Genomic DNA, 57243 nt, shown 5'->3' on the forward strand with positions numbered 1-57243 from the left:
CATCGGCTTTTCGCACAGCACGTGGCAGCCCGCGTGAAGCGCATCAATGCTGATTTCGGCGTGAACGTACGGCGGGGTGCAGACATCGACGATATCAACGTCCGGCTCCTGCGCCAGCATCTGCCGGTGGCTCTCATACACCCGGGCCTCCGTCAGGCCGTAGCGCGTCTTTTTCTCGTGCGCTTTCTCCGGGTAGATATCCACCAGCGCCACGATCCGGCAGCGCTGGCCAAACTGCAAATAGCCCTGAATATGGTTATGCGAGATGTTCCCGGTTCCCACGATGGCGACTTTTAACATGATGTTTTTCCTCGGTTACCAGCTACCCGTCGCGTCCAGCGTGACGCTGGCCGCCTCTTTTTCGACAGAATGGTTAATGCGCTGCTGAAGCAGGCGCAGATACTGCTTTTCATCGATGGGGAACGTCACCCAGTCGTCGGTCCAGGTGGACAGGTGCATGGCGTTGGAGAGCGTCAGCCCGCGGATGCCTTCCAGGCCGGGGGCAATCAGCGGTTCACCGCGCAGAACGGCGGCGCAGAAGTTGGCGGTAATGACGTAGTGCTCGCTGCACTCGGGCTCGACGGGCAGGGTGATTTCGGTGCATTCCGGCTCGCCAAAACCGTTCTGCCAGCGGGCGTTGAAATCGGTTTCGGATTCGCTCAGCCGCCAGTAGCGCAGCGTGCCCTCTTCGACCACCACCTTGCCACGATCGCCTGCGATCTCCAGACGGTTGGTCCCCGGCGTTTCCGCCACCGTGGTGATAAACACGCCCGTGGCGCCGTTGGCGTACTCCGCGTAGGCGGTCACCTCGTCTTCCACTTCGATGTCGCGATGCTTGCCGAACTGGCAGAAGGCGCGCAGCCGGATGGGCATACCCACCAGCCACTGCCAGAGATCGAGCTGGTGCGGATCCTGATTGAGCAGCACGCCGCCGCCTTCCCCTTTCCAGGTGGCGCGCCAGCCGCCGGAGTTGTAGTAGCTTTGCGAGCGATACCAGTTGGTGATTATCCAGTTGGAGCGGCGGATCTCGCCCAGCTCGCCGCTGTCGATCAGCGCTTTCACCTTCTGATACAGCGGGTTGGGGCGCTGGTTATACATGATGCCGAACACCACGTCGCAGTCGCGGGCGCAGTCGTTCATCTCCTGCACCTGCGCGGTAAACACCCCCGCCGGTTTTTCGCACAGGGTATGGATGCCGTGGCGCATCGCCATCATCGACAGACGCGGGTGGTCATAGTGCGGCGTCGCGACAATCACGGCGTCGATCAGGCCGCTCCGGATCATCTCCTGCGCGTCGCTAAAGAGCGGTACTGCGCTGCCCACCAGCTCGCGGATAGCCGAATGCTTTTCTACGGCGTTATCGCACACCGCCGTCAGGCAGGCCTCTTTGACGGTGCCCGCCAGCAGGTAGCGGGCGTGAACCGTGCCGATATTGCCGATACCAATAATGCCAAACCGTACCTTTTCCATGTCGCACCTTAATGTCAGTCGAAAAGCGTGTTGACCGGAAAATAGGAAAGGCGCACCGCGGCGGCAATGTGTTTTTGTGAGAATAATCGCAGCGTCCATAAGTAGACACTTACGCGTTTGAAATTTGGTTTTAAAATCAACAGGCTGTTTCTGCAAATAATTGCAAAAACCGAATGAGAGCGAGGTCACACTATGCCAGGCAGGTTAAAAATGCAGGAAATTGCGTCCCTGACAGGCTACTCCGTCAGCACGGTTTCCAGGGTGTTAAGCGGCAAATCCTATACCAGCGACGCGGCCCGGGAGGCGATCGTCAGCACGGCGCGACAGCTCGGGGTGCTGGCGTCAATGGCGAGCGGGCGGCTGCTGATTAACGGCATTGCGGTGTTTGCACCCGAGCGCACCTTTCAGGGGCGGGGCGATATTTTTTACCTGGAGGTCACCCGGGGCATCGCCGAGGCCAGCGCGCCGCATAACGTGTGGGTCACTTACAGCGGATTAGAAGAGCAGCACGCGGACGTAAAACTGTTTCTGGAAAAGGCTAGCCATAAGGATATCAACGCGATAATCATTATCGGCACGGATGACGCCACCATTTTTAAGCTCGCCAGCACCCTCAACAAGCCCTGCGTTCTGATTAATTCCGTCGACCGGGACAACGTGCTGGATTCGGTGTCGCCCGACCATCGCGCCATCGGTTTTGCCACCATGCGTTATCTCTTTGAGCAGGGCCATCGTCGGGTGCTGACCTTAACCTGCCTGCGTCGCGAAACGCTCTACGCGCGGCTGGACGGCATCAAAGAGGCCTACCGCCATTTTCACGTGCCGTATGACCTGCAACGGGATTTGCTGGTGACCGAATGGTTTACCGCAGACGAGGCCGAGCGGGCGCTGACGGCGTGGCTGGCAGAACACGACCGATCCCAGTGGCCGGAGGTGATTTTCCCCAACAGCACCAGCATGACGGAAGGGGTGATGAACGCGCTGCGCAAGCACGGGCTGCGGGTGCCGGAGGATATCTCGCTCATCACCACGGATTTAGCCTGGAATTTGCAAAACGGGCTGGAAACGCCGGTCACGGGCACCACGGTGCCGTGTCGCGAGCTGGGGATAGAGGCCGTTCACCTGCTGCAAACGCGCCTCAACAGGCCGCAGGCACCGGTGTATAACCTGCTGTTGCAGGGAAAGGTGATGGATTTTGGGTCGGTCAGTAACGCAACGCGCCACGCGGCTCGCGTGGCGCTAAACCAGTGATCAGGCGAGCTGAGGAGGCAGGCATACGCCAATGCCGCCGATTCCGCAGTAGCCATACGGATTTTTATGCAGATACTGCTGGTGGTCATCTTCGGCATAATAGAACGGCATCGCGTTGGCGATTTCCGTCGTCACCGGGCGATCGTCACCCGCTGCGCGCATGGCGTCCTGGAAACGGGTCAGGCTGGCGCGAGCGGCGGCGTCCTGTTCCGGGGTCAGCGGATAGATAGCCGAGCGGTACTGGGTGCCGTGGTCATTGCCCTGACGCATACCCTGCGCCGGGTCGTGGTTTTCCCAGAACACCTGCAACAGCTGTTCGTAGCTGATGACGGCAGGATCGTAGACCACGCGAACCGCCTCGGCGTGTCCGGTCTGGCCGGAGCAAACTTCGCGGTAGGTAGGGTTAGGCGTGTAGCCGCCGGTATAGCCCGCGGCGGTGCTGTATACGCCGGGCAGCTGCCAGAACAGGCGTTCAACGCCCCAGAAGCAGCCCATCGCAAAAAGTGCGATCTCCATGCCGTCCGGAACGTTGGTCATGGAATGATTGTTTACGGCGTGTAAAGTCGCTACGGGCATTGGGGTGTTCCGACCCGGTAATGCATCTGCCTGTGAAACAAGATGCTTTTTGTCGAATAAACTCACGGTGTGGCCTCCCGGGCAGCGATGTTGCGGTTAAGGTTGTCATGGCGCGTTTAATTGAACACAATAAATACGCTGAATGAGACTAGATTTAATCATAAGAAATATTTGGGCGTTTTACCCGTCATACTTCAAGTTGCATGTGCGTTGGCTGCATTTGCTCACCCCAGTCACTTACTGGAGTAAGCTCCTGGGGATTCGCTCACTTGCCGCCTTCCTGCAACTCGAATTATTTAGGGTATACACCCTTTTTCAACCCGTGAATTGGGTTTTGGGCTGTAAAGCCGTGTAGCGTCGCGGAGCGGCACTTCATTTTGCTTCCAGGGTGGAAACAAGGATATTCAGGAGAAAACGTGCCAAAGATCCGCCAGTTATGTTTGGTCAGTTTATTGCTGACAAGCGGGGTTGCCAGCGCGGCGAATGTCCGTTTGCAGGTTGAGGGGTTATCCGGGGCGCTGGAAAAAAACGTACGTGCGCAGCTTTCTACGATCGAGAGCGACGAAGTGACGCCGGACCGGCGCTTTCGCGCGCGCGTGGATGATGCAATCCGCGAAGGGTTAAAAGCCTTAGGCTATTACGAACCCACCATTGATTTTGACCTGCGCCCGCCTCCGGCTAAAGGGCGTCAGGTGCTCATTGCCCGCGTTTCGCCGGGCGAACCGGTACTGATTGGCGGCACGGACGTGGTGCTGCGCGGCGGCGCGCGTACCGATCGCGACTATCTCGATCTGCTCAGCACCCGGCCGAAAATCGGCACGGTGCTCAATCACGGCGATTACGACCATTTCAAAAAGAGCCTGACCTCCGTTTCGCTGCGTAAGGGCTATTTCGACAGCCAGTTTACGAAAAGCCAGCTCGGCGTCTCCCTGGAACGCCATCAGGCCTTCTGGGATATCGACTACGACAGCGGCGAGCGCTATCGCTTCGGCGACGTCACCTTTGAAGGCTCGCAAATCCGCGACGAGTATTTGCAAAACCTGGTGCCGTTTAAAAAGGGCGATTACTACCAGTCGAGCGACCTGGCGGAGCTGAACCGCCGCCTGTCGGCGACCGGCTGGTTTAACTCGGTGGTGGTGGCGCCTGAGTTCGAAAAATCCCGCAAAACCAAAGTGCTTCCGCTGCACGGCGTGGTCTCGCCGCGCACCGAGAACACCATCGAAACCGGCGTGGGCTACTCCACGGACGTCGGGCCGCGCGTCAAGGCGACCTGGAAAAAGCCGTGGATGAACTCCTACGGCCACAGCCTGACCACCAGCGCCAGTATCTCTGCCCCTGAGCAGCAGCTGGACTTCAGCTACAAAATGCCGCTGCTGAAAAACCCGCTGGAGCAGTATTACCTGGTGCAGGGCGGCTTTAAGCGTACCGATCTGAACGATACCGAGCAGGATTCCACCACGCTCGCCGTGTCCCGCTACTGGGATCTGTCGAGCGGCTGGCAGCGCGCCATTAACCTGCGCTGGAGTCTTGACCACTTTACCCAGGCTAACGTCACCAACACCACCATGCTGCTCTATCCGGGGGTGATGATCAGCCGTACCCGCTCGCGCGGCGGCCTGATGCCGGTGTGGGGCGACTCGCAGCGCTACTCGATTGACTACTCCAACACCGCGTGGGGATCGGACGTCGACTTCTCGGTCTTCCAGGCGCAAAACGTCTGGATCCGCACGCTCTACGACAAACACCGCTTCGTGATGCGCGGTAATCTTGGCTGGATTGAAACCGGCGATTTTGAAAGAGTCCCGCCCGACCTGCGCTTCTTCGCCGGGGGCGACCGCAGTATTCGCGGCTATAAATACAAATCCATCTCGCCTGAAAACAGCAAAGGCCAGCTGACCGGTGCGTCCAAGCTGGCGACCGGCTCGCTGGAGTATCAGTACAACGTCAGCGGCAAGTGGTGGGGTGCGATGTTTGTGGACGGCGGTGAAGCGGTGAACGATATCCGCACCAGCGATTTCAAAACCGGCGCGGGCGTTGGCGTGCGCTGGCAGTCTCCGGTCGGGCCTATCAAGCTCGACTTCGCGGTGCCGGTGGGCGACAAAGACGAACACGGTTTACAGTTTTACATCGGTCTGGGGCCTGAATTATGAGTTTATGGAAGAAGATAAGCCTCGGGGTGCTGATTTTCATCGTGCTGCTGCTCGGTACGGTGGCGTATCTGGTGGGCACGACCTCCGGCCTGCATCTGCTGTTTAACGCGGCCAACCGCTGGGTGCCGGGGCTGGAAATCGGCCAGGTGACGGGCGGCTGGCGCGATCTGCGTCTGAAAAACATCCGCTATGAACAGCCCGGCGTGGCGGTTAACGCGGGGGAATTTCATCTGGCGGTGAAGCTCGGTTGTCTGCGCGACAGCAGGCTGTGCGTTAACGATCTGTCGCTAAAAGACGTTAACGTGGCGATAGATTCAAAGAAAATGCCGAAATCCGAGCCGGTTGAAGAAACGGATGACGGCCCGCTCGATCTCTCCACGCCGTACCCGATTGCGCTCTATCGGGTGGCGCTGGACAACGTCAATATCAAAATCGACGACACCACCGTGTCGGTGATGGATTTCACCTCCGGCCTGCGCTGGCAGGAGAAAAACCTCACCCTGACGCCAACCTCCCTGCAAGGGCTGCTGATTGCGCTGCCGAAAGTGGCCGACGTGGCGCAGGAAGAGATTGTCGAGCCGAAGATCCAGAATCCGCAGCCGGAAGAAAAACCGCTCGGCGAAACGCTGAAAGATCTCTTCTCAAAACCGGTGCTGCCGGAGATGACCGACGTCCATCTGCCGCTCAACCTTAATATCGAAGAGTTCAAAGGCGAGCAGCTGCGTCTGACGGGCGACACCGACCTGACCGTCTTCAATATGCTGCTGAAGGTGAGCAGCATCGACGGCACCATGAAGCTCGACGCGCTGGATATCGACACTAACCAGGGCTCCGTTAACGCCACCGGGAACGCGCTGCTTCGCGACAACTGGCCGGTGGATATTACCCTCAACAGCGCGCTGAATATCGACCCGCTCAAGGGCGAGAAGGTGAAGCTGAAAATCGGCGGCGCGCTGCGCGATAAGCTGGAGTTTGGCGTTAACCTCTCCGGTCCGGTCGATATGGTGCTGCGCGGGCAAACGCAGCTCGCCGAGGCGGGACTACCGCTCAATCTGGAGCTGGTCAGCCAGCAGCTTTACTGGCCGTTCACCGGGGAAAAACAGTTCCAGGCCGACGATCTTAAGCTCAAGCTCAGCGGCAAAATGACCGACTACACCCTCTCGTTCCGCACCGCCGTGAAGGGGCAGGGCGTGCCGCCTGCAAACATCACGCTGGATGCGAAGGGCAACGAGCAGCAGGTGAATCTCGACAAGCTGACCGTCGCGGCGCTGGAGGGCAAAACGGAGCTGACCGCGCTGCTCGACTGGCAGCAGGCGATCAGCTGGCGCGGCGAGCTGAAGCTCACGGGCATCAACACCGCCAAAGAGGTGCCGGACTGGCCGTCAAAACTCGATGGCCTGATCAAAACGCGCGGCAGCCTGTACGGCGGAAGCTGGCAGATGGAGGTGCCGGAGCTGAAAATCACCGGCAACGTGAAGCAAAACAAGGTCAACGTAGAGGGCTCGCTGAAGGGCAACAGCTATCTGCAATGGATTATCCCCGGCCTGCACGTGGCGCTGGGGCGTAACACCGCCGATATCAAAGGCGAGCTGGGCGTGAAAGATTTAAACCTGGACGCCACCATCGACGCGCCGAATCTGGATAACGCGCTGCCGGGTCTCGGCGGCACGGCGAAAGGGCTGGTGAAGGTGCGCGGAACGGTAGACGCGCCGCAGCTGCTGGCGGATATCACCGCCAACGGGCTGCGCTGGCAGGCGCTGTCGATTGCCCGCGTGCGGGTGGAAGGGGATGTGAAATCCACCGACCAGATTGGCGGCAACCTGAACCTGCGCGTCGAGCGCATTTCCCAGCCGGACGTGAACATCAATCTGGTGACGCTCGCCGCGAAAGGCAACGAGAAGCAGCACGACCTTCAGCTGAACGTGCAGGGCGAGCCGGTTTCCGGGCAGCTGCATCTGACGGGCAGCTTTGACCGTAAAGAGGAGCGCTGGAAAGGAACGCTGGATAACACCCGTTTCAGTACGCCGGTCGGGCCGCTGGTGCTGTCGCGTTCTATCGCGCTGGATTACCGCAACGCCGAGCAGAAAATCAGCATCGGGCCACACTGCTGGACCAACCCGAACGCCGAGCTGTGCGTGCCGCAGACTATTGATGCCGGTGCCGAAGGGCGCGCGCAGGTCAACCTCAACCGCTTCGATCTGGCGATGCTCAAACCCTTCATGCCGGACACCACGCAGGCCAGCGGCGTGTTCAGCGGAAAAGCGGACGTCGCCTGGGACACCACCAAAGAGGGGCTGCCGCAGGGTAGCGTGACCCTCTCCGGGCGCAACGTGAAGGTGACGCAGGAGGTCAACGACGCGCCGCTGGCGGTGGCCTTCGACACGCTGAACCTGAACGCCGATCTGCATAACAACCGCGCCGAGCTGAACTGGCTTATCCGCCTGGCCAATAACGGCCAGTTTGACGGCAAGGTGCAGATTACCGATCCGCAGGGACAGCGTAATCTGGGCGGCAACGTGTCTATCCGCAACCTCAACGTGGCGATGGTGAACCCGATTTTCGCGCGCGGCGAAAAGGCGGCGGGGATGCTGAACGCGAACCTGCGTCTGGCGGGGAATGCGCAAAGCCCGCAGCTGTTCGGGCAGATGCAGCTCAACGGCGTGGATTTCGACGCGAACGTGATGCCGTTCGACATGCTGCCGAGCCAGCTGACGATGAACTTTAACGGCATGAGCTCGACCCTTGCCGGGATCGTGCGCACCCAGCAGGGGCAAATCAACCTGAGCGGCGACGCCGACTGGAGCCAGATTGATAACTGGCGCGCGCGCATCGCCGCGAAGGGCAGCAAGGTGCGTGTTACCGTGCCGCCGATGGTGCGTCTGGATGTCTCCCCTGATGTGGTGTTTGAAGCCACGCCGAGCCTGTTTACCCTGGACGGCAGCGTGGACGTGCCGTGGGCGCGCATCGTGGTTCACGAGGTGCCGGAAAGCGCGGTGGGCGTGTCCAGTGATGAAGTTATGCTCAATGAAAATCTGAAACCTGTCGAAGAGAAGAGCGCTGGCATACCGATTAATAGTAATCTCATCGTGCACGTGGGGAATAACGTGCGGTTGGATGCGTTTGGGCTGAAGGCGAGGCTGACGGGCGATCTTAAAGTCGCGCAGGATAAACAGGGGCTGGGCCTGAACGGGCAGATCAATATTCCTGAGGGGCGCTTCCACGCCTACGGTCAGGATCTGATTGTGCGTAAAGGTGAGCTGCTGTTCTCGGGTCCACCGGATCAGCCGCTATTGAATATCGAAGCGATTCGTAACCCTGATGCCACGGAAAACGATGTGATTGCCGGCGTACGCGTCACCGGCAGCGCTGACGAACCGAAGGCGGAGATCTTCTCTGACCCGGCGATGTCGCAGCAGGAAGCGCTCTCTTACCTCCTGCGTGGGCAAGGCCTGGACAGCCAACAGGGTGATGGCGCAGCGATGACGTCGATGTTAGTGGGTCTGGGGGTTGCACAAAGTGGTCAGGTTGTGGGTAAAATCGGCGAGACCTTTGGCGTAAGCAATCTTGCGCTGGATACCCAGGGCGTTGGTGACTCTTCGCAGGTGGTGGTCAGCGGCTATGTACTGCCGGGTCTACAGGTGAAATATGGGGTGGGGATCTTTGACTCACTCGCAACACTCACGTTACGCTATCGCCTGATGCCCAAGCTATATCTGGAAGCAGTGTCCGGCGTAGACCAGGCACTTGATCTGCTCTATCAGTTTGAGTTTTAGCAATGCGAATATTTGTTTACGGCAGTTTACGAACCAAGCAAGGCAACAGCCACTGGATGACCAACGCCCAGTTGCTGGGAAATTACAATATCGAAAACTACCAGTTGTACAGTCTGGGCCACTATCCAGGCGCGGTTCCGGGGAACGGAACGGTACAGGGGGAAGTTTATCGAATTGATAACGCCACGCTCGCCGAACTTGATGCCTTGCGCACCAGGGGCGGTGAATACGCTCGCCGGTTGATCCAGACGCCGTACGGAAGTGCATGGATGTATGTGTACCAACGTCCGGTCGAGGGGTTAACGCTGATTGAAAGCGGTAACTGGCTGGATCGAGACCAGTACTGATAAAAAACAACGCCACCGAAAGGTGGCGTTGTTTTTTGCGCGCTGCTTCGCAGGTTTGTCTGTAAATTATCCCCGCGTTAACAGTTCTTTCGAGCCCCTTTCCGCTTTGCTCATTTGTCTTTACGCCCTGCTGGTATTCACACTTTTTGTCGCGTAGAACATCACTCACGCCTCAACGGGTTATACTATGTATAACTTTTGGAGGCGACGATGCGTATAACCATTAAGAAATGGGGAAACAGTGCAGGTATGGTCATTCCCGGCGTGGTGATGAAAGATCTCGGTTTAAAACCGGGTCAAAGTATGGAGGCTCAGGTGGTCAATAATCAGTTAGTGCTCACTCCGGTGAGTAAACAGTATTCCCTTGATGAGCTGTTGGCTCAGTGCGATCTCTCAGCGCCTGAAACGGGTGAACAGGAGGTGTGGGGTAAAACCGGGCCAGCAGGTGATGAAGTATGGTAAAGCGCCCCTGTTTTGAACGGGGCGATATCGTACTGGTCGGCTTTGATCCCGTCAGCGGTCATGAACAAAGGGGAATAAGCAGGCCCGCACTGGTGCTTTCCGTCAGCGCGTTTAATAAGCTGGGAATGACGCTGGTGGCACCCATTACGCAAGGGGGAAATTATGCCCGCTACGCCGGATTTAGCGTACCGCTTGCTTGTGAAGAAGGGGATGCTCAGGGCGTGATCCTTATCAACCAGATCCGGATGATGGATTTGGGGGCGCGGCAGGCGAAGCGTATTGGCGTGGCTTCGGATGAAACCGTCGAAGACGTGCTGCTACGGCTCCAGACGATTGTTCAGTGAGGCGCGGCTGGCCGGGTAATGCACACAAAAAAGCCCCGACTCGCGGGGCTTCGTATTCAGCAGTAAGAATTACTTCTTAGCAGCACGCTCGAACGACGCGATGATTTCTGCTTTTGCAGCTTCTGCGTTGTCCCAGCCGTCAACTTTAACCCATTTGCCTTTTTCGAGGTCTTTGTAGTGCTCGAAGAAGTGAGTGATCTGTGCTTTCAGCAGTTCTGGCAGGTCGTTCACATCTTTAATGTGATCGTACTCTTTGCTCAGCTTGGTGTGCGGTACCGCAACCAGTTTCGCATCTTCACCGGATTCGTCGGTCATTTTCAGTACGCCAACCGGACGGCAGCGGATCACTGAGCCTGGCTCCAGCGGGTACGGGGTTGGGACCAGCACGTCAACCGGGTCACCGTCCAGAGACAGGGTGTGGTTGATGTAGCCGTAGTTGCATGGGTAGAACATGGCGGTAGACATGAAACGGTCAACGAACAGTGCGCCGCTCTCTTTGTCCACTTCGTATTTGATAGGATCTGCGTTAGCCGGGATTTCGATAACAACGTAGATGTCTTCTGGCAGTTCTTTACCCGCAGGGACGTTGAGTAAGCTCATGTCTGTATCCTTTAAAATGTATGGTAAACAAGTGGCGAGTATTATAGCCAACTGGCGCTGAATGTCTTCGCTTGTTTTCGCTCTCTCCCGCCCTCGATGACCATTTTCAGTCCCTTCTGATGACAGGAAAATCCATAAACTCAGCCGCATTTTAAATGCTGAAATGAAAGCGATTACAAACTTGTGATTAACGTTTCATTCACTTTTCCGAAGTGTGATGTAACGCAATCCGTTACATCTCGCATTGTCTATAGTTTTCCCGCAGAACATCTTTTAACCAACAATAAACACCCTACGAGGACGTTCATATGTGGAAGCGCTTACTTCTTGTCACAGCAGTTTCGGCAGCCATGTCGTCTATGGCGATGGCCGCACCTTTAACCGTAGGATTTTCGCAGGTCGGCTCTGAATCCGGCTGGCGCGCGGCTGAGACCAACGTTGCGAAAAGCGAGGCCCAGAAACGCGGCATCACGCTGAAAATCGCCGATGGTCAGCAGAAGCAGGAAAACCAGATCAAAGCGGTGCGATCCTTCATCGCGCAGGGCGTGGATGCGATCTTCATTGCCCCGGTGGTTGCCACGGGCTGGGAGCCGGTACTGAAAGAGGCCAAAGATGCTGAAATTCCAGTCTTCCTGCTCGATCGTTCCATCGATGTAAAAGACAAATCTCTCTATATGACCACCGTTACCGCCAACAACGTGCTGGAAGGCCAGCTGATCGGCGAGTGGCTGGTGAAGCAGGTGGACGGCAAGCCGTGTAACGTCGTTGAGCTGCAAGGCACCGTTGGCGCGAGCGTGGCGATTGACCGTAAAAAAGGGTTCGCTGAAGCCATCGCGAAATCCCCAAACATCAAGATTATCCGTTCGCAGTCCGGCGACTTCACCCGCAGCAAGGGTAAAGAGGTCATGGAAAGCTTTATCAAAGCGGAAAACAACGGCAAGAACATCTGCATGGTTTACGCCCATAACGACGACATGGTGATTGGCGCTATCCAGGCCATCAAAGAGGCGGGCCTGAAGCCGGGCAAAGATATCCTCACCGGATCTATCGACGGCGTACCGGATATCTATAAAGCGATGATCGACGGCGAAGCCAACGCCAGCGTGGAGCTGACGCCAAACATGGCTGGCCCGGCGTTCGACGCGCTGGAGAAATTCAAAAAAGACGGCACGATGCCTGAGAAAGTCACCGTCACCAAATCGACGCTCTACCTGCCGGACACGGCAAAAGAAGAGTTAGAGAAGAAGAAAAATATGGGTTATTAAGACCCCTCACCCTGGCCCTCTCCCCATAGGGGAGAGGGAAAAGGGCGGGCTGGGCAGAAAATTAAAGAGTGGCACGAATAGTCCCCTCTCCCCTCCGGGGAGAGGGTTAGGGTGAGGGGGAGGAAAACCATGACCACCGCACAACACCAGGAAATCCTCCGTACAGAGGGCTTGAGTAAATTCTTCCCCGGCGTCAAAGCGCTGGATAACGTCGATTTCAGCCTGCGTCGCGGTGAAATCATGGCGCTGTTGGGTGAAAACGGCGCGGGTAAATCCACGCTGATCAAAGCCCTGACCGGCGTCTATCATGCCGATCGCGGCACCATCTGGCTCGAAGGTAACGCCATTTCGCCCAAAAACACCGCCCACGCCCAGCAGCTTGGCATCGGGACGGTGTACCAGGAAGTCAACCTGCTGCCGAACATGTCGGTGGCCGATAACCTGTTTATTGGCCGCGAGCCGAAGCGCTTCGGCCTGCTGCGCCGCAAAGAGATGGAGGCGCGGGCGACCAAACTGATGGCCTCTTACGGCTTCTCCCTCGACGTGCGTGAGCCGCTGAACCGCTTTTCGGTGGCGATGCAGCAGATCGTGGCGATCTGTCGGGCTATCGATCTCTCGGCCAAAGTGCTGATCCTCGATGAACCCACCGCCAGCCTGGATACTCAGGAGGTGGAGATGCTCTTCACCCTGATGCGCCAGCTGCGCGATCAGGGGGTCAGCCTGATCTTCGTCACCCACTTCCTCGATCAGGTTTACGAGGTCAGCGATCGCATTACCGTACTGCGCAACGGCAGCTTTGTCGGCTGTCGCGAAACCCGCGAGCTGCCGCAGATCGAGCTGGTCAAAATGATGCTGGGCCGCGAGCTGGAAACCAACGCGCTTCAGCGCGCGGGCCGCACGCTGCTGAGCGATAAGCCCGTGGCCGCGTTCAACGACTTCGGCAAAAAAGGGATCATCTCCCCGTTCAGCCTTGAGGTGCGCCCGGGAGAGATTGTCGGGCTGGCGGGGCTGCTGGGATCCGGGCGAACCGAAACCGCCGAGGTGATCTTCGGGATCAAGCCTGCCGACAGCGGTACGGCGCTGATCAAGGGCAAGCCGCACGCCCTGCGATCGCCGCATCAGGCCTCCTGTCTCGGCATCGGTTTTTGCCCGGAAGACAGGAAAACGGACGGCATTATTGCCGCCGCCTCGGTGCGGGAAAATATTATTCTGGCGTTGCAGGCCCAGCGCGGCTGGCTTCGTCCGATCCCCCGAAAAGAGCAAAACGCGATTGCCGAGCGCTTCATCCGCCAGCTGGGGATCCGTACCCCGAGCGCGGAACAGCCGATTGAGTTTCTCTCGGGCGGCAACCAGCAGAAGGTGCTGCTCTCCCGCTGGCTGCTGACCAAACCGCAGTTCCTGATCCTCGACGAGCCCACGCGCGGGATCGACGTGGGCGCGCACGCCGAAATTATCCGCCTGATCGAAACGCTCTGCGCCGACGGCCTGGCGCTGCTGGTCATTTCGTCCGAGCTTGAGGAGCTGGTGGGGTATGCGGATCGCGTCATCATCATGCGCGATCGCAAGCAGGTGGCAGAGATCCCGCTGGATAAGCTGTCGGTTCCGGCGATCATGAATGCCATTGCGGCATAAGGAGTCACCCGTGATGTCCCGTTCTCTCTCGCAAACCGGGGAGCCGAAGCGCCGCTTCAGCTGGCCAACCGGCACACCGCAAATCATTGCCCTGCTGCTGGTGCTGGTGGTGGATAGCCTCGTTTCGCCGCACTTCTTCCAGATTATCGTGCAGGACGGGCGGCTGTTTGGCAGCCCGATCGACATTCTTAACCGCGCGGCCCCCGTGGCGCTGCTGGCAATCGGTATGACGCTGGTTATTGCTACCGGGGGGATTGACCTCTCCGTCGGCGCGGTGATGGCGATTGCCGGTGCCACCGCCGCCTCCATGACCGTGGCCGGGCACAGCCTGCCGGTGGTGCTGCTGGCCGCGCTCGGCACGGGCGTGCTGGCGGGGCTGTGGAACGGCATTCTGGTGGCGGTACTCAAGATCCAGCCGTTTGTCGCCACCCTGATCCTGATGGTGGCCGGGCGCGGCGTCGCGCAGCTGATCACCTCGGGGCAGATCGTCACTTTTAACTCGCCGGAGCTGGCGTGGATCGGCAGCGGTAAATTCCTTTTCTTCCCGACCCCGGTGATTATCGCCCTGGTAACGCTGGTGGTGTTCTGGCTCTTTACCCGCAAAACGGCGCTCGGCATGTTTATCGAAGCGGTGGGGATCAACATCCGCGCGGCGCGAAACGCCGGGGTCAACACCCGCCTGATGGTGATGCTCACCTACGTACTGAGCGGGGTTTGTGCCGCCATTGCCGGGGTGATTGTGGCGGCGGATATTCGCGGTGCCGATGCCAACAACGCCGGACTCTGGCTGGAGCTGGATGCGATCCTGGCGGTCGTCATTGGCGGCGGTTCGCTGATGGGCGGGCGCTTCAACCTGCTGCTGTCGGTGATTGGCGCGCTGATTATTCAGGGGATGAATACCGGGATTTTGCTTTCGGGCTTCCAGCCGGAGCTGAATCAGGTGGTCAAAGCGGTGGTCGTGCTCTGCGTGCTGATCGTTCAGTCGCCGCGCTTTATCAGCATTATTAAGGGGATACGCGGTCATGATAAAACGTAATTTGCCACTGATGATCACGCTGGGCGTGTTTGTGCTGGGCTATCTCTACTGCCTGACCCAGTTCCCCGGCTTCGCCTCCACGCGCGTGATCTGCAACATCCTGACGGATAACGCCTTCCTCGGCATCATCGCCGTCGGCATGACCTTTGTGATCCTCTCCGGCGGGATTGACCTGTCGGTCGGCTCGGTGATCGCCTTTACCGGCGTGTTTCTCGCGAAAGCGATCGGCTTCTGGGGCATTTCGCCGCTGCTGGCCTTCCCGCTGGTGCTGGTGATGGGCTGCGCGTTTGGCGCTTTCATGGGCCTGCTGATCGACGCCCTGAAAATCCCGGCCTTTATCATCACCCTCGCCGGGATGTTCTTCCTGCGCGGCGTCAGCTACCTGGTGTCGGAAGAGTCGATCCCGATTAACCACCCGATCTACGACACCCTTTCAAGCCTGGCGTGGAAAATCCCCGGCGGCGGTCGTCTGAGCGCGATGGGGCTGCTGATGCTTGGCGTGGTGGTTATCGGTATCTTCCTCGCCCACCGCACCCGGTTTGGCAATCAGGTGTACGCCATTGGCGGCAGCGCCACCTCGGCGAACCTGATGGGGATCTCCACCCGCAGCACCACCATTCGCATTTATATGCTCTCGACCGGGCTGGCGACGCTGGCGGGCATTGTCTTTTCGATCTACACCCAGGCGGGCTACGCGCTGGCGGGCGTTGGCGTGGAGCTGGACGCGATTGCCTCGGTGGTGATTGGCGGCACCCTGCTGAGCGGCGGGGTCGGGACGGTGCTCGGCACCCTGTTTGGCGTGGCGATACAGGGGCTGATCCAGACCTATATCAACTTTGACGGCACCCTCAGCTCCTGGTGGACCAAAATCGCCATCGGCATTTTATTGTTCATCTTTATCGCCCTGCAACGCGGCCTGACGGTGCTCTGGGAGAACCGCCAAAGCTCGCCTGTCACGCGCGTGAACACATCAGTAACAGAGCGATAACACGCTGAAATTGCTTAACGTATAAAGTTATAGCCGGTAGCGGCCGATACTCTTCTTTTATGCCAAGAAGTCTCTCGCTACCGGAAATAACATCATGCTGAAAACGCTATCGATTCGTACCGGCTTGCTCTCTTTACTGGCCGTTATGACCCTTCTGCTGCTGATTGTCAGCGGCATTGGTATTTATGCCCTCACACAAAGTTCCTCTTCGCTTCAGCGCATCAACCACCTTCAGGGTGAGCAGATGGTGCAGCTCAACTCAGGCTATACGCTGATTTTGCGCGCGCGCAACGAGGCCGGTCAGGCCGTCCGGATGATGGAGATCGGGATGCTGGACGATGCGGCGAAATCGGTGAAAACCATCAATCAGGAGTTCGACCAGGCGCAGAAAACGCTCAAGCGCGTGATCGACGGCGGCGTGGCCGATCCCGAGGGGCAGCAGCTTCTCGATAAGGTCGCCGTGAGCCTGACCGCCTACAATCAGCAGGGGATCGACCCGATGCGCAAGGCGCTGAACGAGCAGAGCGCCGACGGCTATTACGATCTGCTGGAGAACCGTCTGATCCCGGTGGCGAAGCAGTTTGATAACGACATGCAGGCGTTCCAGGCCTGGAGCGAAGCGCGCGGTAAAGCGGAAGTGAAGGCCGTGCAGGCGAGCAAAACCCGGGTGCTGATCCTGATCGTGGTGGCGGCGCTGTTGACCGCCGCCATTATCGTGCTGGCCTGGCTGGTGCTGCGCCATATGCTGCTCAACCCGCTTTCAGCCTCGATTGCCCAGCTGGAGCACGTGGCGGCGGGGGATTTAACCCATGCCCTCAACGCCCCGGCGAGCCAGGAGTTTAACCGCCTCAACGCGGCCATCGAAGAGATGCGCCAGTCCCTGATGGGGTCGGTGCTGCGCGTACGCGACGCCAGCTCGCAGATTGATACCGGCAGCCGCGAGCTGACGGCGGGGAACATCAACCTTGCCCAGCGCACGGAATCCACCGCTACGTCCCTTGAGCAAACCGCCGCGAGCATGGAAGAGATCACCGCCACGGTGAAACAAAACGCCGACAACGCCCAGCAGGCGCACCAGATGGCGAAAGCGGTGTCCGATACCGCCGATCACGGCAGCGAAATGGTCTGCTACGTGATTGAAAAGATGCGCGATATCTCCGGCAGTTCGGCGCGTATCGCCGACATTCTTAGCGTGATTGACGGCATTGCCTTCCAGACCAACATTCTGGCGCTGAACGCCTCGGTGGAAGCGGCGCGCGCGGGCGAGCAGGGGCGCGGGTTTGCGGTCGTGGCCGGCGAGGTGCGTAACCTTGCCAGCCGCAGCGCCGACGCCGCAAAAGAGATCCGCACGCTGATTAGCGACTCTCAGACGCACGTCAACGAGGGGAGCGAGCTGGCGCAGCAGGCGGGTGAGACAATGGATGAAATTGCCACCGAAGTGCTGCGCATGACCAAACTGATGCACGAGATCGCTACCGCGTCCCAGGAGCAGAGCCGCGGCATTGAGCAGGTTAATATCGCGGTGAACCAGATGGACGAAACGGCCCAGCAAAATGCGGCGCTGGTGCAGCAATCCTCTGCCGCGACGCGTTCGCTTGAAGAGCAGTCCCGTGAGCTGATGGAGGCGATGGCCTCATTTAAATTAACGGCTCAGGCTGTTTAATTGTCATATCCAGCCCTGGCGCAGTCTGTGCCAGGGTTTTATTTACCGCTGAATTAAACTCGCTAATATTATCGTGAATGTTGCTAATTAATAATTCCAACGAGCTGGTTAAGGCTAATGCTTTATCCGTGGGCTCAAGATATAAACCTTTACGCACAAATAAAGGTTCGGCAAACAGCTGATTAAAGCGCTTTAGCGCCAGACTGACCGCCGGGCGTGACATCTCCAGGCGTACAGAGGCTTTCGCCATGCTGCCGCATCTGACCACTTCGATAAAAACAGGAATAAGATTTAAATCGATGCCGGTATTAGCTCGTGAAAAATTCTTCATCACCATGATGCTCCAGGAATACTTAATTAACTGTTTAAAATAATGCAGGAGTGGCGAATTGAATTAAAGCGTCATTTTTATATTCATTTATACGTTAAAATATATAAATGAGTTGGGGAGCCGTCTGGCTCCCCGTTAAAAAGCGTTATGCGTCCGGGAATTCGCGGATAAACCGCTCAACGTCTTCAACCATATGGTTGTTGCCGACGAAGAACGAGCGGCGCTGGTGCAGGCTTTCCGGCACGATGTCCAGAATACGCTCTTTACCGTCGCTCGCCTTGCCGCCCGCCTGCTCCGCCAGGAACGCCATCGGGTTGCATTCGTACAGCAGACGCAGCTTACCGTCCGGGTGGCTGGCGGTGCTTGGATAGAGATAAATCCCGCCTTTCAGCAGGTTGCGGTGGAAGTCCGCCACCAGCGAGCCGATGTAGCGCGAGGTGTACGGGCGCTGGGTGTTTTTATCCTCTTCCTGGCAGAACTTGATGTACTTCTTCACGCCGTTCGGGAATCGGATGTAGTTGCCTTCGTTGATGGAGTAGGTGTTACCCTTCTCCGGGAAGCGCATACGCTCCTGGCTCAGGCAGAATACGCCGAGCGACGGATCGTAGGTAAAGGCGTGAACGCCACAGCCGGTGGTGTAGACCAGCATGGTCGACGAGCCGTAAACCACATAGCCAGCCGCAACCTGGTTGCTGCCCGGTTGCAGGAAATCTTCTTCGGTCACCGGCGTGCCGACAGGCGTCACGCGGCGATAAATGGAGAAAATGGTGCCGACAGAAACGTTAACGTCGATGTTGGAGGAGCCGTCGAGGGGATCCATCAGAACAACGTATTTTGCGTGTTCGCAGCCTTCGAAAACGACGATTTCATCTTCTTCTTCAGAGGCGATACCCGCCACGATGTCGCGCGCGCGCAGTGCAGCTTTCAGTTTTTCATTTGCGAACAGATCGAGTTTCTGCTGAACCTCGCCCTGAACGTTCTCGGCACCGCTGGCACCCAGGATATCGACCAGCCCGGCCTTGTTGATATCACGGTGGATGATCTTAGCGCCCAGCTTTATTGCCGACAGCAAAGCAGTGAGTTCACCGGTAGCATGAGAGAACTCGTGCTGCTTCTCGACAATAAATTCACCTAACGTTTTCATAACACTTTCCCTGCATCTTGTGTGAGTAGAGCGATCGTATGTTCACTAAAACGACTAAAGCCCAACAATCTTAACAAACATTCAAATAGTCGCGCAGAGGTGAATCGCGCCAGCAGATACGGATTTACCTGAAATGCGTTTCACACCCGCTGACATGTGAGTAAAATGTGCGCCAAATTAAAGAAGGATAGTGACGTATGCGCATTCATATATTGGGGATTTGTGGCACTTTCATGGGCGGACTGGCAATGCTGGCGCGCTCGCTGGGCCATGAGGTGACGGGTTCGGACGCCAATGTGTATCCGCCAATGAGCACGCTTCTTGAGAAGCAGGGCATCGATCTGATTCAGGGTTACGATGCCAGCCAGCTCGATTCAGAGCCGGATTTAGTGATTATCGGCAACGCCATGACCCGCGGTAATCCGTGCGTGGAAGCGGTGCTGGAGCGCAACATTCCGTACATGTCTGGCCCGCAGTGGCTGCACGATTTCGTCCTGCGCGACCGCTGGGTGCTGGCCGTGGCCGGTACGCACGGTAAAACCACCACCGCCGGGATGGCGACCTGGATCCTCGAAGCCTGCGGCTACAAGCCGGGCTTTGTGATTGGCGGCGTTCCGGGCAATTTCGACGTCTCCGCGCGTCTGGGCGACAGCCCGTTCTTCGTGATCGAAGCGGACGAATATGACTGCGCCTTCTTCGACAAGCGCTCCAAGTTTGTGCATTACTGCCCGCGCACGCTGATCCTCAACAACCTTGAGTTCGATCACGCGGATATCTTTGACGACCTGAAAGCGATTCAGAAACAGTTTCACCATCTGGTGCGCATCGTGCCGGGTCAGGGGCGCATCATCCTGCCGGAAAACGACATTAACCTGAAACAGACGCTGGCGATGGGCTGCTGGAGCGAGCAGGAGCTGGTGGGCGAGCAGGGCCACTGGCAGGCGAAGAAAACCAACGCTGACGCCTCCGAGTGGGACGTGTGGCTGGACGGCGAAAAGGTCGGTGAAGTGAAGTGGAGCCTGGTGGGCGAACACAACATGCACAACGGCCTGATGGCGATTGCGGCGGCGCGCCACGTGGGCGTTCAGCCTGCTGATGCGGCCGACGCGCTGGGATCGTTCATCAACGCCCGTCGTCGTCTGGAGCTGCGCGGTGAAGCCAACGGCGTGACCGTGTACGACGACTTCGCGCACCACCCAACGGCGATCCTGGCGACGCTCGCGGCGCTGCGCGGCAAAGTCGGCGGCACCGCGCGTATTCTGGCGGTGCTGGAGCCGCGTTCGAACACCATGAAAATGGGGATCTGCAAAGACGATCTCGCCCCTTCTTTAGGCCGTGCCGACGAAGTGTTCCTGCTTCAGCCGCAGCATATTCCGTGGCAGGTTGCGGAAGTGGCTGACGCCTGCGTACAGCCCGCGCACTGGAGTGCAGACGTGGATGCGCTGGCGGATATGGTGGTAAAAACCGCACAGCCGGGGGATCACATTCTGGTGATGAGCAACGGCGGTTTTGGTGGGATCCATCAGAAACTGCTGGACGGTCTGGCGAAAAAAGCGGCAGCGGCCGCCGACGCGTAAAAAAAAGCCCGGTGGCGCTAGCGCTTACCGGGCCTACGTTTTTCGCACGACCTCGACCTTGTAGGCCGGATAAGGCGTTTACGCCGTCATCCGGCGCAAACCGCACGGATTACTCTTCGTTCTCAGACAGCTCGCGCAGATACTGGAAAATCAGGCGCGCGGACTTCGGCGGCTTATTCCCTTCTTTCTCTTTCTTCGCGTTACGGATGAGCGAACGCAGCTGCTGGCGGTCGGCGTCTGGCCACAGGTTTAACACCTCTGGCACCGCATCATCGCCCTGTTCGATCAGACGATCGCGGATCTGCTCAAGCTTGTGGAACAGCGCAACCTGCTGGTTGTGGCGGTTTTTGAGCTTGTCCAGCGCCTGGCGGATCGGATCGACATCGCGCTGACGCAGCATTTTACCGATCAGCTGAAGCTGGCGGCGACGACCCTCTTTTTTGATTTTCTGTGCAAGTTCAATGGCATCGCGCAGATCCTGGTCAAGCGGGAGTTTATCCAGCGAGTTTTTACCCAGCTCTACCATTTCCGCGCCAAGCTGTTTTAACTCTTCGGCGTCGCGTTTAATTTCACTTTTACTGACCCAGATGATCTCATCATCTTCGTCTTCGATGTCATCACCGGGAACGTCGTCGAGCCAGTCTTCGGGCTGCTTAGTCATGTCAGGCTCCTTAAAAAAAGAGGCTAATGTTACCAGTTAAGATGCGCACTGAAAAACGGTTCTCTGATAGACTTCATTTAACTCTCTCTTACAGTATGGCATTTGCGATGAAAGTAACCTCACAAGTTGAAGCGCAGCGTAAGATTCTGGAAGAAGCCGTTTCCACAGCGCTGGCGCTGGCTTCAGAGAAATCAGATGGCGCCGAAGTGGCGGTCAGCAAAACCACCGGTATTAGCGTGAGCACCCGCTACGGCGAAGTGGAAAATGTTGAATTTAACAGCGATGGCGCACTGGGGATCACCGTTTATCACCAGAACCGTAAAGGCAGCGCGTCGTCTACCGATCTCAGCCCGGACGCCATTGCCCGCACGGTGCAGGCGGCGCTGGACATCGCCCGCTATACCTCTCCCGACCCGTATGCTGGCGTGGCAGACAAAGAGCTGCTGGCGTTCGACGCACCGGATCTCGACCTGTTCCACCCGGCGGAAGTGACGCCTGACGAAGCCATCGAACTGGCGGCGCGCGCGGAACAGGCCTCTTTACAGGCCGACAAACGCATCACCAATACCGAAGGCGGCAGCTTTAACAGCCACTACGGCATCAAGGTATTCGGCAACAGCCACGGCATGTTGCAGGGCTACTGCTCCACCCGTCACTCCCTTTCAAGCTGCGTGATCGCCGAAGAAAACGGCGATATGGAGCGTGACTACGCCTACACCATTGGCCGCGCGCTGGGGGATTTGCAGTCTCCTGAGTGGGTCGGTGCCGAGTGTGCGAAGCGCACCCTGTCGCGCCTCTCTCCGCGCAAGCTCTCCACCATGAAGGCCCCGGTTATCTTCGCTAACGAAGTGGCGACGGGCCTGTTTGGTCATCTGGTTGGCGCCATCGCGGGCGGTGCGGTGTACCGTAAATCGACCTTCCTGCTCGACTCTCTCGGCAAGCAGATCCTCCCTGAGTGGCTGACCATTGAAGAGCATCCGCACCTGCTGAAAGGGCTGGCCTCCACGCCGTTCGACAGCGAAGGGGTGCGTACCGAGCGTCGCGACATCATCAAAGACGGCGTTCTGACCCAGTGGCTGCTGACCAACTACTCCGCGCGCAAGCTGGGGCTGAAAAGCACCGGGCACGCGGGCGGGATCCACAACTGGCGCATTCCGGGTCAAGGCTTGAGCTTTAAGCAGATGCTCAAAGAGATGGGCACCGGCCTGGTGGTCACCGAGCTGATGGGCCAGGGCGTAAGCGGCATCACCGGGGACTACTCGCGCGGTGCGGCGGGCTTCTGGGTTGAAAACGGCGAAATTCAGTATCCTGTGAGCGAAATCACCATCGCGGGTAACCTGAAAGATATGTGGAGCAATATTGTGACGGTGGGTAACGATATTGAAACGCGTAGCAATATACAGTGTGGTTCAGTTCTTCTACCGGAAATGAAAATCGCCGGTCAATAATACCCGTCATACTTCACGCTACAGGTGCGTTGGCTGCGCGCGCTCACCCCAGTCACTTACTGATGTAAGCTCCTGGGGATTCACGCACTTGCCGCGTTACTCGGCCTGTGGCCTCGCCCTTAGGGGCCAGCGCAAGCGCTGTTCAAAACGCTATAAGCGTTTTGTCCTGTAACTCGAATTATTGAGGGTATAAGAATGAATTTTTTAATAATAAAAAAGGAAGTGAGCAATGCGTAAACACCTGTTAGCGATCGTCGCCGCCTCAACGCTGGTTCTTGGTTCTGCCGCGTTTGCCGCCGATCTTGAAGACAACATGGATATCCTCAGCGAAAACCTGAAGGTGGTTCAGAAGACGGACAACGCGGCGGACATGAAAGACGCGTTGACCAAAATGCGTGAAGCGGCGCTGGATGCACAAAAATCCACTCCGCCGAAGCTGGAAAACAAAGCGCCTGACAGCGCCGAAATGAAAGATTATCGCCACGGTTTTGACGTGCTGGTCGGCCAGATCGACGGCGCGCTGAAGCTGACGGAAGAAGGTAAAGTGAAAGAAGCGCAGGCGGCAGCGGACCAGTTCGTGACCACCCGCAACACCTATCACAAGAAGTATCGCTAACAGACGCAGCGTCTGAATTGTGAAAGGCGAGGGCTGATGTCCTCGCTTTTTTTATGCGCCGTAATAAGTAAACCCTATCACCGTCACAGTTTTGCGATAACCGCCCCCAACGTTTTCCTTTTTATCCCCCTGATTTACCCACGTAATGCGTGACATTCATCACGTTAAACCAGCGGAATCGCTTTATTCCGCCCATTTCTGTGGCACAGATCACTGCTGCCGCGCCCCTTTCCACTTCGAAGTGGAAAACAACTCGCTACAAACCCGCCACCGCCAGCGTTAGTTTTAACCCAGAGACATTAACGGGGTAAGACGAGTGATTAACGGAGCGGTAATGAACGAGACTGGAGACCTGGCGATGCACACAGAGCAGCTCGCTGACACCATGCTGAAGCAGGTTTATGCCCTGCTCGCCCGGCACGACATCATCCCCAACGCAGTACAGGAGCAGATGCTGACCTCCCACGTTCGCGCGATGGCGCACCGGTCGGTGACCGGCGAGCCGCTGCCGGAAGTGGAAGCAGAGCTGTTCGACGAAATTTCACCGGATTCAATGCAGCTGGCCCGCGAAGTGGTCGCGCAGTTTGGCAATCTTCCTGATGAAGAGGCCTGGCTGCTCTCCGTTCACTTCGAAGTCGCAAAAGACAACCTTTAAGGAGCAACACATGGAACAGATTACAGTCGTGATTGGCGATCGCCTGGGTAAAGGTCAGAAAGTGGCTGCCGGTATCGAAAAAGCAGGTGGACGCGCCGTGGTTGTGCCGGGTATGGCAGCGGATATGAAGCTGGGCGACGTGATGAAAGCGGAAAACGCCACCTTCGGTATCTCCTTCTGCGGCAGCGGCGGCGCGGGCGCTATCACCGCGCAGACCAAGTATGGCTACAAAGCCAAATACGGCATGCGCTCCGTGGAAGAGGGCGTAACCGCCATCAACGAAGGCTGCAACGTGCTGGGCTTTGGCTTTATGGATAAAGAAGAGCTGGGCGAGCGTCTGGTGCAGGCGTGGCAGAAGAAGCACGGCGCGTAAGCATGAAAGAACAGTTCACAACCACCGTGAGAGTCAAAGGGAAGGGCGACGCCAAAGCGCGCGCCTTTGCCGACGCACTCAACCACGTTCAGGCCGCGGTGATGAAAGCCTCACCGCATATCTTACTGCGTATTGAGCCACAGGATGTGCAGGTCGTTCAGGCGCAAGAAGCGGTGCGTAAAGAAGCCTTTCTGTTCTTCTTTTTGCGCCGGGAAAGACGCACCTACAGCGTGGAGCTGGATGTGACCGTCAACGTGACCGCCATCAATCTTGACCAGGTGGACTTTGTCACGCAACGCTGATTATTCATAAAAGGGCAGACTGATGTTCTTAATTATATTAATAAAATCGCTCATCATCGGCGGCCTGGTAGGCGTCGGCGTTGGGGCCGGGGCTGCACGCATGTTTCATGCGCCTACCACTCAGGGTATGGGCGCGTTTCGTACGTTGGGGGAACTGAACTCCTGTGAAGGGGATCCTGCTTCCCACTTCTCCTTTGGGTTAGGTTTCTTCTTTAACGCCTGGGCCTCTTCCGTGGCCGCAGGTGCATTCACCCAGGACGTCGACCACCGCATCATCCCGAACTGGGGCGCGGCGGCGCTGATGATCAAAAACCGTAACGTCGGCGAAACGCTGCACGATCCGCGCAAAATGGCGATTGCCTGCGGCATCATCGGGATGTTTGTCGTCACCTTCCTCAACCTCACCGCCTCGTCCGTTCCGGCCGCGCTTCAGGTTACCGCCGTTAAGGTGCTGGTGCCTGCGGCCAACCTGCTGGTGAACACCGTGATGCCGGTGATCTTCTGGCTGGCGGCCATCGACGCGGGTAAAAAATCGGGCTTCTGGGCCACCGTGTTTGGCGGCGCGGCGCAGCTGATTATGGGTAACGCCGTACCGGGCCTGGTGCTGGGTATCCTGATCGGGAAAGGCGTTGAAGAGAGCGGCTGGAACCACGTCACCAAAGTGATGATGGCGGCCATCGTCGCGCTGTTCGTGCTGAGCGGCTTCTTCCGCGGCTTCGACATGAAGATGATCGAATCCTTCCATCTGACCGTGCCGAACTGGCTCGACATGATCCACAACTCGCTCAGCGGTAAATAACAGGAGCCTCTACATGGAACAGAATAAAGGTTTTTGGTATGCCGACTGGTCGTTCCCGATCTTTGTTGGCCTGCTCTCCTCCGGCGTGTTCGCCGGGACGCACATGTACTACCTCTACGGCATCGGCGCGTTTAACGAAGTGGCCTTCGTGGCGATGCTGAAAGCGGGTATCGATACCGGCGTGTACGGCGCGGTGGCGGCGTTCGGCGCAAGCTTCCTGTTCGCCCGTATCATCGAAGGCTCGCTGGTGGGTATTCTCGATATCGGCGGGGCGATCCAGACCGGCGTGGGCCTCGGCGTTCCGGCGCTGCTGCTGGGCGCGGGCATCATGTTCCCGGTGACCAACTTCATCGCCGCGCTGATCACCGGCCTGGTGATTGGTCTGGCGATTGGCTACGTCATCATCCTGGCGCGTAAGTTCACCATCAATCAGAGCAACTCCACCTACGGGGCAGACGTGATGATGGGCGCGGGTAACGCCTCCGGCCGCTTCCTCGGGCCGTTGATTATCCTCAGCGCCATGACCGCCTCCATTCCTATCGGCGTCGGTTCGCTGTTAGGCGCGCTGCTGTTCTACATCTGGCAGAAGCCAATCACCGGTGGCGCTATCCTCGGTGCCATGATTTTAGGCTGGCTTTTCCCGGTCGCGCTTTAATCCCTGCGGGCGCTGCGGCGCCCGTCTTATCAGGAGATCCCCATGTTTGATTTACTCCTGCGCCGTGCGCGCCTTGCCGACGATACCCTGACCGATATCGCCATTCAGGACGGAAAAATCGCGGCGCTTGGCGAGATTACTACCCCCGCCCGTAAAACGGTTGAGCTGAACGGCGACGTGTTCGTCAGCGCGGGCTGGATTGATTCCCACGTTCACTGCTACCCGAACTCCCCGATTTACCACGACGAGCCGGACAGCGTCGGCATCGCCACTGGCGTTACCTCGGTGGTGGACGCGGGCAGTACCGGAGCCGACGACGTGGACGATTTTTATGAAATCGCCCGTAAAGCCTCCACCGACGTTTTTGCCCTGCTGAATATCTCCCGCGTCGGGCTGATTGCCCAGAACGAGCTGGCGAATATGGCGAATATCGATGCGGACGCGGTGAAGCAGGCGGTAAAACGCCACCCCGATTTTATCGTCGGCCTGAAGGCGCGCATGAGCAGCAGCGTGGTCGGTGAAAACGGCATCACGCCGCTGGAGCGCGCGAAGAGCATTCAGAAAGAGAACGGCGACCTGCCGCTGATGGTCCACATCGGCAACAACCCGCCGAACCTCGATGAAATCGCCGAGCTGCTGAGTTCCGGCGACATTATTACCCACTGCTACAACGGCAAGCCCAACCGCATTCTGACGCCCTCCGGCGAGCTGCGCGCCTCCATCACCAGCGCCCTGAAGCGCGGCGTGCGTCTGGATGTGGGCCACGGCACGGCGAGCTTTAGCTTTGAGGTGGCGAAACGCGCCATCGCGATGGGCATTCTGCCGCACACCATCAGCTCGGATATCTACTGCCGCAACCGTATCAACGGCCCGGTTGGGTCGCTGGCGAGCGTGATGTCGAAATTCCTCGCCATCGGCATGTCGCTGCCGCAGGTGATTGACTGCGTGACCGCGAACGCCGCCGACGGCCTGCGCCTGGCGCACAAAGGGCGCATTGCGCCAGGCCTCGACGCCGACCTGACGCTGTTCACCGTGAAGCGCCAGCCGACGGTATTAACGGACGCTGAAAACGACAGCCTCCAGGCTGAACACATTCTGGTGCCGCTTGCCGCGATCCGCGCGGGCAAGGGCTACATGACCGAACAAGGGAGCACGGAACATGCCTTCGATTTATGAGAAGTACCATTTAAAGCAAGTCATCAACACCTCTGGCCGCATGACGGCGCTGGGTGTCTCCACGCCGCGCCCGGAAGTGGTGCAGGCGGCGATGGACGGCATGAACCACTACTTCGAGATGAAAGATCTGGTGAACAAAACCGGGGAATACATCGCGAAGCTGCTGGATGTTGAAGGCGCGACCGTGGTCTCCTGCGCCTCGGCGGGCATTGCCCAGTCCGTGGCGGCGGTGCTGGTGAAAGACAGCGACTGGCTGCTGGAAAACCTGCACGTCACCCCGATTGAAAACAACGAGATTGTGCTGCCGAAAGGACACAACGTGAACTTTGGCGCGCCGGTCGGGACGATGGTTGCGCTCGGCGGTGGCAGGCTGGTGGAGGCGGGCTACGCCAACGAATGCTCTGCCGATCAGCTGGCGGCGGCGATCACCCCGCGCACGGCGGCGATCCTCTACATCAAATCTCACCACTGCGTGCAGAAAAGTATGCTCAGCGTCGAGCAGGCGGCGGTGGTCGCGCGTAAACACGATCTGCCGCTGATCGTCGATGCGGCAGCGGAAGAAGATCTTCACGCGTACTACCGCTCCGGCGCCGATCTGGTGATCTACAGCGGCGCGAAGGCGATTGAAGGGCCAACCAGCGGGCTGGTGATCGGCAGAACCCAGTACGTCGAGTGGGTGAAGCGCCAGACGGCAGGCATTGGCCGCGCCATGAAGGTGGGTAAAGAGGGCATTCTCGGCCTGACCTGCGCCATCGAGCACTACCTGACGGCGACCAAAGAGAGCGGTGCCGAAATGGTGGCGAAGATGACGCCGTTTATCGACGCGCTCAACACCCTGAACGGCGTTACCGCGCGCGTGGTCTGGGACAGCGCCGGACGCGACATCGCCCGCACCGAAATCAAGTTTGACGAAGCCATGACGGGCGTCGGCACCGGTGACCTGGTGAATGCGCTTAAGCAGGGCGAGTACGCCATTTATTTCCGTGGCTACAAGGCCAACGAAGGGATTATCGAAGCGGACGTGCGCAGCGTGAACGCCGAACAGCTGAACATTGTGTATCGCCGCATTAGCGAAGTGTTAGGACAGGAGAAAAACGCATGAAACTGACCCCCAACTTTTACCGTGACCGCGTGTGCCTGAACGTGCTGGCGGGCTCGAAAGCCAACGCCAGCGCCATTTACGAGGCGGCGGAAGGCCACGTGCTGGTGGGCGTGCTCTCCAAAAATTATCCGGACGTGGCAAGCGCCGTGGCCGATATGCGTGAATACGCGGCCCTGATTGATAATGCGCTCTCCGTCGGCCTCGGCGCGGGCGACCCGAACCAGTCGGCGATGGTGAGTGAAATCTCCCGTCAGGTGCAGCCGCAGCACGTCAACCAGGTCTTCACCGGCGTTGCCACCAGCCGCGCGCTGCTGGGGCAGAGTGAATCCGTGGTCAACGGCCTTGTCTCCCCGACCGGCACCGTCGGCATGGTCAAAATCTCCACCGGCCCGCTGAGCAGCACTGCACCGGACGGCATCGTGCCGGTTGAAACCGCGATTGCCCTGCTGAAAGACTTCGGCGGCAGCTCGATCAAATACTTCCCGATGGGCGGCCTGAAGTGCCGTGACGAGTACAACGCGGTGGCGGAAGCCTGCGCGCGTCACGACTTCTGGCTGGAGCCAACGGGCGGCATCGATCTGGACAACTTCGAAGAGATTTTGCAGATTGCGCTGGACGCGGGCGTGAGCAAGATTATCCCGCATATCTACAGCTCGATTATCGACAAAGCCAGCGGCGACACGCGCCCGGAAGACGTGCGCACGCTGCTGGACATGACGAAGAAGCTGGTTAAATAAAACAAAACCTTACCCCTCACCCCGGCCCTCTCCCCAAAGGGGAGAGGGTGTAATCGTCCCCTCTCCCCTTTGGGGAGAGGGTTAGGGTGAGGGGAATCAAACCGCACAGTCCCAGGAGCCACCATGCACACCCGTACCCTGCTTGTCGCTTCACTCTCTTTACTCGCTACCGCCGCCGTTGCCCAGACCCAGTACGCCTGGGTAGGTACCTATAACCCCAACGGTGAAGGGCTGTACCGCTTTACCGTCGATCCGCAAACCGGCGCGCTCGGCAGCAAAACGCTGGTGAGCAAGCTGCCGAACGCCGCGCAGCTCACCGCCTCGCACGACGGCAAAACGCTCTATCTGGCAAGCGAGGTGGAGCAGGGCGTGGTGCAGGCGCTGCGCGTGGGCGATAACGGCGAGCTGAGCGAACTGAATCAGGTGGCGTCCGGCGGGGCGGGGCCGGTGTATCTCTCCCTGACGCCGAACGGCAGGCATCTGCTGGTGGCGAACTACGTCAGCGGCACCGTTGCGGTGCTACCCGTAGAACAGGACGGCAGCCTGGGCGAGGCCACGGATACTCATCAGGATAGCGGTGAGCCAGGTGCGGCCAAACCGGAAGCCGCGGCAGAGGGCAGCTTTGCCATCAGCGATCATAACGGCCCACATGCGCACATGATCGCCGCCGATCCGAGCGGGAAGTTCGTGTTTTCTACCGATCTGGGGCTGGATCGGATCTATCAGTACCGTTTTGACGATCGCAGCGGAAAGCTGACCCCGAACGATCCGCCGTTTATCAGCGCCTCGTCAAAAGGGGCCGGGCCGCGCCATTTCGTCTTTACACCGAAAGGCGACGCCCTGTGGCTGATTAACGAAGAGGCATCCACCCTGACGCATTACGCCATAGACGCCGACGGCAGGCTGAAAGAGGGCAAAACGCTCTCATCCCTGCCGGAAGGCTACAAAGGCACCAGCTTCGCCGCCGGGCTGGCGCTGAGCGCCGACGGAAAACAGCTGTATGTTGCTAACCGTTTGCATAACAGCATCGGGCACTTTACCGTAACAGCGGATGGCACGCTGACCCACCAGGACGATGTCTGGACGCGAGGCGATTATCCGCGCACCCTGACGCTCGATAAACAGGGGCGCTGGCTGTACGTCATGAACCAGCGCAGCGATAACATCACCCGTTTCCGCGTCGAAAAAGACGGCAAGCTGCACTTCGAGCCGGACTACATCCCGGTCGGCAGTCCATCCCAGATGGTCATTTCACCTTCACCCTGAGCCGTAAGAGGACAACGACGTGCGATTTCCGAACCAACGTTTAGCGCAACTTTTCGATCTGTTGCAAAACGAAACGCTGCCGCAGGACGAGCTGGCGCAGCGATTATCGGTCTCCACGCGTACCGTTCGTGCTGATATCACCGCCCTGAATGCGCTGCTGGCAGACCACGGCGCACAGTTTATTTTGAGCCGTGGCAATGGCTATCAGCTCAAAATCGACGATGCGGCGCGGTATCAGGCGTTGCAGGAATCTCATCCGCGCGCGCTGCGCATTCCCCGCACGGGGCCGGAGCGCGTGCATTATCTGGTGGTGCGTTTTCTGACCTCGGCGTTTTCGCTGAAGCTGGAAGATCTGGCGGACGAGTGGTTCGTCAGCCGCGCCACCCTGCAAAATGACATGGTGGAAGTACGCGAGTGGTTCCACCGCTACAACCTGACGCTGGAAACCCGCCCGCGCCACGGCATGAAGCTGTTTGGCAGCGAAATGTCGACCCGCGCCTGCCTGACCGATCTGCTCTGGGATCTGGCGCAGCAGGACAGCCTTAACCCGCTGGTGACCGAAGTGGCGCTTAACGCGGGCGTGCCCGAACAGATGGCAACGGTGCTGCACGATGCGCTAACCCGCCACCATATTCGCCTGACCGACGAAGGGGAGCTGTTCCTGCGCCTCTACTGCGCGGTGTCGGTGCGCCGCATCAGCGAGGGCTACCCGCTGCCGGAATTCCACGCCGAAGACGTGGAGGAGAACGTGCGCGAGGCGGCGAAAGATATCGCCGTCGCCATTCAGCAGCTGGCGGGCAAAGCGCTGTCGCCGTCGGAGGAGAGCTGGCTGTGCGTTCACATCGCCGCGCGCCAGATCCAGGAGATCGCCCCGAGCGCGATCAACGCCGACGACGACGAGGCGCTGGTGAACTACATCCTGCGCTACATTAACACCCACTATAACTACAACCTGCTCAGCGACGCGCAGCTGCACGCGGATCTGCTCACCCATATCAAAACCATGATCACCCGCGTGCGGTATCAGATCATGATCCCCAATCCGCTGCTGGATAACATCAAGCAGCACTACCCGATGGCGTGGGACATGACCCTGGCGGCGGTATCAAGCTGGGGCAAATACACGCCGTACGTGATCAGCGAAAACGAGATCGGCTTCCTGGTGCTGCATATCGGCGTCGGGCTGGAACGTCACTACAACATTGGCTACCAGCGCCAGCCGCGCGTGCTGCTGGTGTGCGACGCGGGCAACGCGATGGTGCGGATGATCGAGGCGGTGCTTCAGCGCAAATACCCGCAGATTGAGGTGACGCGAACGCTTACCCTGCGCGAGTACGAGCTGGCCGACGCCATCAGCGAAGACTTTGTGATCTCCACCGCCCGCATCAGCGAAAAAGCCAAACCGGTGGTGACGATCGCGCCGTTCCCGACCGACTATCAGCTGGAGCAGATCGGCAAGCTGGTGCTGGTGGACCGCACCCGCCCGTGGATGCTGGACAAATACTTCGACGCCGCCCACTTCCGCATTATCGACAAGCCGATTGACCAGCAGACCCTGTTCCGCGAGCTGTGCGAACAGCTGGAACGCGAAGGCTTTGTCGGCGCAGAGTTTCTGGACTCGGTCGTCGAGCGTGAGGCGATCGTCAGCACCATGCTCGGCGACGGCATCGCGCTGCCGCACTCCCTCGGATTGCTGGCGCAAAAAACCGTGGTCTATACGGTGCTCGCCCCGCAGGGCATCGCCTGGGGCGACGAAACCGCGCACGTTATTTTCCTGCTCGCCATCAGCAAGAGCGAATACGAAGAGGCAATGGCGATCTACGATATCTTCGTCACCTTCCTGCGCGAACGCGCCATGACGCGCCTGTGCGGCTGCGGCGATTTCGCGGAGTTTAAGGCGGTGGCGATGGAGAGCTTGAGTCGGTTTTGAGAAGCGTTATCCAGAATTCGATGTAATGCGAATGTAATGCTAAACTGCATTACACATTCTCATTTCCCGGAGGCATAATGGCCACGCTTAACGTCCGTCTGGATGACAAACTCAAAAACGAGGCTTATGCCGTGCTGGAAAAACTCAATATCACACCTACCGAGGCGGTACGCCTGCTGTTTCAGTACGTCGCGGAAACGGGACGTATGCCGGTGAAAACCGTGACCATCAGCGATAGCGAAGAAGCCCTCATTCAGACAGTCCGGGAGCGACTGGCGGCGCCACAAAAGGGAATTAAGGTCAGTCTGGATGACTTATGAACTGGAATTCGATCCGAGAGCATTAAAAGAGTGGCATAAGCTGGGCGATACGGTGAAAGCCCAGTTTAAGAAGAAACTCGCTGGCGTGTTGCTCAATCCCCGCATTGAGTCGGCTCGCCTGCATGGTCTGCCTGACTGTTATAAAATCAAACTTAAATCGTCAGGGTTTCGGCTGGTCTATCAGGTTCAGGATAACGTGGTGACGGTATTTGTTGTCGCCATTGGGAAAAGAGAGAAGTCAGCCGTTTATCAGGATGCCACTAAACGGCTTTAGCGATCACCGTAAATGATGCACAGCCTGGTTACTGCTGCCGCGCCAGATTAGCGCCGGGTCTTTTAAATCCTGCACGAACTTGCCGTCGACCAGGACGTTAATCAGGTCAACCACTTCCCGTTGTTCGGCATTCAGTTCACCCAGCTTATATCCCGTCCACACCCAGATATCTTTTCCGGCGCACTCGCGGCGGATACGTTTTACCAGCTTCAGTATATCCGGCACGTTTTGCGGGTGCAGCGGATCGCCGCCGGAGAGCGAAATCCCCTGGCGTTTGATGCGGGTGTCGTTGAGATCCTTGATGATGTTATCTTCCATCTCGGTGGTAAACGGCATCCCGGAGTTCAGCCGCCAGGTGCTTTTGTTGTAGCAGCCAGGGCATTCGTGGACGCAGCCGGAGACAAACAGGGTGCAGCGGGTGCCGGGGCCGTTGACGATGTCGACGGGGTAGTACTGGTGATATCGCATAGAAAATGTCCAGAGAATACGAGCGCGCTGATGCCCTCACCCCGGCCCTCTCCCACGGGGAGAGGGGGAAGAGTTCCCTCTCCCCGTGGGAGAGGGGTAGGGTGAGGGGGAGAACACGGCGAAAAACTTAACCGATCTGCCCATTCCCCAGGTGCTTCACGCGGCGTTTAACCTCTTCCTGCTTGCCGGCGTTAAACGGACGGGCGTCCGGGCTGCCGAGATAGCCGCACACGCGGCGGGTGACGGACACGCGCGCCGCGTCGTGGTTGCCGCATTTCGGGCAGGTAAAGCCTTTACTGGTACATTCAAACTCACCGGTAAAGCCGCACTCGTAGCACTCGTCGATTGGCGTGTTGGTGCCGTAATACGGGACGTGCTGATAGCTGTAATCCCACACGTCTTCCAGCGCCTTCAGGTTGTGCTGGATGTTCGGGTACTCGCCGTAGCAGATGAATCCGCCGCTGGCGATCGGTGGATACGCCGCTTCGAAATCAATCTTGTCGTACGGGTTCACCTTCTTCTCCACGTCCAGGTGGAAGCTGTTGGTGTAGTACCCTTTGTCGGTCACCCCTTCCACTACGCCAAACTCGGCGGTGTCCAGACGGCAGAAGCGGTCGCACAGGTTCTCGCTCGGCGTGCTGTACAGGCTAAAGCCGTAGCCGGTCTCTTCTTTCCACTGCTCAACCGCGTCGCGCAGGCGCTGAACGATGGCGATCCCTTTCTGGCGCAGGGCCTCGCTGTCGTACATATGCGTATCGCCAGCCAGCGCGTTGATGGTTTCGTGAATGCCGATATAGCCCAGAGAAATAGACGCGCGGCCGTTTTTGAAGATCTCGGACACGTCATCGTCCGCCTTCAGGCGGACGCCGCAGGCCCCTTCCATATAGAGGATTGGCGCGACGCGGGCCTTCACCCCTTCGAGGCGCGCGATGCGGGTCATTAGCGCTTTACGCGCCAGCGCTAAACGCTCGTCCAGCAGCGTCCAGAAGGCCTCTTCATTGCCTTTGGCCTCCAGCGCGATGCGCGGCAGGTTCAGGCTGATCACGCCCAGGTTGTTGCGCCCGTCGTGGATCTGCTCGCCGTTTTCATCTTCATACACGCCGAGGAAGCTGCGGCAGCCCATCGGGGTTTTGAACGAGCCGGTCACTTTCACCACCTGGTCGTAGTTCAGGATGTCCGGGTACATGCGCTTGCTCGCGCACTCCAGCGCCAGCTGTTTGATGTCGTAGTTCGGATCGCCGAACTTGTGGTTCAGGCCGTCGCGAATAGCGAAGACCAGTTTCGGGAACACGGCGGTTTTACGGTTTTTGCCGAGGCCCGAAATACGGTTACGCAGAATAGACTGCTGGATCAGACGCGATTCCCAGCTGGTGCCCAGACCAAAGCCGAAGGTTACAAACGGCGTCTGGCCGTTGGCGGTGTGCAGCGTGTTCACCTCGTATTCGAGGGACTGGAAGGCGTCGTAGCACTCTTTTTCGGTACGGGAATGGGCGTAGCCGTCCGCGTCCGGGATCTGCCACTCTTCCGCCGTTTTACGGTGCTTGTTGAAGCTCGCGGTCACGAACGGCGCCAGCACTTCATCAATACGGTTAATGGTGGTGCCGCCGTAAATATGGCTCGCGACCTGGGCGATAATCTGCGCCGTCACGGCGGTGGCGGTAGAAATAGACTTCGGCGGTTCGATCTCCGCGTTACCCATTTTGAAACCGTGGGTCAGCATCCCTTTCAGATCGATCAGCATGCAGTTGAACATCGGGAAGAACGGCGAATAGTCGAGATCGTGATAGTGGATCTCGCCGCGCTCGTGCGCCGACACCACGTCGCGCGGCAGCAGGTGCTGACGGGCGTAGTGTTTGGCGACGATACCCGCCAGCAGGTCGCGCTGGGTCGGGATCACTTTACTGTCTTTGTTGGCGTTCTCATTGAGCAGCGCGGAGTTAGTCTGCTCTACCAGGCCGCGGATCTCCTGGTTCAGGCGGCCGCGCTTTTCACGCTGCACGTCACGGTCGTGGCGATACTCAATGTAGGCGCGCGCCAGCTGTTTGTACGGGCCCGCCATCAGCTGGTTTTCCACCGCAGTCTGGATCTCGTTGATGTCGACCTGGCTGCGCTCGTTCATCTGGCTGCTGACGATTTCTGCGACGGTGGCGCAATAATCTGCGTCATCGACTCCCGATGCTTTAGCGGCACGCAGAATCGCTTCTTTGATGCGCTCTGATTTAAACGGCACTTTACAGCCATCTCGTTTCATCACATGCGGTGTCATGATCGCTCCATATTAAAAACAGGTTATCCACAGAGGCGGGAAAGTATTCACTGGACTTATTGCCAACCAGACCAGCCACTTCCCCGGTTCCCAACCTCTTTTATCCACAATTCCGGCAAGCTGCGTTGTCGTTTTGTTGTTGGAATAGTAGACGATAAATACAAGATGTTGGGTCGGCCTGCATTTTAAGTGCTACATATAGTGATTTGCATCAAACATGTTTGCGATTTTTTTGATGCAGAACAAAGTAAAAAGACGAGAGTACAAATGGCGGGCGCTACAGCGGAATGTAAATTATGAGAGGAAAAATCTGATTAATTATTCAACAAAAACAGTAAAGTAAACCGGGCCACTCCCTGTGCCCGGCTTATGGATTTACGACTGGAGCCACCAGACGGCCTCAAACGGGCGCAGCGTCATCGCCTGCGGCGCGTTGGCGGTTTCCGCGTAGTTGCTCATTAATACCTGCCACTCGCCGCCGGGGGCGTCTGGCTGCCATGAGTGGCACTCGCGGCTGAGGTTGGCGGCCACAATCAGGGTCTGCCCCTGCCACTGACGACGGTAGCACCACAGCGCCGGGTGGTCGGGCAGCAGATCCTGATAATCCCCCCACGTCAGCACCGGCTGCGTTTTGCGCAGGGCAATCAGCGCCTGATAGGTGTAGAAGACCGAGTCCGGATCGCTCAGCGCCGCGCTGGCGTTGATCTCCGGGTAGTTATCGCAAAGCCCGATCCACGGCTCGCCCGCGGTAAAGCCCGCGTTTGGCGTGGCGTCCCACTGCATTGGCGTGCGGCTGTTGTCGCGGGATTTGCTGGCGAGAATATCCAGCAGCTCGTCCGCTTCACGGCCTGCTGCGCGCAGCTCGTGGAACATGTTCAGGCTCTCCACGTCGCGATAATCGGTGATCTGACCGAAGTGCGGGTTGGTCATCCCCAATTCTTCGCCCTGATAGATATAGGGCGTGCCCTGCATGCCGTGCAGCACCATCGCCAGCATTTTCGCCGACGGGACGCGGTACTCGCCCTCGTCGCCAAAGCGCGACACGATGCGCGGCTGATCGTGGTTACACCAGAACAGCGCGTTCCACGCCGTGTTGTGCATCCCCTGCTGCCAGTGGCTGAACAGGGTTTTCAGCGCCACAAAGTCGGGTCGCGCCTTCGTCCATTTCAGCCCGCCGGGGTAATCCACCTTCAGATGGTGGAAGTTAAAGGTCATCGACAGCTCGCGCCCGTCCAGCGCCGCGTACTGCTGGCAGTTCTCTAACGAGGTCGAGGACATCTCGCCCACCGTCATCAGGTTACGCGGGATAAACACGTCGCGGCTCATCTCCTGCAAATACGCGTGCACGCGCGGCCCGTCGGTATAGAAGCGGCGGCCGTCGCCGATCTCGTCGTTCGGGAAATCCTGATTTTTCGAAATCAGGTTAATCACGTCCAGACGCAGGCCGTCCACGCCGCGATCGGCCCAGAACTCGCACACCTTTTTCAGCTCGGCGCGCACGTCCGGGTTTTCCCAGTTGAGATCCGCCTGCTCGGGGGCGAAGAGGTGCAGATAATACTGCTCGCTGCCCGCGTCCCAGCGCCAGGCGTTGCCGCCAAACTTGGAGAGCCAGTTGTTCGGCAGCGCGTCCGGCGTGCCGTCGCGCCAGATATAGAACTGACGATACGGGCTCTCTTTTTTCAGCGATTCGCGGAACCACGCGTGCTGGGTGGAGGTATGGTTCAGCACCATATCCAGCACGATGCGGATGCCGCGCTCGTGCGCCTGGGCCACCAGATGGTCAAAATCGTCCAGCGTGCCGTAGGCCGGATCGATGGCGGTGTAGTTCGCCACGTCGTAGCCGTTATCCACCTGCGGGGAGATGTAGAACGGGGTCAGCCAGATGGCGTCAACGCCGAGGGTTTTCAGGTAGTCGAGGCGCTGGGTGACCCCGCGTAAATCTCCCGTGCCGCAGCCGGTGGTGTCCTGAAAGCTTTTTGGGTAAATCTGGTAGATGACGCCGTTTTGCCACCAGTGGGGAAGCGTGTTCATAGTAAGTTCCTGCAAATGCGAAGGGGCGCAACTGCGCCCCGAAAGTGAAGTTAAACGATTTGAAGCGTGCCCTGGCGGAACTTACGCTGGTAAACCACGGTGGTCAGTATCATTGGCACCACAATCGCGACCGCCATGGCCATGGCAAACACCTGCCAGAACGCGGGTTGGATGGAGAGGATGCCCGGCAGGCCGCCGACGCCAATACCGTTCGCCATTACCCCGCTCAGGCCGCAAATCAGGCCCGCCAGCCCGGAACCAATCATTGCGCACAGCATCGGGAAGCGGTATTTCAGGTTGATGCCGTACATCGCGGGTTCGGTCACGCCGAGGTAGGCGGAGATGGCCGCAGGGACGGAGATTTCACGCTCGTTATGCTTACGGCTGACGATGATAATGCCCGTAACCGCCGCCGCCTGAGCGATGTTGGAGAGGGCAATAATCGGCCAGACCGGCGTACCGCCGAGGCTCTGGATCATCTGCATATCAATCGCCAGGGTGGTCTGATGCACGCCGGTGATCACCAGCGGCGCATACAGGAAGCCAAACAGCGCGGCGCCAATCGGCGCGAAGCTGCCGGTCATCAGGTGACGCACCGCGTAGGCCACACCGTCGCCAATCATGCGGCCAAACGGGCCGATAAAGGCGTGGGCCAGGAACACGGCGATAATCAGGGAGCAGACCGGCACCACCACCAGATAGAGGTAATCCGGCACGATGCGTTTCAGGCGCGTTTCAATCACGCCCAGCGCCAGACCCGCCAGCAGGGCCGGAATGACCTGCGCCTGGTAGCCCACTTTGGCGATGGTAAACAGGCCGAAGTTCCAGACCTCCGGCACCTGCTGCCCAAGTAAGTAAGCGTTCATTAACTGCGGAGAGACCAGCGTAATGCCGAGTACGATACCCAGAATCGGCGTGCCGCCCATCTTGCGCACCGCCGACCAGCAGATGCCGACAGGCAGGTAAAAGAAGATGGCTTCGCCAATCAGCCACAGGAAGTCGTAGATGCTTTGCAGCGCCGGGTACATCTGCGCCAGGGTTTTGCCGTCGCTCATCGGCACGTCGCCAATCACGTTACGGAAGCCCAGAATCAGGCCCCCGCTGATCAGCGCCGGGAGCAGCGGGAAGAAAATTTCCGCGAAGTGGGAGATCAGCTGCTCGTGCCACTTCATATTCTGGCGCGCGGCCTTCTTCGCCTGCTCTTTATTGGCAGAAGAGTGCCCGGTTGTCGCCAGCAGAGCCTGATAGTAATCGCCCACTTCGGTACCAATCACCACCTGGAACTGCCCGGCGTTGGTGAAGCAGCCTTTTACCATTTTCAGCTCTTCAATGGCCTTCGGATTGGCTTTGGCCGGATCGTTAAGCACAAAGCGCAGGCGGGTAATGCAGTGGCTGACGGTAGCAATGTTTTCGCGCCCGCCGACCAGCACGATCAGCTGGTCGATATCTTCTTGTCTGACTTTACTCATCATGAAACCTCATGACTGATTGATAGGGGTTATGACCTGAGCGCAAGCCTACTCCTTCAGCGTAACGGCGAAAATGGGAACGTTCCCGAAACCGGGCGAGGATCACAATAATCCGCTTTTGAGGGTTAAGAGAGGTGGGCGGGGATCACTATCTGGCGCGGCTCTGCGCGGCCGTTAATCTGCTCGATAAGCTGCGCGGCGGCCTGACGGCCCGACTCGGCGTAGCCCGGATCGACGGCGATGATTTCCGGGTGCAGGAACTTCATCAGCGGCGTGCTGCCGACGCTTGCAATCTGGAGGCTGTCGATGCGCTGTTCCTGTAAATACTTGCTCGCGCCAAGCGCCAGCGTATCGGTGGCGCAGACCAGCGCGGTGGTTTGTGGGGTGAGGACGCTGGCGACCTGTTCATAACCCTGCTTCATGCCCAGCCCGGGCAGCGAGGCCACGGCGGGCAGGTTATGCTGTTTACAAAACGCCAGATAGGCTTCGTGACGGCGTTTGCCGGTGGTGACGTCCGCGTGCGGCACGCCAAGATAGCTGATGTGACGATGCCCTTTATCGTACAGGCGCTGCATCAGGGTAACGATCGCCCCTTCGTCGTCGTAACAGACGGAGGCGAAGCCTTTCGCATCGCGCGCCAGCAGCACCAGCGACGGCTTCCAGGGCTTGAGCATCTCTTCTTTCAGGCCGGTAAAACCAAACAGCACCACGCCGTCGATATTGCGGCGCTGCAACATGCCCAGGTGCTCTTCCACCATCTGCGGCGAGAACTGGCTCTCCATCATGATCGGATCGTAACCCTGCTCGTAAAAGGCGGGGAGCATGGTCTGAACGGCCAGGTTTTCAGAGAGGGAATCCAGACGCGACACGATAATCGCCACCACTTTGTCGCTCTGCCCACGCATGGCGCGCGCGGAGCGGGAAGGGGAAAAACCGTGCTGATTCATGACCGCCTCGACGCGTTCCCGCGTGCGCTCGCTGACCCCGCTTTCGTTATTCAGCACGCGCGACACGGTGGATTTCCCCACGCCGCTTAAACGCGCGATGTCTTTAATCGTAAGGCGGTTTTGCATGTTGTATTCCCTGTGACAACGACAAAGTGGTCAATTGAGCCCAATAACTTATACACAAAATCATTCGAGTTGCATCAAGGCGGCAAGTCTGAGAATCCCCAGGAGCTTACTCGAGTAAGTGACTGGGGTGAGCAGACGCAGCCAACGCAGGGGCAGCTTGAAGGATGACGTGTATAAAGCGATTTCGCTATGGGCAAAGTCTGGTTTACGTTCGGTTTATTTGCCCGGGGTTATGATAACGCCCGATTCGTCATAAACGGTACGGTTAAATCCGTATACTGCGCGGCGACACTGACTTTTACTTACCGGAGGCTTAATGGATCCCGATCCCACACCTCTCCTGAACGGGAGAACCCCTTCTATCCGGTAAGCCAGCCTGTTGCTGTCTCACCGGCGTGAGGCAGTAACGTCCAGACGTTCCTGCTTGAAAAATTGAGTGCCTCTCAGGTACGGCGTTGCCACGCCTGAAGGAAATGCTGCGTCCGCCCTGGCGGATGCGGAGGAATGACTATGCTGAAAAATATTACCCGCCAGCTGTTTGCTCAGCTGAACCGCCACCTGCCACACCGTCTTGTGCGGCGTGACCCTATGCCCGACGGCAAAAACCTGAGCAGCGCGGCCATTCCCGCCTCGCTGACCGAACGCTGCCTCAACGTGGCGGCAATGGATGAAAACGAAGTCTGGCGCGCGTTCGGCGGCCATCCCGAAGGGCTGAACGCGGCGGAGGTTGAAAAAATCCGCGCCAGAGCGGGCAGCAATCGCATCCCGGCACATAAACCGGCCCCCTGGTGGGTACACCTGTGGATCTGCTATCGCAATCCCTTCAATCTGCTGCTGACGGTGCTGGGCATTATCTCCTATTCCACCGAAGATCTGTTCGCCGCCGGGGTTATCGCCCTGATGGTGGGGATCTCAACCCTGCTGAACTTTATCCAGGAGGCCCGCTCGACCAAAGCGGCGGACGCGCTGAAAGCGATGGTCAGCAACACCGCCACGGTCTCGCGCGTGATTAACGATCTGGGGGAAAACGCCTGGCTTGAGCTGCCTATCGACCAGCTGGTGCCGGGCGATCTGGTGAAGCTGGCGGCCGGGGATATGATCCCGGCGGATTTACGCATTATTCAGGCCCGCGATCTGTTCGTGGCGCAGGCGTCCCTGACCGGGGAATCCCTGCCGGTGGAAAAGATCGCCCGCAGCCGCGACCCGCAGCAGGTGAACCCGCTTGAGTGCGATACCCTGTGCTTTATGGGCACCAACGTGGTGAGCGGCACGGCGCAGGCGATCGTCATGGCCACCGGGGGTAACACCTGGTTTGGACAGCTGGCCGGGCGCGTAACGGAGCAGGAGAGCGAGCCGAACGCGTTCCAGAAAGGCATTGGCCGCGTCAGTATGCTCCTGATCCGCTTTATGATGGTGATGACGCCGATCGTGCTGCTGATCAACGGCTACACCAAAGGCGACTGGTGGGAAGCGGCGCTGTTCGCGCTCTCCGTGGCCGTGGGGTTAACGCCGGAGATGCTGCCGATGATCGTCACCTCCACGCTGGCGCGCGGGGCGGTCAAACTCTCTAAGCAAAAGGTGATCGTCAAACACCTCGACGCCATTCAGAACTTTGGTGCGATGGATATTCTCTGCACCGATAAAACCGGCACCCTGACCCAGGATAAAATCGTGCTGGAGAACCACACGGATATCGCCGGGAAAACCAGCGACCGCGTGCTGCACTGCGCCTGGCTGAACAGCCACTACCAGACCGGGCTGAAAAACCTGCTCGACGTGGCGGTGCTGGAAGGGGTAGACGAAGAGTCGGCCCGCACGCTCTCCGGCCGCTGGCAGAAGGTGGACGAAATCCCGTTTGATTTTGAGCGCCGCCGCATGTCCGTAGTGGTCAGCGAACAGCCGGACGTTCACCAGCTGATCTGCAAAGGGGCGCTACAGGAGATCCTCAATGTCTCTACCCAGGTGCGGTACAACGGTGACATCGTCCCGCTGGACGACGCTATGCTGCGCCGCATCAAGCGCGTCACCGATAACCTCAACCGCCAGGGGCTGCGCGTGGTTGCGGTCGCCAGCAAATTCCTGCCTGCCCGTGAGGGGGACTATCAGCGCATCGACGAATCCGACCTGATCCTCGAAGGGTACATCGCGTTCCTCGATCCGCCGAAAGAAACCACCGCCCCGGCGCTGAAGGCGCTGAAGGCGAACGGCATTACGGTCAAAATCCTCACCGGCGACAGCGAGCTGGTGGCGGCCAAAGTGTGTCATGAAGTGGGGCTGGACGCGGGCGACGTGGTGGTGGGCAGCGACATTGAACACCTTTCCGACGACGAGCTGGCGGCGCTTGCCCGGGGCACCACGCTGTTTGCCCGCCTGACGCCGATGCATAAAGAGCGCATTGTCACCCTGCTGCGCCGCGAGGGGCACGTGGTGGGCTTTATGGGCGACGGTATCAACGATGCGCCCGCACTGCGCGCGGCGGATATTGGTATTTCCGTGGACGGCGCGGTGGATATCGCCCGTGAAGCGGCGGATATCATCCTGCTGGAAAAGAGCCTGATGGTGCTGGAAGAGGGCGTGATCGAAGGGCGTCGCACCTTCGCCAACATGCTTAAGTACATCAAAATGACCGCCAGCTCCAACTTCGGTAACGTCTTCAGCGTGCTGGTGGCGAGCGCGTTTCTGCCGTTCCTGCCGATGCTGCCGCTGCATCTGCTGATCCAGAACCTGATGTACGATGTCTCTCAGGTGGCGATCCCGTTTGATAACGTCGACGACGAACAGATCCAGAAGCCGCAGCACTGGAACCCGGCAGATCTCGGGCGCTTTATGCTGTTCTTCGGGCCGATCAGCTCGATCTTTGACATCCTGACCTTCTGCCTGATGTGGTTTGTGTTCCACGCCAACACGCCGGAGCACCAGACCCTGTTCCAGTCCGGCTGGTTCGTGGTGGGGCTGCTGTCGCAAACGCTGATTGTCCACATGATCCGCACCCGTCGTATTCCGTTTATCCAGAGCCGCGCCGCGTGGCCGCTGATCGTCATGACCGGCATCGTGATGGCGCTCGGGATCGCGCTGCCGTTCTCGCCGCTGGCAAGCTACCTGCAACTCCAGGCGCTGCCGCTCAGCTACTTCCCGTGGCTGGTGGCGATCCTCGCGGGCTACATGGTGCTGACCCAGATGGTGAAAGGGTTTTATGCCCGCCGGTATGGATGGCAGTAAGTTTTGTTTGCCGGGTGGCGGCTTCGCCTTACCCGGCCTACTCCCGACATGTAGGCCGGGTAAGCGCAGCGCCACCCGGCAACGCGTTTCCTCTCAAATTCAACAACCTGTGATCTCCGTCATGCCATTCGCTTGACGACAAATTGAGCGCATGTTAACAGAATGTTTTGCCTTTTTTCGGCCCGTCAAATAAGGAACATTCATGTTACGGTACAGCCTCTTAACCGCCGGGCTCCTGCTCGGCACCTCCGCGCTGGCGGCACCCGCTGGCGATCTCCCATTAATGCCCTGGCCTGCAAAGGTTGAACGTCCTGCCGCGCAGGGTGCGCTGGTGCTCACTGACGACATCTCCGTCAGCGTCAGCGGCGACGATCTGGGCGATGCGGTTACCCGCCTGCACCAGCGCCTCGCGCTGCAAACCGGCTGGACGCTTAAGCCGCAGAGCGCGACGCCGGATAAACCGACCATCCGCATTACCGTTGCCAAAAAAGTGAAGCCGCAGCCCATGCCGGACAGCGACGAAAGCTACACGCTCACGGTGGACGCCAGCGGCGTAAACCTCTCTGCCAATACCCGCTTCGGCGCGCTGCGGGGCATGGAAACCCTGCTCCAGCTTGTTCAGAACGGTGCGGAAAACACCTCGGTGCCCTGGGTCACGATTCAGGACGCGCCGCGCTTCCCGTGGCGCGGGCTGCTGCTCGACTCTGCCCGCCACTTCGTGCCGCTGGAAGACATCAAGCGCCAGATTGACGGCATGGCCGCCGCCAAGCTTAACGTTCTGCACTGGCATCTCACCGACGATCAGGGCTGGCGTTTTGCCTCGGCGCGCTATCCAAAGCTGACCCAGCTTGCGAGCGACGGCCTGTTCTACACCCCGGAGCAGATGCGCGAGGTTGTGCGCTACGCCACCGCGCGCGGCATTCGCGTGGTGCCGGAAATCGACATGCCGGGGCACGCCTCGGCCATCGCGGTGGCGTACCCGGAGCTGATGAGCGCGCCGGGGCCGTACGAAATGGAGCGCCACTGGGGCGTGCTGAAGCCGGTGCTGGATCCAACTAAAGACGCGACCTACACCTTTGCCGACGCGATGGTCGGTGAGCTGGCGGCGATCTTCCCCGATCCCTACCTGCATATCGGCGGGGATGAGGTCGACGACAGCCAGTGGAAAGCGAACCCGGCGATCCAGCAGTTTATGCGCGACAACAAGCTCGCGGACAGCCACGCGTTGCAGGCGTACTTCAACCGCAGGCTGGAAACGATCCTCGAAAAACACCGCCGCCAGATGGTCGGCTGGGACGAAATCTTCCACCCGGATCTGCCAAAAAGCATTCTGATCCAGTCCTGGCAGGGGCAGGACGCGCTGGGACAGGTGGCGCAGCAGGGCTACAAAGGGATCCTCTCCACGGGCTTTTACCTCGATCAGCCCCAGTCCACGGCCTACCACTACCGCAACGAAATCGTGCCTGAAGGCTTAAACAACGTGGATGCGATCGGCGACAACGACAGCGCCCAGACCTGGGCCTTCTCCATGCCGCGCCTGAAGGGCAAGCCGGTGGAGGGAAGCTTTACGCTGGTTAAGGGCGACTCCGGCTGGCGCGGGTTTATCGATTTCGCCGGGAAATCGCGCCGCGCCGTTAAGGATATTGAATGGCGCAGCGACGACCAGGTGACCTTCACCGTCGACACCTGGATGGGCGAAACCCGCCCGGTGGTCACGGTGTCCGACAACGCCCTGAGCGGCTATTTCCTGGTGGGCAACGCCCGCTATCCGGTCAGCGGCAAGCCGCTTGATGCGGTACCGAAGGGGATTGCGCCCGTGGTGCCCGATGCCGCGCAGCAGGCAAATCTGCTGGGAGGTGAGGCCGCCCTGTGGGCCGAAAACGTGGTTGCGCCGGTGCTGGATATCAAACTCTGGCCGCGCGCGTTTGCGGTCGCGGAGCGGCTGTGGTCGGCACAGGACGTGAACGATATCGACAACATGTACACCCGCTTGCAGGCGATGGACGTCTGGACCACGGTCTCCGTGGGGCTGGAGCAGCATAGCCAGCAGCAGGCCTATTTCACCCGTCTGGCGAACAACGGCGACACGCTGCCGCTGCAAATCCTCGCCCAGGCGCTGGAGCCCGCGCAGTATTACACCCGCCAGCACCTCAAGTTCCAGGCCGGCAATTACCATCAGTTTGAGCCGTTAAACCGCCTCGCCGACGCGCTGAACGCCGAGAGCAGCACCGTGCGGCAGATGAACAAGTGGGCGACGCGGCTGGTGAGCGATGCGGAAGATAACGAAAGCGCGGAGGCGCTGCGTCATATCTTCAACCGCTGGCAGAATAATACCAGCGACGCGCTGGCGCTCAGCGACGGCAACTATCAGCTAAAAGCGATTAAGCCGGTGATTCAGGAGGTGGATAAACTGGCGTCGATTGGCCTGCGGCTGACCGATCTGGTGGCACGGCAGGGCACGCTGGATGACAAAGAGATTGCGTCGATTCAGAGCGAACTGGATAACGCGGCGAAAATTCAGGATGAGGTGGTAATTGCGGCGGTCTATCCGCTGGAAACGCTGCTGCGCGCAACCAGGAATCAATAAAAAAGAGCCCGGTGGCACTTTATTTACCGGGCCTGCTCACATTGCAGGTCCGGCAAATAAAAGGCCGCCGGGCATCACTTCGCTAACTTAGTTTTTCAGCGTCCACGCCATTGACCAATGGGAACCAACGCCTGGTTCGAACTGGTTAGCGCCAGCTGCGTACTGTACGCAGTAGCCGCTGTATGGCGCTTTCTTACACTGGTAAGTTTTGCCATCTTTAGGCTGGAACACAACGGTGCCTGATTTATAAGACGCGATGCTCTGCGGGAAGGTGTAATCGTATTTGCCGGTGGAGCCGCTTGAGGCCTCGTTTTCCAGCATCATATCGATAACGTCCTGAGCGAACAGGGTGCCGTCTTTGTTAGTCGCGTAGTATTTCAGCATGTGGTGACCGGCAGTCACGTTGGTCAGGTTCATGGTAACGTCCTGGTTGGCGTTATTCATGTCCTGCTTCACATAGCCTTTCTCTGCGCCAGCGTGGTTCATCACGCGTGCTTCCAGGTTAACATCGCCCATGGTGTTCACGTGGAAGGTCACGGTCGCATTGCCGTTCGCCACTTTGCTGAACTTAACGTTGGTGACAGCGATATCTTCGCTCACCTGAGTCTGCTGCTCTTCATAAGAGATAGCGACAGATTTCAGGGTGCTGCCGTCTTTCACGTACACGTTGTTCGCGCCGTGAACCGGGTTAACCACACCGCTTTCGTCTTTAACACCGACACGCACGTCGCTGTGAGCGGCGTTAATCGCCTGCGCCAGGTCGTAAGACCACTGGCTTGCGTTACCCTGGGAGGCAGACGCCACGGTCAGCTCGGTACGCATAGAGGTCACTTCGCCGTTAGCGTCGAAGAAGCGAGCAATAACTTTATCGCCAGCGTTAATATTGTTACCGGAGATCTGGCCGTTCAGGGTTTTAGTCCACTCAGAAACAACCACTGGCGTTTCATCAGGCGTAACGTTACCGCCGTTACCGAAATCAACGTCAATTGCCTGGTAGAAGCTGTTAGTGGTATCCGCAATTTCCCATACCGCGTAAATAACCTGGTAGCCAGTACGTTCTGGCACATTACAGGTCATTTGCTGACGCGCTGCTGGCGCCTGGCCATTTCCGTTAACGGTACAGAATGGGGTGGATTCAAATTGATCGCGAGTCAGCGGTTTATTTGGATTCCAGTCTTGCTTGGTAATATACCAGCGCCAGTTTACGGTTTTATGTGGGGCAGTGTGATACCAGGTAAAGGTATTTTTACCGGCAGTAATCGGGGTTTTCGTCCAGGCATTCAGGCTCTGTTTATCGAGCTGAGAATATTGGGAAATACCCGCTGAAGCCAGCTGGCCGTCCGGTGGCAGTGCACCGGTAGGGAAGCCGGATGTACGCTCAACGCTCTGCGGTTCATATTGAACGGTACCGCAATCGATATTTTTGCCGAGCTTACACATATACGCACGGCTGGCTGGAGATTCAACATAACCATGTGCTAAAGCCGATGAAGCAACCGTGAGTGTGGCAAGTGCCAGTGCAATTTTAGAAAGTTTCATTTTTAGTCCATTAGAGGGGGTTAGAAAACGCAGCGATTTTATTAATGGACCGGGATAAACGTCATCTAATGGACAGAGTAAAAATATTTAAAATAAATTACCTGATGATTTAATTAAAAAAAGGCAGCCGCTGGCTGCCTTTAATAATATAAAAAATGTATTAGCGACGAACGGCAATCGCTTCAATTTCAATTTTCACGTCTTTCGGCAGACGGGCCACTTCCACGCAAGAACGCGCCGGGAAAGTAGCGTTATGTTCGTTGAAGAACGCTTCGTAGGTGGCATTAACGGTGGCGAAGTCATTCAGGTCTTTCACGAAGACGGTGGTCTTCACGATATCGCCCACTTTCAGCCCGGCGGATTCCACGATAGCCTGCACGTTTTCCAGCGACTGACGCGCCTGTGCCGCGACGTCATCCGGCACTGCGCCGGTTTTCGGGTTCACCGGGATCTGGCCGGAAGTGATAATCATGCTTCCCAGATCAACGCCCTGAACGTATGGACCGATAGCGGCTGGTGCATTTTCCGTCGCGAGTACTTTGCTCATGTTTTCTCCAGAATTACAGCGTTAAGAATGTTCCCCGGCATTATAACAGCCGGGAATTCATTACCAACCTCAATTAGTTGGCCAGCACCACATAATGAGAAAACTCTTTTTCGCAGTATTTGCATTTGAGCGCGATGTCGTTGGCGCGTTTTTTCACTGCAAAGCTGGATGAAACCGGCTCGGCGTGGCTGATGCAGTTGCTGTTCGGGCAGACCAGCACGCTCTCAATGCGATCCGGCAGGCTCGGGCGGGATTTGCCCACCACGTCGTAATCGTCAATGCGGTTCACCGTGGCGTCCGGCGCGTACAGGGAGAGCTGGTTAACCTGCTCGTCGGTCAGGAAGGTGTTCTCGATTTTGATCAGGTCTTTGCGGCCCATCTCGCCGGACGGCAGGTTCAGGCCGATGGTGATGCGCTGGTCGGTTTCGGTCAGTTTGAACAGCGTCAGCAGCTTAAAGCCCACCTGCGCAGGGATGTGGTCAATCACGGTGCCACGCTTGATGGCTTCAACCTGAAGTTTATTATCGTGTGTCATTGTCGTTTCCCCTTACAGAGCTAATTCGCGATTCAAAACCAGTGCCAGTAACGCCTGGCGAGCGAAGATGCCGTTTCCGGCCTGCTGGAAGTACCAGGCGTGCGGCGTTTTATCCACGTCGGTGGCGATCTCATCGATGCGCGGCAGCGGGTGCAGCACCTTCATGTTGGCGCGCGCGCCTTCAAGGTCGCTGGCGCGCAGCACGAACTGCGCCTTCACATTGGCGTATTCGGACGGATCCAGACGCTCTTTCTGCACGCGGGTCATATAGAGAATATCCACCTGGCTCATCACCTCTTCGATGCTGGCGTGCAGGCTCCACTGAATGCCTTTCTCGTCCAGCATATCGAGGATGTACTGCGGCATCGCCAGCGCGTCCGGGGCGATAAAGTAGAAGCGGTTGCCGTTGAATTTCGCTAGCGCCTGGGTCAGCGAGTGGACGGTGCGGCCATATTTCAGGTCGCCGACCATCGCGATATGCAGGTTTTCCAGGCTGCCCTGGGTTTCCTGAATAGTGAACAGATCCAGCAGCGTCTGGGTTGGGTGCTGGTTCGCGCCGTCCCCGGCGTTAAGCACCGGAATACCGCCGGAGAACTCGGTCGCCAGGCGGGACGCGCCCTCCTGCGGGTGGCGCATCACAATCGCGTCCACGTAGGTGCTGATAACCGAAATGGTATCCGCCAGCGTTTCGCCTTTTTTACCCAGCGAGGTGTTGCTGCTGTCCGAGAAGCCCACCACGCTTGCCCCCAGGCGATGCATGGAGGTTTCAAAGGAGAGGCGCGTGCGGGTTGAGGCTTCGAAGAAACAGCTCGCAATGACCTTATGCTTGAGCAGCTCGGGTTGCGGATTCGCTTTCAGTTTTGCCGCGGTTTCCAGAACCAGTTCCAGCTCTTCGCGGCTGAGGTCGTTTATGGAAATGATGTGTTTTTGATAAAGCGGATTCATGTTTATCTCCTGACGCCGGGCAAAAAAAAGCCCCTCAAATGAGGGGCTCTGGGAATAGGTTGAGCAACGGGAAGAAAAACGGCAGGCCAGCGTCTGATTTCAGACGCGGTAGAACGTTATGTCGTACACGCTTGACCATGCTTCCTCCCGGCAAATTGTCGGGCATTATACGCACCCCGATGTTCGGATCAAGCGATTTAATGCACGCTTTACTCAATGCAAACGGTTCTTTATGAATATCAATTCATTTTAAGTAAATAATTAATGTGCTTATGCACCAGGGCGGTACGCTTCACCACGCGCGGCGCGACCCAGACAATACTGCTCCCGGCCACCACGCCTAAAATGTCCGGCAGCTGGTGATAATCCAGAATACGCGCCACCGCGCGGCCATATCCGGCGACGGTGTGGATAAGGATAAACTCGCTGTTATGCTCCACGCTGACCACCATTTCAGAAACGGTTCGCGCGGCGTCGGGGGCAGGGCGCAGTTGAGGATCCAGCGAATAAACCTTTAGTCCTTTGGCATTTCGAATTTTTATGACGCCGAGCATCCTGAGCAGGCGTGAAACGGTAGACTGGCTGATGGTGTCGAAGCCACGATCTTGCAGGTCGCGGCGGATCTCCTCCTGGGAGTGATAGCTCTTTTCTGCAATCAGGCGCTGGCAGACCCTGAGCTGGAGTTGCTCTTTTGGGGAGTATTCTTCGTAGTCCATCGTATTTCCCATATCAGTTCCCGAAATAACCGGCGGCACCGCACCCGCCCGTAGGCCGGGTAAGCGCAGCGCCACCCGGCACGTTACATAAGCGCGCCCAGGCTCAACGCCACCATAATCACCACCGTCAAAATGCCCAACAGCGGCGCAACCCACTTCAGATAACGCACGTAGGGAACGCGGGCAATCGCCAGCCCGCCCATGACCACCGCCGAGGTGGGCGTGACCAGGTTAACGATGCCGGAGGCGGACTGGTACGCGGTGACCACCAGGTCGCGGTTGACGTTAGCGAAATCGGCCAGCGGCGCCATGATCGGCATCGTCAGAACGGCCAGGCCGGATGAAGAAGGCACAAGAAACGACAACACCACCTCCAGCCAGTACATCACGTTGATGAACGCGACGGTCGGCAGCCCGCTCACCAGCCCCTCGGCGCTGTGCAAAATGGTGTGGGTAATCATGCCCTTATCCATGATCACGACGATACCGCGCGCGATGCCGATAATCAGCGCGACCCCCAGCAAATCCCGCGCGCCGTTGATAAAGGTCGAGGTCAGCTCCTCTTCGCTCATGCGGGCAATCAGGCCGACGATAATGGCGCTGGCGAGGAACACCGCCGAGATCTCCGCCATCCACCAGCCGAGCACCGCCACGCCGTAAATCATTACCGCAAAGGCGAGGGCGAAAATCACGAGAATGACCTTGCGCACCGGGGTAAATTCCAGCGACTGCTCGCCTTTATTGCCGAGGAAATGGGCGAGGTTCTCCTGCTGTTTATCCGCCACGATCGACAGGGAGGGATCTTTACGTACCCTGCGGGCGTAGCGCATCACCCACGCCACGCAGATTACCCAGCCAATCACCAGCAGCGCCACGCGCAGGGCGATGCCGTTGGTGAAGGGGATGCCCGCCGCGTTGGCGGCGATCACCGTGGCAAAGGGGTTGATGGTCGATCCGAGCGTGCCGATCCCTGCGCCGAGCAGCACCGTGGAGGCCGCCACCACCGGATCGAACCGGGCGGCCAGCATCACCGGCACCAGCAGGGTGTAAAACGGCAGCGACTCTTCCGCCATGCCGTAAATCGTGCCGCCTGCGGCAAACAGCGCCATCAGGATCGGGATCATCCACTCCTCACGACCGCGAAGGCGGGTGGTGACCCGCTCGATCCCCGCGTCGATCGCCCCGGTTTTGGTGACGATCCCCAGAAATCCGCCGATGATCAGGATAAAGAGCGCCACGTCGATCGCTCCGGCCTGCCCGGATTCCGGATCGTACAGCCCGGCAATCGGCGCCATTAGCACCGCCACCAGCCCCTGCGGATGCGCCGCGACGTGCGCATAGGTTCCGGCAACCGGCACTTCCTTGCCGAGCGCCTCGTTCATCGCCATGTGATACTGCCCGGCTGGCACAACCCACGTCAGCACGGCGACCACGGCAATCAGAAAAAAGAGAATGGTGTAAGCCGAAGGAAACTTGAACTTGCCCATGGTGTTCTCCTTAAAACCCGGCGCACGCGCGGCGCGCCGGGCGGGGGTTAGTCGCCGAGCGTCGCCACCATCACCGCTTTAATGGTGTGCATCCGGTTTTCCGCTTCATCGAAGACGATTGAGTTCGGGGATTCAAAGACCTCTTCGGTCACCTCCAGCCCCTTCAGCCCGTAGGCCATCTCGATTTCACGGCCCACTTTGGTGTGCTCGTTATGGAACGCGGGCAGGCAGTGCATGAACTTGACGTCCGGGTTGCCGGTGGCTTTCATCACCTCCGCGTTAATTTGATACGGCTTCATCAGGCTGACGCGCTCGGCCCAGGCCTCCTTCGGCTCGCCCATCGACACCCATACGTCGGTGTAGAGGAAATCGGCGCCGCGCACCCCTTCTTCCACGTCGTCCGTCAGGGTGATGCGCGCCCCGGTCTCTTTGGCGATGGCCCGGCACTGCTCCACCAGCCCCGCCTCCGGCCAGAAGGATTTCGGCGCCACGAGGCGAATATCCATCCCCATTTTGGCCGCGCCGACCATCAGGGAGTTGCCCATGTTGTTACGCGCGTCGCCAAGATAGGCGAAGCTCAGCTCCGGCAGGGTTTTGCCCGGCGAGTGCTCCAGCATGGTCATCAGGTCGGCGAGGATCTGCGTCGGGTGGAACTCGTCGGTCAGGCCGTTCCACACCGGGACGCCCGCGTACTCGCCCAGCTCCTCGACGATCGCCTGCCCGTAGCCGCGGTATTCGATGCCGTCGTACATGCGGCCCAACACGCGGGCGGTGTCTTTCATCGACTCTTTATGGCCGATCTGCGATCCGCTTGGGCCGAGATAGGTGACCTGCGCCCCCTGGTCAAACGCGCCCACTTCAAAGGCGCAGCGGGTGCGGGTGGAGGTTTTCTCGAAGATCAGGGCGATGTTTTTGCCGACCAGCGTTTGCTTTTCGCGCCCGGCCTTTTTGGCCGCTTTCAGTTCGATAGCGAGGTCGATCAGGTACTGGATCTCCGTCGGGGTGTAGTCCAGCAGTTTGAGGAAGTTGCGGTTTTTCAGGTTAATGGTCATGTAGGAAATCCTTTTTAAATTGTTTGCTGTCTGATGCCCTCACCCCGGCGTTATATTCCCTCTCCCTCTGGGAGAGGGTTAGGGTGAGGGGATAATGGGATTAGTTGCGAATCAACGTACCTTTCTCGCCCGCCAGAATGTCCGGCCCGTCGGCCAGCGCGCCGATCCCGGCAATCCCCCCGCAGGCTTCAACAAACTCACGGCAGGCGGTCACCTTCGGCCCCATCGATCCGGCGTCAAACTGCATCTCTTTGAGCAGCTCCGGCGTCACCTGCGCCAGCGGGCGCTGGGTCGGCTTGCCCCAGTCGAGATACACCGCGTCGGCATCGGTCAAAATCAGCAGGGCGTCGGCCTCAATCTGGCGCGCCAGCAGCGCCGCCGAGAGGTCTTTGTCGATCACCGCCTCAATGCCGTGATAGCCGTTGCCGTTCTCCACCACCGGCACGCCGCCGCCGCCGTTGCAAATCACCAGATGGTCGCGCTGGATCAGCGCCGTAATCGCGTCGCTCTCCACGATGCGTTTAGGCTGCGGGGAGGGCACCACGCGGCGGACGTAGCGGCCGTCGGCCTTAAAGGTCCAGCCCTTTTCCGCATGTAGTGCGCTGGCCTGCTCCTCGCTGTAGACCGGGCCGATGTACTTGGTGGGATTACCGAACGCCGGGTCGGCAGGGTCCACTTCGACCTGCGTCAGCAGCACGCTCACTTCGCGCTGGGGCAGCGCGTTTTTAAGCGCCTGCTGGAGCATGTAGCCGATCATTCCCTGGCTTTCGGCGCCGAGGACGTCGAGCGGATAGGGCGTCACCTTGTCGTAGGCGCTGTTTTGCAGCGCCAGCAGCCCGACCTGCGGCCCGTTGCCGTGAACCAGCACCACGCGCCACTGCTCCGTTAAGCCCGCGATGGTGCGGGCGGCTAATGCGATGTTCTGGCGCTGGATCTCCGCTTCTAGCGGTTCGCCGCGTTTGAGCAGCGCGTTCCCGCCGAGGGCCACAACCAGAGTGGGTTTTCGTTCCATGATGGCTCCTTTAAATTCCGTCACGTTCCAGCGGGCAGCTCATGCAGCGCGCGCCGCCGCGACCGCGTCCCAGCTCGTCGCCGGGGATCGGCAGTACGGTAATGCCCGCCTTGTCGTACTTCTCGTTGGTCCAGACGTTGCGCTCGTAGCCAATCACCACGCCGGGGCGGACGGTCAGCACGTTGTTGGCGTCGTTCCACTGCTCGCGTTCGGCCTCAAAGGCATCGCCCCCGGTGGTGATCAGGCGCACCTGGTTAATGCCGAGCGCTTTTTCGATGGCGTGGAGCAGGTCGGTTTCCTGGGTGCGCAGCAGGCCGCCGCGTCCGTCCGGGGTGAGCGTCCAGCACTGGGCGTCTTTGCGCACCACTTCCGGGTAGACGGAGAAGGTGTCGACGTCGATGTGGGTCATCACGGTGTCGAGGTGCATACAGGAGCGGTGTTTAGGCAGCTCAACCGCAATCACCCGCTCGGCCTGGCGGTGTTTGAACAGGCTGTTGGCGAGGAACTCCACCCCCTGCGGCGTGGTGCGTTCAGAGAGGCCGATTAATACCGCCCCGCGTCCAATCACTAATACGTCGCCGCCCTCTAAGGTCGCGTGGTCATAATTAATATTCTCGTCGCCGAAATACTTAATAAAATCGCCGTCGGCGAATGCCGGGTGCCAGCGATAAATCGCGCGAAGATTATTGGTTTCACGCTGACGGGCAGGTTTCGCCATTGGGTTAATCGATACGCCGTTATAAATCCAGCACGAGGTATCGCGGGTAAATAAATGGTTGGGCAGCGGCTTCATAATAAAATCATTTGCCGTGTGGGTATCCACAACCATATTTTTAATCGCGGCGGGAATTTCACCGTAGGTTAATCCGCCGCTTAAACGCCGCGCCAGTTCACGGTGCGGCATATCCGCCAGCCAGCCGCGAACGTCCCCGGCAAAGGTTGGCCCGAGGCGATAATCGGAGATTTGCGTATCCAGCAGCCAGGATTTTGCCTCTGCAATATCAAGGGCTTGTGTCAAAAGGTCGGTTAACAGCAGGACTTCCACACCCTGCTCGCGCAGCGTGTTTGCGAACACATCATGTTCCTCACCCGCACGTTCAACCGACAGCACGTCGTCAAATAACAGCTCCTGACAATTCGACGGGGTTAAGCGTTTTAAGCTGAGATTGGGGCGATGCAGCATCACGCTGCGCAATTGACCAATTTCAGAACCGACGTAATGCTTTTCCATAATTATTCCTTTAACTGTTTTTTCAGAATAAACAGGGCCGGGTCATGTATTTTTAATTAATGACATGACGGTGTAGCTCAATTGATTTCACGGCTTATAGTAGGCGGCTTGCTATTTGATATTGTGATGTTGCTCACGCGGAAACGGGATATTTAGCGTTTCTTTTAATATGCATGATGCGTATCAGATAATGATTAATTAGCTATTTCCGGGCAGTGAATAACTACGCGCCGTTCTTTGCGTTTATTTGTGGTTGTTATTATTTTGTAGAATGTAATGTTTGGAAATATAAATTTAAGTAATTGATATTTAATGGTTTTTATTAATGAAGGGAATGGCTATGCAAAAAACAGAATTAATTATTTTTGACTTAACGGAAATCAACAAATAATTAGTGGATAGTTGCGCAGATAAATAAAAGAGCAAAACGTGAGGTGGGAAGGAGTTTTGTGATTAGCTTTTGGTAATCAGCACGTTAACGCAGCGTCGTGAAATTCATTCGCTGAGGTTATGCATAACCGCTGCATAATTGCCTGTCAGCGCTTAACAGATAATTAACAGGTTTTCCGATAAACATGCGCTGACGCAAATCTCCTGGAAAAAGTGGTGGTATGGCAGTGGGAATTCTCGTATAAAAGATAAAAATGAAACAGCGTTTTACAATAAGGATTGAATCATGATCGCAGGCAACATTCACCATCTCCAGTCCTGGCTGCCGGAAGAGCTGCGCCAGGCGATTGAACACGTTAAGGCGCACGTTACCGACGCCACCCCGCTCGGTAAACACGATATCGACGGCAACCGCCTGTTTTATCTGGTGTCCGAAGACACGACCCAGCCGTTTGCAGAGCGCCGCGCCGAATATCATGCGCGCTATCTGGATATTCAAATCATTATGAAGGGCCAGGAGGGGATGACCTTCAGCACCCTGCCGCACGGCACGCCGGACACCGACTGGCTGGCGGACAAAGACATCGCGTTCCTGCCGGAAGGCGAGCAGGAGAAAACCGTGGTGCTGAGCGAAGGCGATTTCGTGGTGTTTTATCCAGGGGAAGTGCACAAGCCGCTGTGCGCGGTGGGGGCGCCAGCGAAGGTGCGTAAAGTGGTTGTGAAAATGCTGGTAGCAAGGTAAAAGCAAAAACGACAACCTTGTTGTCGTTTTTTAGTGTTTTCCCCCTCTCCCCGTGGGAGAGGGCCGGGGGTGAGGGCACCAGACCGCAGAGGAATCACCCCCCAAGCGTCGCCACCATCACCGCCTTAATCGTATGCATCCGGTTTTCCGCCTGATCGAACACGATGCTCGCCGCCGACTCAAACACCTCGTCCGTCACCTCCATCCCGCCGTGCAGATCGAACTCCTTCGCCATCTGCTTGCCGAGCGTGGTCTGGTCGTCATGAAACGCGGGCAGGCAGTGCAGGAACTTCACGTCTGGGTTGCCGGTCAGCGCCATCATCTGCGCGTTCACCTGATACCCGCGCAGAAGCGCGATCCGCTCCGCCCACTTCTCTTTGGCTTCGCCCATCGACACCCACACGTCGGTATAGATAAAGTCCGCGCCCTTCACGCCCGCCGCCACGTCTTCCGTCAGGGTGATTTTCCCGCCGGTTTTCTGCGCCAGCGCGCTGCACTCCGCCACCAGGCTCTCTTCCGGCCAGCAGGCTTTCGGCGCCACCAGACGCAGATCCAGCCCGGTCAGCGCCGCCGCTTCCAGCATCGAGTTGCCCATGTTATTGCGCGCATCGCCCGCGTAAACCAGCGTCATCTCGTTGAGGGCTTTGCCCGGCAGATGCTCCTGCATGGTCAGCAGGTCGGCTAACAGCTGCGTCGGGTGGAACTCGTTGGTCAGCCCGTTCCACACCGGCACGCCCGCATATTCTGCCAGCGTTTCAACCACTTCCTGCCCGTGGCCGCGATACTGAATGCCGTCATACATCCGTCCCAGCACGCGCGCGGTGTCCTTAATTGACTCTTTATGCCCAATCTGGCTGCCGCTCGGCCCTAAGTAAGTGACGCGCGCGCCCTGGTCAAATGCGGCAACTTCGAAAGAGCATCGTGTACGGGTTGAGTCTTTTTCGAAGATGAGCGCGATGTTTTTACCGGTAAGCTTTTGTACTTCCTTGCCATTTTTCTTATCCGCTTTAA

Annotated in this window: 52 protein-coding genes (2 of these 52 cut by a window edge); 29 read left to right on the forward strand and 23 right to left on the reverse strand. The window is 58.3% G+C overall.

The window, feature by feature from the left end:
- Nucleotides 1–300, reverse strand: the 5' end (the start) of a protein-coding gene (locus ACSVHP_RS02615) for a Gfo/Idh/MocA family protein (RefSeq protein WP_447550894.1). 879 nt of this gene lie to the left of the window's left edge; the window shows 300 of its 1179 coding nt (coding positions 1–300); the start codon lies at nucleotides 298–300; its stop codon lies beyond the left edge, outside the window.
- Nucleotides 301–315: 15 nt separating this feature from the next.
- Entirely contained in the window at nucleotides 316–1470 is a 1155-nt protein-coding gene (locus ACSVHP_RS02620; RefSeq protein WP_447550895.1) for a Gfo/Idh/MocA family protein, read from the reverse strand.
- A 192-nt stretch (nucleotides 1471–1662) separates the two neighbouring features.
- On the opposite strand from ACSVHP_RS02620, the gene ACSVHP_RS02625 reads away from it, so the two are divergent.
- Nucleotides 1663–2721: a LacI family DNA-binding transcriptional regulator gene (locus ACSVHP_RS02625; RefSeq protein WP_417315397.1), complete on the forward strand. Its 1059-nt coding sequence runs from the start codon at nucleotides 1663–1665 to the stop codon at nucleotides 2719–2721.
- On the opposite strand, the gene msrA is transcribed toward ACSVHP_RS02625, so the two are convergent.
- On the reverse strand, nucleotides 2722–3363 hold the full coding sequence (msrA, locus tag ACSVHP_RS02630; RefSeq protein WP_234674642.1) for a peptide-methionine (S)-S-oxide reductase MsrA: 642 nt from the start codon (nucleotides 3361–3363) through the stop codon (nucleotides 2722–2724). It lies immediately after the preceding gene.
- Nucleotides 3364–3713: 350 nt separating this feature from the next.
- Here msrA and tamA point away from each other — a divergent pair, with 350 nt between their 5' ends.
- From tamA to ACSVHP_RS02655, 5 genes are all read left to right on the forward strand, one after another.
- A complete protein-coding gene (tamA, locus tag ACSVHP_RS02635) occupies nucleotides 3714–5447 on the forward strand; it encodes an autotransporter assembly complex protein TamA (protein WP_234674641.1) in 1734 nt (577 codons plus the stop codon).
- Complete coding sequence (gene tamB / locus ACSVHP_RS02640) at nucleotides 5444–9220, forward strand: autotransporter assembly complex protein TamB (RefSeq protein WP_234674640.1); 3777 nt, start codon at nucleotides 5444–5446, stop codon at nucleotides 9218–9220. The genes tamA and tamB overlap by 4 nt, the downstream gene beginning before the upstream one ends.
- Nucleotides 9221–9222: 2 nt before the next feature.
- Nucleotides 9223–9567 (forward strand): gamma-glutamylcyclotransferase family protein, encoded by a 345-nt coding sequence (locus ACSVHP_RS02645; protein ID WP_234674639.1) that lies wholly within the window; start codon nucleotides 9223–9225, stop codon nucleotides 9565–9567.
- 210 nt (nucleotides 9568–9777) lie between these two features.
- Entirely contained in the window at nucleotides 9778–10029 is a 252-nt protein-coding gene (locus ACSVHP_RS02650; protein ID WP_234674638.1) for an AbrB/MazE/SpoVT family DNA-binding domain-containing protein, read from the forward strand.
- Nucleotides 10023–10373, forward strand: a complete 351-nt coding sequence (locus ACSVHP_RS02655) for a type II toxin-antitoxin system ChpB family toxin (RefSeq protein WP_447550896.1) — start codon at nucleotides 10023–10025, stop codon at nucleotides 10371–10373. Before ACSVHP_RS02650 ends, ACSVHP_RS02655 begins: the two co-directional genes overlap by 7 nt.
- Nucleotides 10374–10442: 69 nt before the next feature.
- On the opposite strand, the gene ppa is transcribed toward ACSVHP_RS02655, so the two are convergent.
- Entirely contained in the window at nucleotides 10443–10973 is a 531-nt protein-coding gene (gene ppa / locus ACSVHP_RS02660; RefSeq protein ID WP_010427397.1) for an inorganic diphosphatase, read from the reverse strand.
- A 308-nt stretch (nucleotides 10974–11281) separates the two neighbouring features.
- Between ppa and ytfQ the strand changes: the two genes are divergently transcribed.
- From ytfQ to ACSVHP_RS02685, 5 genes are all read left to right on the forward strand, one after another.
- Nucleotides 11282–12238, forward strand: a complete 957-nt coding sequence (gene ytfQ, locus ACSVHP_RS02665; protein ID WP_417315394.1) for a galactofuranose ABC transporter substrate-binding protein YtfQ — start codon at nucleotides 11282–11284, stop codon at nucleotides 12236–12238.
- A 129-nt stretch (nucleotides 12239–12367) separates the two neighbouring features.
- Nucleotides 12368–13870 carry a galactofuranose ABC transporter, ATP-binding protein YtfR gene (ytfR, locus tag ACSVHP_RS02670; protein ID WP_447550897.1) on the forward strand — a complete coding sequence of 501 codons (1503 nt, stop codon included), beginning with the start codon at nucleotides 12368–12370 and terminating at the stop codon, nucleotides 13868–13870.
- Between the two features lie 10 nt (nucleotides 13871–13880).
- Entirely contained in the window at nucleotides 13881–14906 is a 1026-nt protein-coding gene (gene ytfT, locus ACSVHP_RS02675; protein ID WP_417315392.1) for a galactofuranose ABC transporter, ATP-binding protein YtfT, read from the forward strand.
- Nucleotides 14893–15894 (forward strand): galactofuranose ABC transporter, permease protein YjfF, encoded by a 1002-nt coding sequence (yjfF, locus tag ACSVHP_RS02680; protein WP_447550898.1) that lies wholly within the window; start codon nucleotides 14893–14895, stop codon nucleotides 15892–15894. Before ytfT ends, yjfF begins: the two co-directional genes overlap by 14 nt.
- A 94-nt stretch (nucleotides 15895–15988) precedes the next feature.
- Nucleotides 15989–17557, forward strand: a complete 1569-nt coding sequence (locus ACSVHP_RS02685; protein WP_417315391.1) for a methyl-accepting chemotaxis protein — start codon at nucleotides 15989–15991, stop codon at nucleotides 17555–17557.
- Here the strand turns inward: ACSVHP_RS02685 and ACSVHP_RS02690 are convergent.
- Nucleotides 17532–17888: a helix-turn-helix domain-containing protein gene (locus ACSVHP_RS02690; protein WP_447551065.1), complete on the reverse strand. Its 357-nt coding sequence runs from the start codon at nucleotides 17886–17888 to the stop codon at nucleotides 17532–17534. The genes ACSVHP_RS02685 and ACSVHP_RS02690 overlap by 26 nt on opposite strands.
- A 145-nt stretch (nucleotides 17889–18033) precedes the next feature.
- Nucleotides 18034–19032, reverse strand: coding sequence for a class 1 fructose-bisphosphatase (gene fbp, locus ACSVHP_RS02695; protein WP_234674631.1), 999 nt, complete (start codon nucleotides 19030–19032; stop codon nucleotides 18034–18036).
- Between the two features lie 197 nt (nucleotides 19033–19229).
- On the opposite strand from fbp, the gene mpl reads away from it, so the two are divergent.
- A complete protein-coding gene (gene mpl, locus ACSVHP_RS02700; protein WP_447550899.1) occupies nucleotides 19230–20609 on the forward strand; it encodes a UDP-N-acetylmuramate:L-alanyl-gamma-D-glutamyl-meso-diaminopimelate ligase in 1380 nt (459 codons plus the stop codon).
- 109 nt (nucleotides 20610–20718) lie between these two features.
- On the opposite strand, the gene yjgA is transcribed toward mpl, so the two are convergent.
- On the reverse strand, nucleotides 20719–21270 hold the full coding sequence (yjgA, locus tag ACSVHP_RS02705; protein ID WP_234674629.1) for a ribosome biogenesis factor YjgA: 552 nt from the start codon (nucleotides 21268–21270) through the stop codon (nucleotides 20719–20721).
- Between the two features lie 95 nt (nucleotides 21271–21365).
- Here yjgA and pmbA point away from each other — a divergent pair, with 95 nt between their 5' ends.
- From pmbA to ACSVHP_RS02775, 14 genes are all read left to right on the forward strand, one after another.
- The gene (gene pmbA / locus ACSVHP_RS02710; RefSeq protein ID WP_447550900.1) at nucleotides 21366–22718 is read left to right on the forward strand and encodes a metalloprotease PmbA; all 1353 of its coding nucleotides are present in this window, start codon (nucleotides 21366–21368) and stop codon (nucleotides 22716–22718) included.
- A 229-nt stretch (nucleotides 22719–22947) separates the two neighbouring features.
- Nucleotides 22948–23334, forward strand: coding sequence for a cytochrome b562 (gene cybC / locus ACSVHP_RS02715; protein WP_417315388.1), 387 nt, complete (start codon nucleotides 22948–22950; stop codon nucleotides 23332–23334).
- A 316-nt stretch (nucleotides 23335–23650) separates the two neighbouring features.
- Nucleotides 23651–23989, forward strand: a complete 339-nt coding sequence (locus tag ACSVHP_RS02720) for a glycine dehydrogenase (RefSeq protein WP_234674626.1) — start codon at nucleotides 23651–23653, stop codon at nucleotides 23987–23989.
- Between the two features lie 10 nt (nucleotides 23990–23999).
- On the forward strand, nucleotides 24000–24362 hold the full coding sequence (locus tag ACSVHP_RS02725; protein ID WP_014068671.1) for an SFCGS family glycine-rich protein: 363 nt from the start codon (nucleotides 24000–24002) through the stop codon (nucleotides 24360–24362).
- A gap of 2 nt (nucleotides 24363–24364) precedes the next feature.
- The gene (locus tag ACSVHP_RS02730) at nucleotides 24365–24664 is read left to right on the forward strand and encodes a DUF4312 family protein (protein ID WP_006810338.1); all 300 of its coding nucleotides are present in this window, start codon (nucleotides 24365–24367) and stop codon (nucleotides 24662–24664) included.
- Nucleotides 24665–24686: 22 nt separating this feature from the next.
- Nucleotides 24687–25463 carry a DUF4311 domain-containing protein gene (locus tag ACSVHP_RS02735; RefSeq protein WP_447550901.1) on the forward strand — a complete coding sequence of 259 codons (777 nt, stop codon included), beginning with the start codon at nucleotides 24687–24689 and terminating at the stop codon, nucleotides 25461–25463.
- Nucleotides 25464–25476: 13 nt separating this feature from the next.
- On the forward strand, nucleotides 25477–26118 hold the full coding sequence (locus ACSVHP_RS02740) for a DUF4310 family protein (RefSeq protein ID WP_008501407.1): 642 nt from the start codon (nucleotides 25477–25479) through the stop codon (nucleotides 26116–26118).
- A gap of 42 nt (nucleotides 26119–26160) precedes the next feature.
- The gene (locus ACSVHP_RS02745) at nucleotides 26161–27294 is read left to right on the forward strand and encodes an amidohydrolase/deacetylase family metallohydrolase (RefSeq protein ID WP_447550902.1); all 1134 of its coding nucleotides are present in this window, start codon (nucleotides 26161–26163) and stop codon (nucleotides 27292–27294) included.
- Nucleotides 27278–28396, forward strand: a complete 1119-nt coding sequence (locus ACSVHP_RS02750; protein WP_447550903.1) for a DgaE family pyridoxal phosphate-dependent ammonia lyase — start codon at nucleotides 27278–27280, stop codon at nucleotides 28394–28396. Before ACSVHP_RS02745 ends, ACSVHP_RS02750 begins: the two co-directional genes overlap by 17 nt.
- Nucleotides 28393–29133 (forward strand): 2-dehydro-3-deoxy-phosphogluconate aldolase, encoded by a 741-nt coding sequence (dagF, locus tag ACSVHP_RS02755; RefSeq protein ID WP_447550904.1) that lies wholly within the window; start codon nucleotides 28393–28395, stop codon nucleotides 29131–29133. The genes ACSVHP_RS02750 and dagF overlap by 4 nt, the downstream gene beginning before the upstream one ends.
- A gap of 123 nt (nucleotides 29134–29256) precedes the next feature.
- Nucleotides 29257–30399: a lactonase family protein gene (locus ACSVHP_RS02760; RefSeq protein WP_447550905.1), complete on the forward strand. Its 1143-nt coding sequence runs from the start codon at nucleotides 29257–29259 to the stop codon at nucleotides 30397–30399.
- 19 nt (nucleotides 30400–30418) lie between these two features.
- Complete coding sequence (locus tag ACSVHP_RS02765; RefSeq protein ID WP_417315378.1) at nucleotides 30419–32329, forward strand: BglG family transcription antiterminator; 1911 nt, start codon at nucleotides 30419–30421, stop codon at nucleotides 32327–32329.
- A 77-nt stretch (nucleotides 32330–32406) separates the two neighbouring features.
- Complete coding sequence (locus ACSVHP_RS02770) at nucleotides 32407–32649, forward strand: type II toxin-antitoxin system RelB/DinJ family antitoxin (protein WP_234674619.1); 243 nt, start codon at nucleotides 32407–32409, stop codon at nucleotides 32647–32649.
- Nucleotides 32639–32923: a type II toxin-antitoxin system RelE family toxin gene (locus ACSVHP_RS02775; RefSeq protein WP_447550906.1), complete on the forward strand. Its 285-nt coding sequence runs from the start codon at nucleotides 32639–32641 to the stop codon at nucleotides 32921–32923. Before ACSVHP_RS02770 ends, ACSVHP_RS02775 begins: the two co-directional genes overlap by 11 nt.
- A 3-nt stretch (nucleotides 32924–32926) precedes the next feature.
- Here ACSVHP_RS02775 and nrdG read toward each other — a convergent pair whose 3' ends face one another.
- The 5 genes from nrdG to treR all read right to left on the reverse strand — a co-directional run bounded on the left by nrdG (nucleotide 32927) and on the right by treR (nucleotide 40230).
- On the reverse strand, nucleotides 32927–33391 hold the full coding sequence (nrdG, locus tag ACSVHP_RS02780) for an anaerobic ribonucleoside-triphosphate reductase-activating protein (protein ID WP_447550907.1): 465 nt from the start codon (nucleotides 33389–33391) through the stop codon (nucleotides 32927–32929).
- A 127-nt stretch (nucleotides 33392–33518) separates the two neighbouring features.
- Nucleotides 33519–35657, reverse strand: coding sequence for an anaerobic ribonucleoside-triphosphate reductase (nrdD, locus tag ACSVHP_RS02785; protein ID WP_234674617.1), 2139 nt, complete (start codon nucleotides 35655–35657; stop codon nucleotides 33519–33521).
- Nucleotides 35658–36032: 375 nt separating this feature from the next.
- Complete coding sequence (gene treC, locus ACSVHP_RS02790) at nucleotides 36033–37688, reverse strand: alpha,alpha-phosphotrehalase (protein ID WP_447550908.1); 1656 nt, start codon at nucleotides 37686–37688, stop codon at nucleotides 36033–36035.
- 50 nt (nucleotides 37689–37738) lie between these two features.
- Nucleotides 37739–39157 (reverse strand): PTS trehalose transporter subunit IIBC, encoded by a 1419-nt coding sequence (gene treB / locus ACSVHP_RS02795; RefSeq protein WP_417315472.1) that lies wholly within the window; start codon nucleotides 39155–39157, stop codon nucleotides 37739–37741.
- A 125-nt stretch (nucleotides 39158–39282) separates the two neighbouring features.
- Entirely contained in the window at nucleotides 39283–40230 is a 948-nt protein-coding gene (treR, locus tag ACSVHP_RS02800) for a trehalose operon repressor TreR (protein WP_447550909.1), read from the reverse strand.
- 510 nt (nucleotides 40231–40740) lie between these two features.
- On the opposite strand from treR, the gene mgtA reads away from it, so the two are divergent.
- Both mgtA and ACSVHP_RS02810 read left to right on the forward strand, forming a co-directional pair.
- Nucleotides 40741–43449, forward strand: coding sequence for a magnesium-translocating P-type ATPase (mgtA, locus tag ACSVHP_RS02805; protein ID WP_447550910.1), 2709 nt, complete (start codon nucleotides 40741–40743; stop codon nucleotides 43447–43449).
- Nucleotides 43450–43651: 202 nt separating this feature from the next.
- Entirely contained in the window at nucleotides 43652–46036 is a 2385-nt protein-coding gene (locus ACSVHP_RS02810; protein ID WP_447550911.1) for a beta-N-acetylhexosaminidase, read from the forward strand.
- 87 nt (nucleotides 46037–46123) lie between these two features.
- Here the strand turns inward: ACSVHP_RS02810 and gbpA are convergent, their stop codons facing one another.
- From gbpA to arcA, 10 genes are all read right to left on the reverse strand, one after another.
- On the reverse strand, nucleotides 46124–47575 hold the full coding sequence (gbpA, locus tag ACSVHP_RS02815) for an N-acetylglucosamine-binding protein GbpA (protein ID WP_447550912.1): 1452 nt from the start codon (nucleotides 47573–47575) through the stop codon (nucleotides 46124–46126).
- Between the two features lie 160 nt (nucleotides 47576–47735).
- Complete coding sequence (gene ridA / locus ACSVHP_RS02820) at nucleotides 47736–48122, reverse strand: 2-iminobutanoate/2-iminopropanoate deaminase (RefSeq protein WP_234674611.1); 387 nt, start codon at nucleotides 48120–48122, stop codon at nucleotides 47736–47738.
- A gap of 73 nt (nucleotides 48123–48195) precedes the next feature.
- Nucleotides 48196–48657 (reverse strand): aspartate carbamoyltransferase regulatory subunit, encoded by a 462-nt coding sequence (gene pyrI / locus ACSVHP_RS02825; RefSeq protein ID WP_003863370.1) that lies wholly within the window; start codon nucleotides 48655–48657, stop codon nucleotides 48196–48198.
- 12 nt (nucleotides 48658–48669) lie between these two features.
- Nucleotides 48670–49602, reverse strand: coding sequence for an aspartate carbamoyltransferase (pyrB, locus tag ACSVHP_RS02830; RefSeq protein ID WP_417314822.1), 933 nt, complete (start codon nucleotides 49600–49602; stop codon nucleotides 48670–48672).
- Between the two features lie 34 nt (nucleotides 49603–49636).
- Complete coding sequence (locus tag ACSVHP_RS02835) at nucleotides 49637–49741, reverse strand: pyrBI operon leader peptide (RefSeq protein ID WP_022646880.1); 105 nt, start codon at nucleotides 49739–49741, stop codon at nucleotides 49637–49639.
- 100 nt (nucleotides 49742–49841) lie between these two features.
- Entirely contained in the window at nucleotides 49842–50318 is a 477-nt protein-coding gene (locus ACSVHP_RS02840) for an arginine repressor (protein WP_447551066.1), read from the reverse strand.
- An 83-nt stretch (nucleotides 50319–50401) separates the two neighbouring features.
- Nucleotides 50402–51805, reverse strand: a complete 1404-nt coding sequence (locus ACSVHP_RS02845) for a YfcC family protein (protein ID WP_234674609.1) — start codon at nucleotides 51803–51805, stop codon at nucleotides 50402–50404.
- A 47-nt stretch (nucleotides 51806–51852) separates the two neighbouring features.
- Complete coding sequence (gene argF / locus ACSVHP_RS02850) at nucleotides 51853–52857, reverse strand: ornithine carbamoyltransferase (RefSeq protein ID WP_447550913.1); 1005 nt, start codon at nucleotides 52855–52857, stop codon at nucleotides 51853–51855.
- A 100-nt stretch (nucleotides 52858–52957) separates the two neighbouring features.
- Complete coding sequence (locus ACSVHP_RS02855) at nucleotides 52958–53869, reverse strand: carbamate kinase (protein WP_417314827.1); 912 nt, start codon at nucleotides 53867–53869, stop codon at nucleotides 52958–52960.
- 10 nt (nucleotides 53870–53879) lie between these two features.
- The gene (gene arcA, locus ACSVHP_RS02860; RefSeq protein WP_447550914.1) at nucleotides 53880–55100 is read right to left on the reverse strand and encodes an arginine deiminase; all 1221 of its coding nucleotides are present in this window, start codon (nucleotides 55098–55100) and stop codon (nucleotides 53880–53882) included.
- Nucleotides 55101–55776: 676 nt separating this feature from the next.
- Between arcA and ACSVHP_RS02865 the strand changes: the two genes are divergently transcribed.
- Nucleotides 55777–56232 carry a YhcH/YjgK/YiaL family protein gene (locus ACSVHP_RS02865; RefSeq protein WP_447550915.1) on the forward strand — a complete coding sequence of 152 codons (456 nt, stop codon included), beginning with the start codon at nucleotides 55777–55779 and terminating at the stop codon, nucleotides 56230–56232.
- A gap of 94 nt (nucleotides 56233–56326) precedes the next feature.
- On the opposite strand, the gene argF (ACSVHP_RS02870) is transcribed toward ACSVHP_RS02865, so the two are convergent.
- Nucleotides 56327–57243, reverse strand: partial view of an ornithine carbamoyltransferase gene (argF, locus tag ACSVHP_RS02870; RefSeq protein ID WP_447550916.1) — the 3' portion only. 88 nt of this gene lie beyond the right edge of the window; 917 of the gene's 1005 nt are visible here — the last part of the coding sequence; its start codon lies beyond the right edge, outside the window; the stop codon is at nucleotides 56327–56329.

It is taken from the genome of Enterobacter sp. 186315, from assembly GCF_053290175.1.

Excerpts from the sequence above, each read along its gene's own strand:
- ACSVHP_RS02740 (WP_008501407.1), top strand. The coding sequence starts at position 25,477 with ATGGAACAGAATAAAGGTTTTTGGTATGCCGACTGGTCGTTCCCGATC.
- ACSVHP_RS02730 (WP_006810338.1), top strand. The coding sequence starts at position 24,365 with ATGAAAGAACAGTTCACAACCACCGTGAGAGTCAAAGGGAAGGGCGAC.
- pyrB (WP_417314822.1), bottom strand. The coding sequence starts at position 49,602 with ATGAATCCGCTTTATCAAAAACACATCATTTCCATAAACGACCTCAGC.
- nrdD (WP_234674617.1), bottom strand. The coding sequence starts at position 35,657 with ATGACACCGCATGTGATGAAACGAGATGGCTGTAAAGTGCCGTTTAAA.
- ACSVHP_RS02760 (WP_447550905.1), top strand. The coding sequence starts at position 29,257 with ATGCACACCCGTACCCTGCTTGTCGCTTCACTCTCTTTACTCGCTACC.
- ytfQ (WP_417315394.1), top strand. The coding sequence starts at position 11,282 with ATGTGGAAGCGCTTACTTCTTGTCACAGCAGTTTCGGCAGCCATGTCG.
- ppa (WP_010427397.1), bottom strand. The coding sequence starts at position 10,973 with ATGAGCTTACTCAACGTCCCTGCGGGTAAAGAACTGCCAGAAGACATC.
- fbp (WP_234674631.1), bottom strand. The coding sequence starts at position 19,032 with ATGAAAACGTTAGGTGAATTTATTGTCGAGAAGCAGCACGAGTTCTCT.
- yjfF (WP_447550898.1), top strand. The coding sequence starts at position 14,893 with ATGATAAAACGTAATTTGCCACTGATGATCACGCTGGGCGTGTTTGTG.
- treB (WP_417315472.1), bottom strand. The coding sequence starts at position 39,157 with ATGAGTAAAGTCAGACAAGAAGATATCGACCAGCTGATCGTGCTGGTC.
- cybC (WP_417315388.1), top strand. The coding sequence starts at position 22,948 with ATGCGTAAACACCTGTTAGCGATCGTCGCCGCCTCAACGCTGGTTCTT.
- ACSVHP_RS02810 (WP_447550911.1), top strand. The coding sequence starts at position 43,652 with ATGTTACGGTACAGCCTCTTAACCGCCGGGCTCCTGCTCGGCACCTCC.
- ACSVHP_RS02690 (WP_447551065.1), bottom strand. The coding sequence starts at position 17,888 with ATGAAGAATTTTTCACGAGCTAATACCGGCATCGATTTAAATCTTATT.
- ACSVHP_RS02845 (WP_234674609.1), bottom strand. The coding sequence starts at position 51,805 with ATGGGCAAGTTCAAGTTTCCTTCGGCTTACACCATTCTCTTTTTTCTG.
- tamB (WP_234674640.1), top strand. The coding sequence starts at position 5,444 with ATGAGTTTATGGAAGAAGATAAGCCTCGGGGTGCTGATTTTCATCGTG.
- treR (WP_447550909.1), bottom strand. The coding sequence starts at position 40,230 with ATGCAAAACCGCCTTACGATTAAAGACATCGCGCGTTTAAGCGGCGTG.
- ACSVHP_RS02750 (WP_447550903.1), top strand. The coding sequence starts at position 27,278 with ATGCCTTCGATTTATGAGAAGTACCATTTAAAGCAAGTCATCAACACC.
- argF (WP_447550913.1), bottom strand. The coding sequence starts at position 52,857 with ATGACCATTAACCTGAAAAACCGCAACTTCCTCAAACTGCTGGACTAC.
- ACSVHP_RS02650 (WP_234674638.1), top strand. The coding sequence starts at position 9,778 with ATGCGTATAACCATTAAGAAATGGGGAAACAGTGCAGGTATGGTCATT.
- ACSVHP_RS02865 (WP_447550915.1), top strand. The coding sequence starts at position 55,777 with ATGATCGCAGGCAACATTCACCATCTCCAGTCCTGGCTGCCGGAAGAG.
- ACSVHP_RS02770 (WP_234674619.1), top strand. The coding sequence starts at position 32,407 with ATGGCCACGCTTAACGTCCGTCTGGATGACAAACTCAAAAACGAGGCT.
- ACSVHP_RS02655 (WP_447550896.1), top strand. The coding sequence starts at position 10,023 with ATGGTAAAGCGCCCCTGTTTTGAACGGGGCGATATCGTACTGGTCGGC.
- treC (WP_447550908.1), bottom strand. The coding sequence starts at position 37,688 with ATGAACACGCTTCCCCACTGGTGGCAAAACGGCGTCATCTACCAGATT.
- pyrI (WP_003863370.1), bottom strand. The coding sequence starts at position 48,657 with ATGACACACGATAATAAACTTCAGGTTGAAGCCATCAAGCGTGGCACC.
- ridA (WP_234674611.1), bottom strand. The coding sequence starts at position 48,122 with ATGAGCAAAGTACTCGCGACGGAAAATGCACCAGCCGCTATCGGTCCA.
- arcA (WP_447550914.1), bottom strand. The coding sequence starts at position 55,100 with ATGGAAAAGCATTACGTCGGTTCTGAAATTGGTCAATTGCGCAGCGTG.
- dagF (WP_447550904.1), top strand. The coding sequence starts at position 28,393 with ATGAAACTGACCCCCAACTTTTACCGTGACCGCGTGTGCCTGAACGTG.
- pmbA (WP_447550900.1), top strand. The coding sequence starts at position 21,366 with ATGGCATTTGCGATGAAAGTAACCTCACAAGTTGAAGCGCAGCGTAAG.
- mpl (WP_447550899.1), top strand. The coding sequence starts at position 19,230 with ATGCGCATTCATATATTGGGGATTTGTGGCACTTTCATGGGCGGACTG.
- ACSVHP_RS02725 (WP_014068671.1), top strand. The coding sequence starts at position 24,000 with ATGGAACAGATTACAGTCGTGATTGGCGATCGCCTGGGTAAAGGTCAG.
- ACSVHP_RS02835 (WP_022646880.1), bottom strand. The coding sequence starts at position 49,741 with ATGGTCAAGCGTGTACGACATAACGTTCTACCGCGTCTGAAATCAGAC.
- ACSVHP_RS02775 (WP_447550906.1), top strand. The coding sequence starts at position 32,639 with ATGACTTATGAACTGGAATTCGATCCGAGAGCATTAAAAGAGTGGCAT.
- nrdG (WP_447550907.1), bottom strand. The coding sequence starts at position 33,391 with ATGCGATATCACCAGTACTACCCCGTCGACATCGTCAACGGCCCCGGC.
- ACSVHP_RS02735 (WP_447550901.1), top strand. The coding sequence starts at position 24,687 with ATGTTCTTAATTATATTAATAAAATCGCTCATCATCGGCGGCCTGGTA.
- ytfR (WP_447550897.1), top strand. The coding sequence starts at position 12,368 with ATGACCACCGCACAACACCAGGAAATCCTCCGTACAGAGGGCTTGAGT.
- gbpA (WP_447550912.1), bottom strand. The coding sequence starts at position 47,575 with ATGAAACTTTCTAAAATTGCACTGGCACTTGCCACACTCACGGTTGCT.
- yjgA (WP_234674629.1), bottom strand. The coding sequence starts at position 21,270 with ATGACTAAGCAGCCCGAAGACTGGCTCGACGACGTTCCCGGTGATGAC.
- ACSVHP_RS02855 (WP_417314827.1), bottom strand. The coding sequence starts at position 53,869 with ATGGAACGAAAACCCACTCTGGTTGTGGCCCTCGGCGGGAACGCGCTG.
- ACSVHP_RS02685 (WP_417315391.1), top strand. The coding sequence starts at position 15,989 with ATGCTGAAAACGCTATCGATTCGTACCGGCTTGCTCTCTTTACTGGCC.
- ACSVHP_RS02620 (WP_447550895.1), bottom strand. The coding sequence starts at position 1,470 with ATGGAAAAGGTACGGTTTGGCATTATTGGTATCGGCAATATCGGCACG.
- ACSVHP_RS02840 (WP_447551066.1), bottom strand. The coding sequence starts at position 50,318 with ATGGACTACGAAGAATACTCCCCAAAAGAGCAACTCCAGCTCAGGGTC.
- ACSVHP_RS02645 (WP_234674639.1), top strand. The coding sequence starts at position 9,223 with ATGCGAATATTTGTTTACGGCAGTTTACGAACCAAGCAAGGCAACAGC.
- mgtA (WP_447550910.1), top strand. The coding sequence starts at position 40,741 with ATGCTGAAAAATATTACCCGCCAGCTGTTTGCTCAGCTGAACCGCCAC.
- ACSVHP_RS02745 (WP_447550902.1), top strand. The coding sequence starts at position 26,161 with ATGTTTGATTTACTCCTGCGCCGTGCGCGCCTTGCCGACGATACCCTG.
- ACSVHP_RS02625 (WP_417315397.1), top strand. The coding sequence starts at position 1,663 with ATGCCAGGCAGGTTAAAAATGCAGGAAATTGCGTCCCTGACAGGCTAC.